This is a genomic window from Liquorilactobacillus capillatus DSM 19910, from assembly GCF_001434915.1.
In the GTDB taxonomy this organism is placed as follows: Bacteria; Bacillota; Bacilli; order Lactobacillales; family Lactobacillaceae; genus Liquorilactobacillus; species Liquorilactobacillus capillatus.
The window spans coordinates 1-52,519 of the sequence record NZ_AZEF01000027.1; the positions used below are offsets into that span (position 1 = coordinate 1).

The 52,519-nt window shown below is 35.7% G+C and carries 55 protein-coding genes and 1 riboswitch; of the genes, 49 read left to right on the forward strand and 6 right to left on the reverse strand.

Annotation, left to right across the window (positions count from 1 at the left end; translation table 11 throughout):
- Positions 1 to 81 precede the first annotated feature (81 nt).
- Entirely contained in the window at positions 82 to 2,709 is a 2,628-nt protein-coding gene (locus tag FC81_RS05625; RefSeq protein WP_083478767.1) for a YfhO family protein, read from the reverse strand.
- Positions 2,710 to 3,052: 343 nt separating this feature from the next.
- On the opposite strand from FC81_RS05625, the gene FC81_RS05630 reads away from it, so the two are divergent.
- From FC81_RS05630 to FC81_RS05655, 6 genes are all read left to right on the forward strand, one after another.
- The gene (locus FC81_RS05630; protein WP_162254821.1) at positions 3,053 to 3,508 is read left to right on the forward strand and encodes a GNAT family N-acetyltransferase; all 456 of its coding nucleotides are present in this window, start codon (positions 3,053 to 3,055) and stop codon (positions 3,506 to 3,508) included.
- 403 nt (positions 3,509 to 3,911) lie between these two features.
- On the forward strand, positions 3,912 to 5,183 hold the full coding sequence (locus FC81_RS05635) for a PTS sugar transporter subunit IIC (protein WP_057744078.1): 1,272 nt from the start codon (positions 3,912 to 3,914) through the stop codon (positions 5,181 to 5,183).
- Between the two features lie 2 nt (positions 5,184 to 5,185).
- On the forward strand, positions 5,186 to 6,049 hold the full coding sequence (locus tag FC81_RS05640) for an alpha/beta hydrolase (protein WP_057744080.1): 864 nt from the start codon (positions 5,186 to 5,188) through the stop codon (positions 6,047 to 6,049).
- A gap of 489 nt (positions 6,050 to 6,538) precedes the next feature.
- Positions 6,539 to 7,669: a 5-methyltetrahydropteroyltriglutamate--homocysteine S-methyltransferase gene (locus FC81_RS05645; protein WP_057744082.1), complete on the forward strand. Its 1,131-nt coding sequence runs from the start codon at positions 6,539 to 6,541 to the stop codon at positions 7,667 to 7,669.
- Between the two features lie 168 nt (positions 7,670 to 7,837).
- A complete protein-coding gene (locus FC81_RS05650) occupies positions 7,838 to 8,734 on the forward strand; it encodes an NADP-dependent oxidoreductase (protein WP_057744085.1) in 897 nt (298 codons plus the stop codon).
- A 48-nt stretch (positions 8,735 to 8,782) separates the two neighbouring features.
- Positions 8,783 to 9,241, forward strand: a complete 459-nt coding sequence (locus FC81_RS05655) for a GNAT family N-acetyltransferase (protein ID WP_057744087.1) — start codon at positions 8,783 to 8,785, stop codon at positions 9,239 to 9,241.
- A gap of 239 nt (positions 9,242 to 9,480) precedes the next feature.
- Here the strand turns inward: FC81_RS05655 and FC81_RS05660 are convergent, their stop codons facing one another.
- Positions 9,481 to 10,056, reverse strand: a complete 576-nt coding sequence (locus FC81_RS05660; protein ID WP_057744089.1) for an NAD(P)H-dependent oxidoreductase — start codon at positions 10,054 to 10,056, stop codon at positions 9,481 to 9,483.
- A 6-nt stretch (positions 10,057 to 10,062) separates the two neighbouring features.
- The gene (locus FC81_RS05665; protein WP_057744092.1) at positions 10,063 to 10,635 is read right to left on the reverse strand and encodes a TetR/AcrR family transcriptional regulator; all 573 of its coding nucleotides are present in this window, start codon (positions 10,633 to 10,635) and stop codon (positions 10,063 to 10,065) included.
- Between the two features lie 179 nt (positions 10,636 to 10,814).
- On the opposite strand from FC81_RS05665, the gene FC81_RS05670 reads away from it, so the two are divergent.
- From FC81_RS05670 to FC81_RS05800, 27 genes are all read left to right on the forward strand, one after another.
- Positions 10,815 to 11,285 (forward strand): P-loop NTPase family protein, encoded by a 471-nt coding sequence (locus FC81_RS05670; RefSeq protein WP_268871909.1) that lies wholly within the window; start codon positions 10,815 to 10,817, stop codon positions 11,283 to 11,285.
- Positions 11,282 to 12,277, forward strand: a complete 996-nt coding sequence (locus FC81_RS05675; RefSeq protein WP_057744096.1) for a S66 family peptidase — start codon at positions 11,282 to 11,284, stop codon at positions 12,275 to 12,277. Before FC81_RS05670 ends, FC81_RS05675 begins: the two co-directional genes overlap by 4 nt.
- 113 nt (positions 12,278 to 12,390) lie before the next feature.
- Complete coding sequence (locus FC81_RS05680) at positions 12,391 to 12,627, forward strand: hypothetical protein (RefSeq protein WP_057744099.1); 237 nt, start codon at positions 12,391 to 12,393, stop codon at positions 12,625 to 12,627.
- Positions 12,628 to 12,653: 26 nt separating this feature from the next.
- Positions 12,654 to 13,166, forward strand: coding sequence for a ClbS/DfsB family four-helix bundle protein (locus tag FC81_RS05685; RefSeq protein WP_057744102.1), 513 nt, complete (start codon positions 12,654 to 12,656; stop codon positions 13,164 to 13,166).
- Positions 13,167 to 13,392: 226 nt separating this feature from the next.
- Positions 13,393 to 14,910: an ATP-binding cassette domain-containing protein gene (locus FC81_RS05690; RefSeq protein ID WP_057744105.1), complete on the forward strand. Its 1,518-nt coding sequence runs from the start codon at positions 13,393 to 13,395 to the stop codon at positions 14,908 to 14,910.
- Between the two features lie 253 nt (positions 14,911 to 15,163).
- Positions 15,164 to 16,072, forward strand: a complete 909-nt coding sequence (locus FC81_RS05695; protein WP_057744108.1) for an ATP-binding cassette domain-containing protein — start codon at positions 15,164 to 15,166, stop codon at positions 16,070 to 16,072.
- A gap of 4 nt (positions 16,073 to 16,076) precedes the next feature.
- Positions 16,077 to 16,853, forward strand: a complete 777-nt coding sequence (locus FC81_RS05700; protein WP_057744110.1) for an ABC transporter permease — start codon at positions 16,077 to 16,079, stop codon at positions 16,851 to 16,853.
- Between the two features lie 343 nt (positions 16,854 to 17,196).
- Complete coding sequence (locus tag FC81_RS05705; protein WP_057744113.1) at positions 17,197 to 17,628, forward strand: LytTR family DNA-binding domain-containing protein; 432 nt, start codon at positions 17,197 to 17,199, stop codon at positions 17,626 to 17,628.
- Positions 17,628 to 18,080 (forward strand): DUF3021 domain-containing protein, encoded by a 453-nt coding sequence (locus FC81_RS05710; protein ID WP_057744116.1) that lies wholly within the window; start codon positions 17,628 to 17,630, stop codon positions 18,078 to 18,080. Before FC81_RS05705 ends, FC81_RS05710 begins: the two co-directional genes overlap by 1 nt.
- 159 nt (positions 18,081 to 18,239) lie before the next feature.
- Complete coding sequence (locus tag FC81_RS05715; RefSeq protein WP_057744119.1) at positions 18,240 to 18,593, forward strand: YjdF family protein; 354 nt, start codon at positions 18,240 to 18,242, stop codon at positions 18,591 to 18,593.
- A gap of 152 nt (positions 18,594 to 18,745) precedes the next feature.
- Positions 18,746 to 19,384: an HAD family hydrolase gene (locus FC81_RS05720; RefSeq protein WP_057744122.1), complete on the forward strand. Its 639-nt coding sequence runs from the start codon at positions 18,746 to 18,748 to the stop codon at positions 19,382 to 19,384.
- Positions 19,385 to 19,418: 34 nt separating this feature from the next.
- Positions 19,419 to 19,925, forward strand: coding sequence for a cysteine hydrolase family protein (locus FC81_RS05725; protein WP_057744125.1), 507 nt, complete (start codon positions 19,419 to 19,421; stop codon positions 19,923 to 19,925).
- A gap of 31 nt (positions 19,926 to 19,956) precedes the next feature.
- Positions 19,957 to 20,421 carry a GNAT family N-acetyltransferase gene (locus FC81_RS05730; RefSeq protein ID WP_057744127.1) on the forward strand — a complete coding sequence of 155 codons (465 nt, stop codon included), beginning with the start codon at positions 19,957 to 19,959 and terminating at the stop codon, positions 20,419 to 20,421.
- A gap of 41 nt (positions 20,422 to 20,462) precedes the next feature.
- Positions 20,463 to 21,251, forward strand: coding sequence for a DUF4931 domain-containing protein (locus tag FC81_RS05735; protein ID WP_235804639.1), 789 nt, complete (start codon positions 20,463 to 20,465; stop codon positions 21,249 to 21,251).
- A gap of 220 nt (positions 21,252 to 21,471) precedes the next feature.
- A complete protein-coding gene (locus FC81_RS05740) occupies positions 21,472 to 22,263 on the forward strand; it encodes a polysaccharide deacetylase family protein (RefSeq protein WP_083478771.1) in 792 nt (263 codons plus the stop codon).
- A 433-nt stretch (positions 22,264 to 22,696) separates the two neighbouring features.
- Positions 22,697 to 24,061, forward strand: a complete 1,365-nt coding sequence (locus FC81_RS05745; protein WP_057744134.1) for an FAD-dependent oxidoreductase — start codon at positions 22,697 to 22,699, stop codon at positions 24,059 to 24,061.
- A gap of 335 nt (positions 24,062 to 24,396) precedes the next feature.
- Positions 24,397 to 25,077, forward strand: coding sequence for a response regulator transcription factor (locus tag FC81_RS05750; protein WP_057744138.1), 681 nt, complete (start codon positions 24,397 to 24,399; stop codon positions 25,075 to 25,077).
- Positions 25,074 to 26,072, forward strand: coding sequence for a sensor histidine kinase (locus FC81_RS05755; protein ID WP_057744141.1), 999 nt, complete (start codon positions 25,074 to 25,076; stop codon positions 26,070 to 26,072). Before FC81_RS05750 ends, FC81_RS05755 begins: the two co-directional genes overlap by 4 nt.
- Before the next feature lie 96 nt (positions 26,073 to 26,168).
- Entirely contained in the window at positions 26,169 to 26,924 is a 756-nt protein-coding gene (locus FC81_RS05760; protein ID WP_057744144.1) for an ABC transporter ATP-binding protein, read from the forward strand.
- A gap of 1 nt (position 26,925) precedes the next feature.
- Complete coding sequence (locus tag FC81_RS05765; protein WP_057744147.1) at positions 26,926 to 28,854, forward strand: FtsX-like permease family protein; 1,929 nt, start codon at positions 26,926 to 26,928, stop codon at positions 28,852 to 28,854.
- Positions 28,855 to 29,065: 211 nt separating this feature from the next.
- The gene (locus FC81_RS05770; protein ID WP_057744149.1) at positions 29,066 to 30,232 is read left to right on the forward strand and encodes an AI-2E family transporter; all 1,167 of its coding nucleotides are present in this window, start codon (positions 29,066 to 29,068) and stop codon (positions 30,230 to 30,232) included.
- 233 nt (positions 30,233 to 30,465) lie between these two features.
- A complete protein-coding gene (gene dat / locus FC81_RS05775; RefSeq protein WP_057744152.1) occupies positions 30,466 to 31,308 on the forward strand; it encodes a D-amino-acid transaminase in 843 nt (280 codons plus the stop codon).
- Positions 31,309 to 31,575: 267 nt separating this feature from the next.
- Positions 31,576 to 32,571, forward strand: a complete 996-nt coding sequence (locus FC81_RS05780) for a HoxN/HupN/NixA family nickel/cobalt transporter (protein WP_057744155.1) — start codon at positions 31,576 to 31,578, stop codon at positions 32,569 to 32,571.
- A 143-nt stretch (positions 32,572 to 32,714) separates the two neighbouring features.
- Positions 32,715 to 33,296, forward strand: a complete 582-nt coding sequence (locus FC81_RS05785) for an ATP-dependent Clp protease proteolytic subunit (RefSeq protein WP_420806345.1) — start codon at positions 32,715 to 32,717, stop codon at positions 33,294 to 33,296.
- A gap of 220 nt (positions 33,297 to 33,516) precedes the next feature.
- On the forward strand, positions 33,517 to 34,488 hold the full coding sequence (locus FC81_RS05790) for a LacI family DNA-binding transcriptional regulator (protein WP_057744163.1): 972 nt from the start codon (positions 33,517 to 33,519) through the stop codon (positions 34,486 to 34,488).
- A gap of 217 nt (positions 34,489 to 34,705) precedes the next feature.
- The gene (locus FC81_RS05795; protein ID WP_057744166.1) at positions 34,706 to 36,106 is read left to right on the forward strand and encodes a 6-phospho-beta-glucosidase; all 1,401 of its coding nucleotides are present in this window, start codon (positions 34,706 to 34,708) and stop codon (positions 36,104 to 36,106) included.
- 462 nt (positions 36,107 to 36,568) lie between these two features.
- On the forward strand, positions 36,569 to 37,474 hold the full coding sequence (locus FC81_RS05800; protein WP_057744169.1) for a magnesium transporter CorA family protein: 906 nt from the start codon (positions 36,569 to 36,571) through the stop codon (positions 37,472 to 37,474).
- Here the strand turns inward: FC81_RS05800 and FC81_RS05805 are convergent.
- A complete protein-coding gene (locus FC81_RS05805; RefSeq protein WP_057744173.1) occupies positions 37,471 to 38,007 on the reverse strand; it encodes a hypothetical protein in 537 nt (178 codons plus the stop codon). The genes FC81_RS05800 and FC81_RS05805 overlap by 4 nt on opposite strands.
- 416 nt (positions 38,008 to 38,423) lie before the next feature.
- On the opposite strand from FC81_RS05805, the gene trpB reads away from it, so the two are divergent.
- From trpB to FC81_RS05825, 4 genes are all read left to right on the forward strand, one after another.
- Positions 38,424 to 39,629, forward strand: a complete 1,206-nt coding sequence (gene trpB / locus FC81_RS05810) for a tryptophan synthase subunit beta (protein ID WP_057744176.1) — start codon at positions 38,424 to 38,426, stop codon at positions 39,627 to 39,629.
- Positions 39,630 to 39,718: 89 nt separating this feature from the next.
- Positions 39,719 to 40,234, forward strand: coding sequence for a GrpB family protein (locus tag FC81_RS05815; protein ID WP_057744180.1), 516 nt, complete (start codon positions 39,719 to 39,721; stop codon positions 40,232 to 40,234).
- A gap of 63 nt (positions 40,235 to 40,297) precedes the next feature.
- Entirely contained in the window at positions 40,298 to 41,383 is a 1,086-nt protein-coding gene (locus tag FC81_RS05820) for a S66 family peptidase (protein WP_057745027.1), read from the forward strand.
- Between the two features lie 152 nt (positions 41,384 to 41,535).
- Positions 41,536 to 42,498, forward strand: coding sequence for a D-2-hydroxyacid dehydrogenase (locus FC81_RS05825; RefSeq protein WP_057744183.1), 963 nt, complete (start codon positions 41,536 to 41,538; stop codon positions 42,496 to 42,498).
- A 260-nt stretch (positions 42,499 to 42,758) separates the two neighbouring features.
- On the opposite strand, the gene FC81_RS05830 is transcribed toward FC81_RS05825, so the two are convergent.
- Together FC81_RS05830 and FC81_RS05835 are read right to left on the reverse strand one after the other, a co-directional pair.
- The gene (locus tag FC81_RS05830) at positions 42,759 to 43,358 is read right to left on the reverse strand and encodes an ECF transporter S component (RefSeq protein ID WP_057744185.1); all 600 of its coding nucleotides are present in this window, start codon (positions 43,356 to 43,358) and stop codon (positions 42,759 to 42,761) included.
- 79 nt (positions 43,359 to 43,437) lie between these two features.
- The gene (locus tag FC81_RS05835; RefSeq protein WP_057744188.1) at positions 43,438 to 44,031 is read right to left on the reverse strand and encodes a TetR/AcrR family transcriptional regulator; all 594 of its coding nucleotides are present in this window, start codon (positions 44,029 to 44,031) and stop codon (positions 43,438 to 43,440) included.
- A gap of 116 nt (positions 44,032 to 44,147) precedes the next feature.
- Between FC81_RS05835 and FC81_RS05840 the strand changes: the two genes are divergently transcribed.
- The 12 genes from FC81_RS05840 to FC81_RS05895 form a co-directional block, all read left to right on the forward strand.
- Positions 44,148 to 44,780: a nucleotidyltransferase family protein gene (locus tag FC81_RS05840; protein WP_338041712.1), complete on the forward strand. Its 633-nt coding sequence runs from the start codon at positions 44,148 to 44,150 to the stop codon at positions 44,778 to 44,780.
- A 91-nt stretch (positions 44,781 to 44,871) separates the two neighbouring features.
- On the forward strand, positions 44,872 to 45,195 hold the full coding sequence (locus FC81_RS05845) for a MazG nucleotide pyrophosphohydrolase domain-containing protein (protein WP_057744194.1): 324 nt from the start codon (positions 44,872 to 44,874) through the stop codon (positions 45,193 to 45,195).
- 56 nt (positions 45,196 to 45,251) lie between these two features.
- A complete protein-coding gene (locus FC81_RS05850) occupies positions 45,252 to 45,776 on the forward strand; it encodes a GNAT family N-acetyltransferase (protein WP_057744197.1) in 525 nt (174 codons plus the stop codon).
- A 136-nt stretch (positions 45,777 to 45,912) separates the two neighbouring features.
- The gene (locus FC81_RS05855) at positions 45,913 to 47,268 is read left to right on the forward strand and encodes an aspartate kinase (RefSeq protein ID WP_057744199.1); all 1,356 of its coding nucleotides are present in this window, start codon (positions 45,913 to 45,915) and stop codon (positions 47,266 to 47,268) included.
- A gap of 140 nt (positions 47,269 to 47,408) precedes the next feature.
- A complete protein-coding gene (locus tag FC81_RS05860; protein ID WP_057744202.1) occupies positions 47,409 to 47,615 on the forward strand; it encodes a DUF3923 family protein in 207 nt (68 codons plus the stop codon).
- A gap of 102 nt (positions 47,616 to 47,717) precedes the next feature.
- Entirely contained in the window at positions 47,718 to 48,671 is a 954-nt protein-coding gene (locus FC81_RS05865) for a zinc-binding dehydrogenase (RefSeq protein ID WP_057744205.1), read from the forward strand.
- Between the two features lie 76 nt (positions 48,672 to 48,747).
- Positions 48,748 to 49,215: a GNAT family N-acetyltransferase gene (locus tag FC81_RS05870; RefSeq protein WP_057744207.1), complete on the forward strand. Its 468-nt coding sequence runs from the start codon at positions 48,748 to 48,750 to the stop codon at positions 49,213 to 49,215.
- A gap of 431 nt (positions 49,216 to 49,646) precedes the next feature.
- Positions 49,647 to 49,707, forward strand: a riboswitch (Fluoride riboswitch).
- Between the two features lie 121 nt (positions 49,708 to 49,828).
- Positions 49,829 to 50,230 carry a fluoride efflux transporter FluC gene (locus FC81_RS05875; RefSeq protein ID WP_057745041.1) on the forward strand — a complete coding sequence of 134 codons (402 nt, stop codon included), beginning with the start codon at positions 49,829 to 49,831 and terminating at the stop codon, positions 50,228 to 50,230.
- 1 nt (position 50,231) lies between these two features.
- On the forward strand, positions 50,232 to 50,585 hold the full coding sequence (locus FC81_RS05880) for a fluoride efflux transporter FluC (protein ID WP_057744210.1): 354 nt from the start codon (positions 50,232 to 50,234) through the stop codon (positions 50,583 to 50,585).
- 41 nt (positions 50,586 to 50,626) lie between these two features.
- The gene (locus tag FC81_RS05885) at positions 50,627 to 51,118 is read left to right on the forward strand and encodes a GNAT family N-acetyltransferase (protein ID WP_057744214.1); all 492 of its coding nucleotides are present in this window, start codon (positions 50,627 to 50,629) and stop codon (positions 51,116 to 51,118) included.
- A 118-nt stretch (positions 51,119 to 51,236) separates the two neighbouring features.
- The gene (locus FC81_RS05890; protein ID WP_057744216.1) at positions 51,237 to 52,142 is read left to right on the forward strand and encodes a DMT family transporter; all 906 of its coding nucleotides are present in this window, start codon (positions 51,237 to 51,239) and stop codon (positions 52,140 to 52,142) included.
- Positions 52,143 to 52,254: 112 nt separating this feature from the next.
- On the forward strand, positions 52,255 to 52,519 hold a 265-nt coding region (locus tag FC81_RS05895; RefSeq protein WP_162254823.1), incomplete at its 3' end, for a Gfo/Idh/MocA family oxidoreductase.

A 52,519-nucleotide genomic window follows, 5' to 3' on the forward strand; every position in this document is an offset into this window, starting at 1 on the left:
TCTGTCATTAGTAATAGAGAAATCTATTACCAACAACAGATATTGTAGAACCCTTTATTTGTAATTATTATGAATGGGTGGTTAATCCTTAAATAGCGCCTTTTTGGGGTAATACTGATGACATGGCTTACTCGACCAATAGAATTCTAAAAGAACGTATAAGAAGAAACTGCTCAAGGAGATAAGTAGACCTAATTTTAGACCTGGAACATGATAACTTAAGATAAGATGATTATCACCTGGTTTAAGTTTGAGGATCATCATGCTTCCGAGTGCTCGCTGTGGGGTAATCGTCTTGTTATTACGTTGAACTTGCCAACCCTTATCATATGGAACAGCAAGGTAAAGCATCTGCGAATGCTGGGAGGTAACTTTAATCGACCCACTGATTTTAGTTTGGCCAAGACTAGTGCTGATTTGAGGGGTAAAGTTCTGGTGTCGTGCCTGGTTAACGACTTCCTGAAATTTAGCTTGATCAAGATTATAAAAATGCATGTACTTCTTAGCATTAGGTTTTTTTGTGCTGAAACTAATTTGGATCTTTTTCTGTCGGGGAAAATTCCCGATATAGCGAAGATACTTATGGCGTTTTGTCTCACTACTAAAAGGAAGCTTTCTTCCATTAACACGCATTGTGACATAGTTGTTATGTCCAATTGCATTATCAAGATATACCGGGCCAGCAGCACTATTTTTGATAATATAGGTATACTTATAGCTATTAGAAGAGGGTGCTATGGCTGCTTTTTTTACTGTTTGAATTTGAACTTCTTTAAAGTAAGGTTCGTTACTTCTTTTTAGTGCTTGTAGGATCTTTTCTTGATTGATAATCGCACTGGACTTATGCTGCATCTTAAGCTGCAAAGTTGCGAAAGCTGGCGAAACAATAAAGCCACTACCGGCAAAACTATTATTTGTGCGGATAAGTGGTTGTTTATCAGCAAATGTAAGGGAATACTTTATGCCAAAAAGAAGCTCTGTTACAGGAGTTAAACCAAGTGAACTAATTCGCCGGACATTTTTGCTAAAAAGGCCTAGTGAATGTAATGTTTTTCGTGTAGCTTCATTCAAAGTCGAGCTATAGAAATCGATCCCATAGAAGTTGAAGAGTAAAGGATCATTGTAGTTATAGTAATTTTCACGGTAAGCTTTATTAATTAGAGAATTAGAATTATTTACTCGGAAAAGTTCATTTGACGACTGAGTAAGCTGTTTTATTTGAGCTGCTTCAAGATTAAAATTCTTTTGATAGATCGTCTGGTTACCAAAAGGAGTTCCTTGCATAGCTAAAAGAAAGTTACAAATAATTTCAAAGCCAATTATACTGGTTAAAAGACTTTTTCTCCATATGATTTTAGGCCAAAAGATTAAAAATGATGTAAGTAAAATAAAGATCAGACTAAGTATAACTGATGTTAACGACGTTGACTGGGGCAAGAGCTCTTCTCCCTTGAAAGATTGTGCAAAATAATGGCGTAGGAACCACGGGGTAAGGTAGCTTCCAAGATAACCGAGCACAATAGCACTTGCTAAAAGCATTGGGAGTAACTGTTTCCAGCGACGGTCAAGGTCTAACAATCCTTTCTCCCACGCCTGATAGGCAAAAATAATCAGCATAAAGCTGATAAAAAACGAATTTCGAAATGGAAAACCAGCTGGTTGCTGACCTAGATGCCAGATACTATTACTTACTCTGAATAACATACTCAGCAAAAGAATTATTAAAAGCACCGCCGCATTCTTTTTACTGGAATTTTTAATTTGTGGATGAACAAAAAAGCAGAGTGTGAGTAGTGTGACAAAAGTTGTGCTGAAGATACTAGGTGCATGTGCTAAACGTGACATGTAATCTGAAGCGCCAACACCGAGCTGACTTAAAAACTCAAGACCAAATTGTGGTGCAAGCGTAAAATCTTTTAAGCTGCCACCCTTTGCAGTTTGCAGCATCCCCAAAGCGGTGGGGAGTAATAAGAAAGCTGCACTTAAAGCACACAAAAATTCGCTTATAAGGAATTTAATGATTATGGAGAAATTTCCATGCCAAAAATGTTGCTGTGGTTTACTTTTCTCCAATAAAGTATAAATAAAATAAAAGCAAGCAAATAAACAGGTCATATAGCCTAGGTAGAAATTAGTTAGAATACTAATAAATAACCAGCTGAAGAAATTCCTCGTGCGGCCAGTAGACACTAAAAGTTCAAGACCATTAATGACAAGTGGAAGCCAAATTAAAGTATCTAGCCACATAATATTGAAATAATTAAGTGCTACAAAGCCACAGAAGCTATAAATTGATCCTAAAATTGCTAGCATGATTTGTTGTTGTTTAAAATGTCTTTCTAGAAAATAAGTCATACTAAAAGCTGCTGCAGTAATTTTAAGAATAATAATAATTGTAACTATTTTAGAAATAACTGCAGCATTGGGAAAAAGTAGAAATAGAAAGTTAAAGGGGCTAATTAAATAATAAGCAATAGTTGGAAAAAAATTTGCCCCCAATGATTGGGAGAAAGAATAAAATTGAAATGAGTTTGTTAACAATGTATGGTGCAATGAACTGAAAAAAGCGATATATTGGCTCCCCATATCACTGATCAGCAGATTATTATTTCCGAAAGGAGTGATTTGGGCCGCCGCCATTATTAATATTCCAAGTGAAAGGGAAATAAGTGCAGCAATTAATGGAAAGAAAAATCTATTTTTAGACATAGTCGACACCAGCTTTTTATTATTGTTTCCTTAGTTGAGCTACTTGTAATGGTTATCTAGGTATCTTAATAAGAGCAGCTTCAATTTCAGCTTACCAATCTTAAAAGCAGGGTGCAAATTATACACATTACTTAAAAATAAAAAGACTTTAGCTTCGAATTAATTAAAATAATATTAAAAGGGAGAAAACGAGGGAGAAAAAATGTTTGTTGAAGTAAACTATGCTAGTATTTACTAGGAAGTTCCCTAAGTTTTAGTATAATGATGGCTAATTAACGATAATGAGGTGTTAAAAATCGAAATAGAAATACTGCATCCAAGGAAAGAAATGCTTTTTCAAATCATGGAGATTGAAAGAAACGGATATTCAGTAGCAGAAGCAGCAAGTCTCAGCACGATGCGAACACGTTTAGAAACTATAAATGACAGTTTTTTAATAGCACGTACCAAAGATAGTGATGATGTTATTGGTTTCGTTGTAGGGGCGGCAACCAACGAACGTTACTTAGAGGATAAATCTTATGAAGAGGTTGTTCCCAATAAGCATGATGCACAATATTTGAGTATCTTAAGCTTAGCTGTCCATCCTGCTGTTCAAGGATGTGGGATAGGAACACAGTTGTTAACGGCATTTGCTCAATTAGGGATACAAACAGAGCGAAAGGCAATCATATTAACTTGTTTAGAAGATAAGATCCCTTTTTATCAAAAAAATGGTTATCAGGATGAGGGAGTATCAACTTCAGAACGCGCTGCTGAAAAATGGCATAAGATGTTGTTACCATTGGTGAAAAAATAACATATATGGTTCTTACAAAGCGATGAAAATTCAATATTTGACCTTAAAAACAAAGTAAATATTTATTTATAGAATACTGCAAAAAGAGTATTATGCTCTCCCTTTAGAGGCTTTCTTTATATTTTTAAAAGGAGCTGTGCCAAAAGTTAAATTTTGGCACAGTCCCTCTTTTATTGCGTATAAACGTGTTCCATAAGTCAAAATTCTCCGTCTAACTTCGAATTACTCATAGCAAAGTACTCGCTATGTTCGTAATTTCGAGTTATTACTCAAATTTTCCCGGCTTATGTCACACTCTCTTTTTCGGGAAAATAAATTCGACTTGCAAAACCTAAAATAATGACGACGAAAGTCTCTCTTGGTGGTACAATCAACTCAGTTGAGAGATAAAGAGGGATGATCAATGCGAGAGAATAGATTATGGAGTTTCTTATATAAATTACAAGATAAACAACAAAAATGGTTGTGGTTACGTAGTTGCTATTTTGGACTCAAAACAACCGGACCATTATTATTACTAGGTATTTTGCTACAAGGTCTAACGTTATCATTTTTTCAACCACACGGTTTTTTTTATGTCATCTACCGACTAGACCGGCAAGTCTGGGTACCACAAGCGAACTTTATCATTCATTCATTAAGCTGTATTGTTTTTGGTATGACTTTGTTACTCTTGTGTACTGCCGTGGCATGGTATCGTGCACGTTTATTTAGTAAAAAAGAAACTATTCCAAGCATGGTTATAGCACTTTTTCTTCTTTTTTTATTTAATTTCCATACTAAACGGATGCCTTCAGCAAGGTTAGGCCAAGTCATTTTAAACGGTAATATTCCTTTTATTGAAGTTCTTTTTCTCGGATTAGTCAGTGCTTATTTTTATCATGGATTGAACAAGTTTTTACATTTTAAGTCACTTTGGTCAATAGCCGGTGCCACTGTTTCTTTGGGAATTGTACTTAGAGGGTTTAAGCATTTATTTAATGTAGGTTTTTTTGCTAGTTTATCAGGTCCGCTTTTTGCTGAGATTAGTAGTCTCTTAGGTGATGACCAGACACAACTAGGGACAATTATTGTGCGTGAAGTCGGACGGAACCTTTTGGTGTGGCTAGGTTTTGTTAGCCCTGAACAGATACTAGTAGCACATACTGATAGTGATTTAAGTCGGGCTAACCTTTCAGCTGCGTTAATCAAGAATAACTTGGAGGGCTTACCGCATCCATTGAACATTTATAGTTTAAGCGACTCATTCGCTGTCTTAGGTGGTTATGGACAGATAATGGCATTACTATTGCTCTTTATCTTATTTTCGCGTTACCGTAAACGGCGACGAAATGCATGGCAGAATTTTTTGCCGGTTTTTTTGAACCTTAATAGTAGCTTTTTAGTAGGTGTTCCTGTCTTCTTCAACGTAATCCTTTTAATTCCTTTCCTCATAGTTCCGACGGTTAGTATCTTATTAGCTGCTGGTGCAATAAAGTTGAACCTCATTCCACCGGCAGTCTATCAGGTTCCATTGAATACACCAACTATTCTAAATGCTTTTATGGGAACTAATGGCAACTGGGATGCATTACTTTTTACGCTTATAGTTCTCTTGGTTAGCATGCTCTTGTATTATCCGTTCTTTAAGGTGACAGAAACAACACTTTATCGAATTCAGAAAGGGACGGAGTAAAAATGAGAAAAAAAACAGTCATGCAGTCATTTAAGCTTTTAATAATAATCATTGTGATCCTTGTTGCCCTTGTAGGACTACCGGCTTACTTTTGGACCAAAAGTCATGTTACAAAAGAACGTGTTCAAAATCGATCGCGCTTATACCCAATTATTCTGGTCCCCGGTTCAAGTGCTACTGAAAATCGTTTTGATGGCTTGATTGACAACTTGAATACAGGAAATAAAAAAACAAGTTTATTAAAGATCACAGTAAAAGAAAATAATCATTTACGTATCAGCGGAAAAATCTTTCCACGTGATACCAGGCCGTTTATTGTAATTGCTTTTCAAAATAACCATGACGGGTTTCGAAATATTCAAAAACAGGCTAAATGGATGGCACTGGCAATGGACTACTTAACACGAAAGTATCAGTTTAATCATTTTTCAGGTATCGGTCATTCAAATGGTGGACTAGTTTACACACTCTTCTTAGAAAAATATTTGGATCAAAATAAACTGCTTTTAGATAGATTAATGACGATTGGAACTCCATATAATTTTGCAGAAACTAACATGAATAAACAAACTAGTATTTTACAGGAGCTGATTTCCCGTAAAGAAAAATTGCCACGCAGTTTAGCGGTTTACTCAATTGATGGAACAACAAACTATACGACAGATGGGATCGTACCTTCAACAAGTGTTAGCACAGGTAAATATATTTTTCAAAATCAGGTTGCTCAATATACTAAGATCACCGTTACTGGTAAAGATTCACAACATTCAGATCTACCACAAAATAAGGAGATCATTCAGTTAATAAATGAATACATTTTACAAACAGGCGTTACAGGACCAGACGCAGCGAATACTCCTCAGTAATTGATTAGGTAGTTACTTTTTGAGTGTAAAAAGATAAGCAATTATTACTTGACATTCGTAAGAGTAAGAGATATATTTATAGCCAAGAATTAAAAAAACATTAGAAAAAGATGAGTAATCAGTGCTAGAACTATCATAGAGAGCCGGTATGCTGAAAAACGGTATAGTTCTAACTGATGAAGATGGTCTTTAGTGATTCTGAAGATAGTGAGTTTTGAGAAGTTAAAATAAGCTATCTACGCTTGATATTCGTTATCATATCTAAGCATAGCTCTTTCTAAGTGTGCTTATTGAGGGTAGCACTGTGATGTGCTACTGAATCAGGGTGGTACCACGTGAAAACAACTCGCGTCCCTAGGTTTAGATTCTTAGTGATCTATGACCTAGGGGCGCTTTTTTATTTTATGGAAAAGAGGTGACACTTTTAGCTTTAAATAAGATGGTGATCACAGTTTTTGTAATAGATATTAAAAAGGAGATTAAGCAATTATGGTTAATACAACAGCAACTAAATTACATTATGATATCGTCGGTAGTTTTCTGCGCCCACAACAATTGAAACAAGCGCGGAAACAATTTGAGGCTGGGCACATCACCCATTCAGAATTAACAGTAGTTGAAGATGATGCGATCAAAGATTTAGTAAGAAAAGAAAAAGAAGCAGGTTTGAAAATTGTGACGGACGGAGAGTTTCGGCGCAGTTACTGGCATTTAGATACATTTTGGGGCTTTAAGGGAATTAAACATACTATCCCAGAACATGGTTATTTTTTCCATGACGAGGAAACGCGTGCCGATTCTGCAAGAATTACAGGGCAAATAGCCTTTCAGGCAGATCATCCAGATGTCAAGGCGTATCAATTTCTGCAAGACTTGATAGCTGATGATGGAGACGTTACCGCACGGCAAAGTATTCCTTCACCAGCACAGTTTTATGCAGAACTTGTTCGGGGGGAAGAAAATGAAGCAGCGGCTAAGAAATATTATCCTGATGAAACCAAGCTAATTACGGACATTGGGCAAGCATACCATGATTTAATTATTGCGCTTTATGATTTAGGCTGCCGTGACATAAAGTTGGATGACTGTACATGGGGGATGATCGTCGATGAGGGCTTCTGGAAAGCAATGACTAATGGGGCATTCGACCGACTTGAGTTGCAGAAATTATATTTAAAATTGAATAATGCAGCACTTGTTGACCTTCCAGACGATTTGCGCATCAGCACTCATATTTGTCGGGGAAATTATCATTCAACTTGGGCAGCATCAGGTGGTTATGCTCCAGTTGCAGAGCAGTTGTTTGCAAGAGAGAATGTCGCTGCATTCTATTTAGAATTTGATGATGATCGTTCAGGCGATTTTGCACCATTGGTTGCTGTTCCAGATGGAAAGCAAGTGGTCTTAGGATTGGTGACAAGTAAAAAACCTGAGTTAGAGAGTCAAGCGGATTTGATAAAGAGAATTAAAGAAGCTGCACAATATGTTCCATTAGAGAACCTTTCATTGAGTACCCAATGTGGATTTGCTTCAACTGAAGAAGGTAATAAGTTAGATGAAAATCAACAATGGGCAAAAATTAAGCTGGTTATCGAAACAGCTAAAAAGGTCTGGAATTAGTTCAAAGTCAAATATTATTTTTATTTAAAACAAGGTCTAAGATAAAAAATTCTATCTTAAACCTTGTTTTTTATGTTTGCCTAAAAAGCTCTATAAATCTACTATGCTATAATCACCATTAGGAAACGCTTTAATATGTGATTTTTAAATAGAAAGGATGATTTTAAAATGTATGCTATCCAGATGAAGGATTATGGAGATGTCGATGTCCTCGTTTCTGTACAAGTGCCACTTCCGAAGTTGAAGCCAAAGCAGGTACTACTTAAACAACATGCTGTCGCGATCGATCCTTATGATGTTGGTTTTCGGGCAGGCCTAAAAGGACGTGAGAAGGTTCCACCGTTAGTTGCTGGTTCTTCTGCTGCAGGTGAAATTGTGCAAGTTGGTGAAGCAGTAACAGAATTTAAAGTGGGTGAACGGGTTGCTGCCAGTCCACATTTACGGTGCTACGCTGAGTATGTGGCTATTGGACAGTCCCAACTAGCACACATACCGCAGAATGTTACTTATCAACAGGCTGTAGCTTGTGCATTAGGTGTTCAAACAGCGTATCAGATTGTGCATGATGAACTGAAGTTAACGGAAAAGGAGCGTGTGCTAATTCACGGCGGTTCAGGCAGTGTTGGTTTTGCGGCTATCCAATTTGCACGTCAGTATCACCCTAAGGAAATTTATACGACTGCAAGTGGTAAGGGAGCTATTTTTTTAAGACAGTTTGATAAGCAGTTGCAGGTGATTGATTATCGTGGGGAAGATTTTAAAAATGTAGTTCCACCAGTAGATAAAATAATCGATACGATCGGTGGGCAAAATTTAAAAGATTCATTAGCTGTTTTAAAACCTAACGGAAAATTAATTTCAACAGTTTCTGATGATGCTGATACACGTGTTCAACTCTATTTTTTAAAGTCAAAAGGGAAAAAGTTAGAAGCTGTACTTAATCAAGTTTCTACCGGCAGCTTTTATGTTAAAATAGCTGAGAGTGCTCCTTTTACGGTTACTAACTTAAGGAAGTTCCATCAAACTAAGCACGCTGTCGGCAAACTGGTCTTAACCTTTGACTAAAGAGGAGTTAGCGGTTTATTAATTACGGTTATGCTAGGAGAGAATTGGATGAAACTTGTAAGAATGTCTCAGAAAAACTATGAGAAGTATATTATCGGTACTATCAAAGAATATGCAGCTGAAAAAACGGAAGCAGGTACGTGGCCTGCTAGTGAAGCGTTACAGTTGGCAAAAGAGGAGTATCGGCGACTTCTCCCAGAGGGGCTTGCAACAAAAGATAATTACTTCTATACCTTTGAAGAGGATGGAGAAACAATCGGCTATCTCTGGTTTGCGAACAATACACATCAACCAGGCAACGCTTTTATCTATGATTTTGCGATCGATACAGTATTTCAGAACAAAGGTTTCGGTACGCAAGCTTTAGGTGCTATTTTTATTGAAGCACGCAAATTAGGCTTTAAAAAAATTGGCTTGCATGTTTTTGGTCAAAATACACGCGCAATACATGTTTATCAGAAATTAGGCTTTACCCCAACTGATATTACAATGAGTCGAGATTTATAGTCGTGAGAAAAACAATAAGGCAGTACAAAGTCGGGAAAATTTGACTTATGGAACACGTTTATACGGAATAAAACAGGAGCTGTGCCAAATTTAACTTTTAGCACAGCTCCTTATTTATTTTGCATAAAGTTTATTTTTTATATAAGGTATTTATTTATCTAATAATTAAATAATAAATAATAAATAATTCAGACGTAGCTTACAAACTATGTTGGTTTAAACGATTAGTCCCAACTTAGCTATATCAGCTTAGAGATAGTAGCTAAGTATGTTTGCAATTGCGTTGGTGATTTCGAGTCAATTCCACCTAGATTATGCCAAACGGTATTTTTAATCCCCAACTGCTTTAAAGTTGTTTTAACAAAAGTTCTATTGATCGAGTTTCCACAGAAAAATTTTAAATACCATGTCGGCGAAGTTGAAGTCGTGAAAACATATGCTTTTTTTATATTAGTTAATTGCCCTGCGATTCCAGTTTTAGTTGGCAAATAAGCAAATCTTTTCTTCATAACTTTATCAATGAAGCCCTTTAGCATACCGGGCAGATCATTCCACCAGATAGGTGTTATAAAAATGAGCTGGTCGGCTTCTTTTAGCATTTCTTGGTAACGTAATACAAGTGGATCGAGTGTTTTCCCTGTGTTAAAGAGAGCAAGTTCTGCCTCAGTATAAAAAGGCATAAATTTTTCCGCATACAAATTTATTACTCGATATCTTGCCCTTCTTTGATTCATATCCTTTAGGATTCTTTCTAAAATAGCATGATTAAAACTTTTGTCGTATGGATGACAGTAAATAATTAAAGTTTGTCCCATATTTTATTACTCCTTTATTAATAAACTGTTCAAAGTGCTGGCTAAAAGAGGCTGGCTGAATTCAGTTACGCCTTTGTGGACTAGAAGTATATATCCTTGTAAAAAAGCCCAAATTTTAATAAAAGTTTCGCTAGGATCTAAATCTAGGGACTCATCTTTAATTATACAAGCAATCAATTGATGAACCTTATTCAGAAGTGGAAAGTTGTCTTGTTCTTTATTATTCTGTGCATAAACAGTCATTGAAACTGGATTAAAAAATAAAAAATCAAGTAGGTTTCCTTGTTTTTCAAAAAGGTTAAAAATATTTTTACCTAAAAGAAGAAGTTCTTCACGTGGTTTTGGTAAATTTTCTTTTTTATGACTGTTCTCCTTAATAAAATCTGCAGAAATTTCAAACATTAGTGAAGTAAATAATTCATCTTTACTTGAAAAATGTCTATAAAATGCTCCCGTTGTAAGCCCACAACTGTCAGCAAGTTTTCGAAGAGAAAGTTCTTTATATCCTCTCGTATCAATCTCCTTAATTGCCGTAGCAATAATTGTTTTTTTCGTATCGCTATAATCTTTAGCTACCAAATAAATCCCTCCTCCCAATATGATAACAGTGTTATCAGACGAGAACAAGTGTATAAAAATGTTATACTGAATAATACGTAGTTATTGAAGCAGGAGTTAAGCGGCGATACGATTAGTGGGCTAAAGATTTTACTTATTAATTTTGGCGGATTTAGGAGGGGTAATATATTAAAAAAATAATTTTATTGCGCGGTAATTCCGGTTCAGGTAAGACGACTACAGCCAAGAGCCTAAAAGAGTTTCTTTCACCGCGAGTATTATTGCTAAGTCAAGATGTTTTAAGAAAACAAATGTTAGCTGAGCCAGATCATATAGGAAATATGTCGATTGGTTTATTTAAGAATATTATTAATTGGGGAACAGTTAACACTGACTACATCATTATTGAAGGAATACTAAAGAGGAGTGTTTACCAGTCTTTTCTAGAAGCTCTTAAGCAAGAGTATGGGCCAAAATTGTTAAATTTTTATTTTAATATTTCATTTAAAGAGACAGTTACAAGAAATAATTTAAAAGCACTCCCTTTTTCAGAACAAATATTAACTCAATGGTGGCAAAACGAGGATCTATTAGGAAATGAAGATGCTGTTTTTACAGATGATGAAACATTGGAAGAACGTTTGACAACGATAGAAGGTTATTTAAATTGAGCAAAGAAGACAAAGCAGCAAGATTAACGATTGGTTATTATTCAGCATCAACTCCGATTACAGCAATTTCGCCGCTTAGATTTGAACGTGCGAAAAAATATCTTACAAAAAAGAATATTCAGCTGGTTGCGGGGTCTCTGACGGGAAAACAGGACTATTACCGTTCTGGGTCGATTTTGGAAAGAGCACAAGAAATCAATGAACTTATCCATAATGCAGATGTTGATGTGATCATGGCAACAATTGGTGGCACCAATACGAATGCTGTACTACCGTATATAGATTATGCCTATCTACAACAGCATCCTAAGACTTTCGTTGGTTATTCAGATGCAACTGCTTTACTGTTGGCAGTTAAGTCACAGGCTCCTAGCTGTCGGGTATTATATGGGCCTGCATTGGTAGCATCATTTGGTGAATGGCCACCTTTTGTAGATCAAACATGGGCGGCTTTTATAAAGATTCTGACTAATAACTGCCAAACGGTCACATTAAACGCTCCAGCTTATTGGGCTGATGAAGCTTTAAACTGGAATGAATATCAAAGAGCTAAAAAACAACTGAAAAATAAATGGGGATATACTGGTCGTCGAGAAGGAAAACTAAGCGGTAAAATAATAGGCGGTAATTTAAATACGATCTACGGTATCATTGCATCTAAATATTTCCCTAAGTTGCATAGTGATGATTTATTATTTATTGAAGATGCAGAAAAAGATGCAGCAACAGTTGAAAAAAACTTCGCAATGTTGAAAAATGCTGGTGTGTTTGATATTGTTAAAGGTATTGTTTTAGGTAAACATGCTCTTTTCGATGATTGCGGCAGTAACAGAACGCCGCTTGTGATTTTAAAAGAGGTGCTAGATGGACAAGATCTTCCTATTATTTATGGTTATGATTGCTGTCACACCGTTCCGATGTTAACAACTCCCTTAGGTGCACGAGCGGAGTTTGATCTTTCAGCACAGACAGTAACTTTTTCAAACTATTAATTAAAAACCTGCCAAGTAATTCTTCTAAAAATAATTTGTAAGAAGAGAATGAACTAGTTATAATTTAAGTAGATAATATTACACGGTAGAACTTATTAGTAGATGTTTAAAGTATGAATAATGAGGATGCCAGTATTGGGGTTTACGGAAGGATTGAACATATGAAGGTAACAACTTGGTGGATTATTAGTGCTATCTGGTTAGTTTTTTTTGTAGTTGCAGCACTTGCCGTTATTTTATTAGGGACGGCGGCAGATTTTAGATTGATGTCTTTTATTGTACTCAGTGTGGTTTTTATAATTATTTTACTATTGCAGTTATTGCTGCTGTTATTCGTGAGAAAACAGTAAATTCTTAAATAATTGGGAGGGGTAAAATGAAAAGCTACTCTTCAAAAGAAGATTTAATTGCAGCTATTCGCCTAAGCTATACCAAGTTTATTCAGGAATTTAAAGATATTCCAGCCAGTTTAGGCAATAAGCGTTCTGATCTGGTTGATAAGACGCCAGCTGAAATGTTGGCGTATCAGTTAGGCTGGATAGCACTTTTACTATCTTGGGATGAACAAGAACTAGCTGGAGTCGAAGTCCAGACGCCAACGCCAAATTATAAATGGAACGAGTTAGGTAATTTATATCAGGATTTTTATCGGCAATATGCCGACCTATCTTTAAAAGAACTACAAGTGAAGCTAGATAAATCAGTGGTACACTTGATTGACTGGGTCAAAAGTTTAGACAACCAAGACTTGTTTGAGCCTGGGCAAAAAAAGTGGGCTACTACTAAGGCAATGTGGCCGGTTTGGAAATGGATTCATATTAATTCCGTTGCTCCATTTACAAATTTTAGACCAAAAATCCGTAAATGGAAAAAAGCTGTTTTAGATTAAGTTGCATTATATAGTTATATACGCTAGACTTAACTTATCTTAAGAAAGAACGAGGTATTTGAACAATGCGCATCTAATTGGTTTTTAAGCTTAGAACAATTTTAGCTAGTTGTTTTTGGGCGGGATCAATCGGTGTGGCAATGATTCAAGTACGAATCAGTGTCCCCTATTTGGGGACACTTTTTTTATAATCGGTTAGTTTTCCGCCTCAAAAAGGAGGAATTCGATGTCGTTAATAATACTTAAAGATTTAAAAAAGATTATCCGTAGTCAACAGCTGTTTTATGTGGATCATTTAAAAGCAGCTAGGGGAGAGAAAATAGGTATTGTTGGTCGTAATGGTTGTGGAAAGTCAACACTTGCCAAGATTATGGCTAAGAAAGATAACAATTATACCGGGAACATACTTGTTAAGGGAAAATTAGTCTATGTTCCACAGTTACCAGTTCAAATTGCTGAGTTAAGTGGTGGGCAAGCTGCATTTGCTGTTTTACAAAGAGCATTTAAACAAAAACCGTCAATCCTAATTCTTGATGAACCAACTGCCAACCTTGATGAACGACATCAGCAATGGTTGTGTAAGCAGTTGTTGCAATCCCAAGGACTGTTACTGTTTATCTCACACGATCGCAATCTATTAACAAAAGTCGCAACAAGTATTTGGGAAATTAAAGACAAGCGGGTTACAGCATTTAAGGGTAAGTACGTAGATTATTCGTTGCGAGTTACAAGAGAGCAAAAGAAGCAGCGGGCATTGTACCAAAACCAAACTAAAAAGCAAAAGGAGATCACTGCTGCGGTGCAACGTAAGAAACAAAAAGCTGCCAGTGTTCGCAAGGGACGAAAGATGGGGCAGTTTGAGCGAAAAAATACTAAGTTTTTACGTGAAGCAACGGCTGCTAAAATCGAACAAAATGCACGTAAAATATTGAAACGTAATCGCCGCACGAGTACAATTACAAAACCGATCGATCCATTCAACATTAAGATGATGCAAACAGCTTTACCACCTTTTGAAGGTAAAACAGTTATTAGCGCTACCGGTTTTAATTTGAATTATAAGTCTAAGAAGTTATTGAAGGAAACCACGTTTAAGATTAAACCAGGTGAAAAAATAGCACTACTCGGTCCTAATGGTAGTGGAAAATCAACTTTACTCAGCGCGATTTTTAAATGTGCACAAGGTCTTTTTATCTCGAAATCCGCACGAATAGGCTTTTTTAAGCAAAACTTAATAAGTTTACCACAACATGAAGAAGTTGGGACGTTTATCCGCCAAAAAGCCGTTCTGGATTATCAATTTGTGCGCCGGTTTATGGGTGCTTTAGGAATCTCTGCTGAGTTTTTCACACAGAAAATTGCTTCACTGAGTGGAGGAGAGTTAGTTAAGCTACAATTAGCCGCTATTTTAACGGGGAAAAATAACGTTTTATTACTGGATGAACCAACAAATTTTCTTGACATGACAGCTATTTCTGCTTTAGAAGAGTTTTTACAGAAATATCCAGGGACTGTTATTTTTGCTGCGCATGATAAAATGTTTTGTCGGCATGTTGCCACGCGAACACTTGTATTTCAGCAACAAGACTTGATTGATCCTGAACAAACTACAATTAGGGTAACCCCTAAAACTGAATTACCACTGTTAAAAATGGAATACGATCGGGCACTGCTTGATTCTACAGTTACGATTGACCAATTAAGAGTATTAGCACAAAAAATTCATGATTTAGAGAAAAGTTAAAATTTTAGGCGTAGACTGAAACATAATGTTAAGCTTATCAAAAAGAGTTTTAGCATAAATAATCAACTTGACTTTAAGCGTTTTTTTCAATAACATGAAAAAAGATTAAAGTGAATTAATTTATAAAAAGCTGATATATATTAGACAATATTTGCTTTTTGAAGATTATTAATAATATGCACAATGATGACAGGAGATAATAATTATTATTTTAGCAGTATGTCATCATTACATAGATAAAGGGGAAGTAGCTATGAACGACATTTTAACTGTCGAAAAACTAAATAAGTCTTTTGGTTCAAAAAAAGTCCTAAAAGATGTTTCTTTTAATGTTCAACCAGGTAAAATTGTAGGTTTAGTTGGACCTAATGGTGCAGGTAAAACAACTATCATGAAGGCTATTTTAGGACTATTTGATTTTCAAAGTGGTAATATTTTGGTTAATGGTGAACGGATCTCAATAGTGCATCATCAACCATTAAGTGATGTTGGGGCGCTGATTGAGTATCCAGGTATATATCCATTCTTAACAGGAAGGCAGCACCTAGAGCTCTTTGCTGATAATGAGACTACTCGAAAAGAAGACATTCAAAATATTATTACGAAACTGAATATCGAGTCATACATTGACCGCAAAGCCAAGGGCTATTCACTGGGGATGAAGCAGAAACTAGGAATAGCATTAGCACTTTTAAATAAACCTAAACTCGTGATACTTGATGAGCCGATGAATGGATTGGATCCTAAAGCAACAAAGGAACTACGTGATTTAATTCTCCAATTGACTAAGGCAGGCACTACCTTTTTAATTTCAAGTCATATATTAAGCGAACTGGAAAAGTTGGTTGATGAGATCGTCGTAATTGACGATGGTAAGATTATTAAACAAACCAGCATGGAAGCTTTAAGTGATTCAAACGGAAATTATTTAGTTCTAACAACTTCTGATGATGAGAAAGCACGTAAGGTATTTATTGACGAAGGAATTAAATTAGAACAAACAACCGAGATAAGAATTAAGAAGACAAGTGATGATCAATTAGCAAGTCTGATCCAATTACTAAGTAACCATGGAGTCAATATTATTGATGTTCAACACGAACACAGCGACTTAGAGACGTCATTATTGGATCTTTTGGATAATAAGCAGGTGGAGGAGTAGAACGATGGTAACTTTAATAAGGCAAGAGATTTTTAAATTAATTCATAAAAGAAGCACACTTATCGGGACAATTGCATTATTAGTGTTAATGACTATTTTTGCAATTTTTAGTAAATTGCAGCCTAGTTTTTCAGATCCTAAAGGTGATTTTATTGCTGCCTACGGTGGTCTCTCATGGGTCGTGTTCTTTATGATCGCAGCTTGTAGCACAATTATTGCGATGGAATTCCAGTATGGAACGGTTAAAGAATTACTTTACCGCAAATATTATCGGGGACAGATTTTAGCAAGTAAGTGGATTACGATGTTCCTTTATTCACTATACTTTTATGTTTTATCATTTATTTTTTCTATTATCTTAAAACTAGTACTTTTCAATTCAAAATTTAGTTTAACTGATCTTTATTCCAATGATCAATCCATCATGCACACCACTTTAGTTACCTACGCGGGAAACTTTGTTGGCTTGTGGTTATTACTAAGTTTAGTTCTCTTGTTGGCAAATGTCTTCAAAAGCTCAGCAGCCGCTATTTCAGTTGGAATTGTTGGTTATTTTGCAACTAGCATTGTTTCAAGTCTGCTCTTTATGCTAATTAATAAGTGGGAATGGGTTAAATGGAACCCGCTTAATATGTTGAATTTACCAACACAATTAAGTAATTCAACAGTTGTTGGTACTTTAACAAGATTGTCAAATGCCGAATTGGTTTGGGGAAATCTGATTTATACAGCTATTTTCCTCTTCCTTGGTTACCTAATTTTCCGCAAACGTAATGTTTAGTACTTAATAATAATCTAAGAATAAAATAAACAGCGACTAGATCAAAGGAAACTCATTGATCTAGTCGCTGTTTATTTTGTCTATCGATACTCCGTGTAAAATGGTTGTTGAGACACGGAACCTTATTGCTTCAAGTTATTCTTGAACAGATAAATTCATTAAGTGAACATAATATTTATACAGCACTGCAGACTTATTTTAGCATAGTCTAAGAATGATAATCAGACTAGTAGGGATCTGTTTACAACCGTTGATCTTTAATCTAAGTCCAATTATCATTTTAGCATGTTAAAGATACTCGGTTATCGTATACTAAAATTGAAATGAAGGGGGTGAAATGAGAATGCGTGTTAACTTTTATATTGATTCGGAACAAGAAGAACATGTTGATTTCTTCTTGAAGAAGATTGAACCTTGGCATCAAGATATCGCAGCTAATTTACAACAAGAATTGACTTTCATTTGGGGATATAAAGAACGGATTGCAGCACCACTTGATTTGAAACACATCAGCCGTTTTTACACAGAGAATAAATATGTTTTTTGTAGTACAAAGCAGGGGAGCTTTAAAGTTAAGCAGCGAATTTATCAATTAGTCAAAGAACTGCCTGAACCATTTATTCAAGTTTCAAGCAGTGAGATAGTTAATTTTAATTTTGTTGATCATCTTGAGATGACTTCAACGGGGACGATTATAATTCGACTAGATAATAATGAAACAGCGTTAGTTTCACGACGATTTATGAAAGAATTAAAAAGGAGACTGAAATTATAATGAAAAAAAGAATATTTATAGTAGCAGCTGCTGGGGTTCCACAAGGCATAACTATCGGGTTATTAATATCACTTGTTTTTTCTTATATTTATCGACTTGAGAACTATGTTCCTTCTGCACCATATTTTACTGAAATGTTTAAGCATCCACTCAATGCAATAGCAGTTTCAATTGTTTTATGGGCATTAATGGGTATCTTATTTTCGACAACTAGTTTAATTTTTACTAAAGAGAACTGGAGTATCACAAGACAAACTGTTACTCACTTTATAGTGACTTTTGTTGGATTTGTTCCACTAGCGATCCTTGCGGGGTGGTTTCCACTTAGATGGGGAGTCTTTATTTTCTTTACGATAATATTCGTTATTATCTACGTTTTCTTATGGTTTATCAGCATGTTAAAAGCAAAGCATGATATCCAAAAAATTAATAGAAATATCAAAAAAAAGTAATTTAAAGTATGAAGATAATTTGGTATACTGAATAAGATAGTAAAAACACGGTCTGGTCGGTAGTCCAGACACTAGTTTTTAGCAGCTTAACAAACTAGTCAGTAACCTGCCTCCTTGGTTGTCCAGCTATCAGTACCAAAAAGGAGGGAGCGGCTTTTTATGTTACGCATAAAAGGAAGTTTAACGATTAGTTATGAACCACCATTTTATCATGGTATTTTTGAAGAAGAAACGGTGCACTCTTATCGTGTTGCACAAGTTAATTTTGGGACCGCGGTTCCTAAAACACGGTTTATCTATTCTTATCTACTAACACATTATCAAGATTTAGTGTTTTATGAGCAGCAGCAAGATGCGTCGCTGGCTTTACACCGAGTTAACCCTAAAAGACGCCAGCGCTTAGCGCGTAAAGCTATCAAGAAAGTCTTTAAGGGGACTAAGGCACAACAAACACTGCAAAAACAGTACCGTACCAAGAAACATGCAGTTAAAGTACATAAAAAAAGTGCATGAAGAACAAAAACAGCTGCAGTACCAACAAAGAAAAGTGAAACGATTACAAAAGCATAAAGGGCATTAAGTTTAATAGTCTTTTTACTATAATATTTAAGGATTGCAACTTGAACTTTTTAATCTGCAATCCTTTTTTATTAGCAGGAGGAAAAATGGAAAATTATATTTTTGATTTTGACGGAACACTGGCTAATTCGGGTAAAACAGCTGTTTTAGCAACGCAAGCAGCTTTTAGGGACTTTGAAATGTCACTCCCAACGACTTCTACCGTTAAATACTATATGGGTGTTCCAATTGAAGTTTCGTTTAAAAAAATGGCAGATAGAAAATTAGCGGATAATGAATTTGATGAATTACTTAAAGATTTTCGTACTCATTATCAAGTATTGGAAACAGCCAACCTAACCTTATTTCCAGGAATAGAATCCGTTTTAGAGCGCTTATTTACATCTAATAAAAAAATGTTCGTTCTTTCAAGCAAACATTCCTCTGCACTCAACCGTAATCTTGAACAATTAAATATTTTACAATACTTTCAAGCTACTTGTGGGTCAGATCAAGTTGAACATTATAAACCGGCTCCTGATGGAATCTATCACCTTGTTGGGAAGTACCAATTACATAAAAGTAAAACAATTATGATCGGTGATGCAATATATGACTTACAAATGGGATTAGCTGCGGAAGTGTCAACGTGCGGTGTTACGTGGGGAGCACATGCTAGTAACCTATTAGCCAATGAGAACCCAACATACCTCATTAATGATGTTCAATCATTACTGGACTTATAAACACTTGCCTTTACTTAATCAGGAGGAATTTAAAATGTTGGGTGATGCATTACTTGTTATTGATCTTCAAAATGGAGTCTGTCATCAAAATAAGGCAGATATTTATCAACTAGAACAACTTCGCATGAAAGTCTCTCAGCGGATTGCACGGTATACAGCAGCCGATCATCCAGTTATTTTTGTACAACATGAAAATGAAACGTTACTGAAAGGATCAGCTGCATGGCAACTGATTCCTGAGATCCCAGTTCCAGCAACTGCTTATTTTGTAGCCAAAATGCATGCTAACAGTTTTTTTCAAACCCCTTTAAATAGACTGTTGCAAAATTTAAAAGTAACAAAAGTAGAGCTTTGTGGAGCACAGAGTGAATATTGTATTGATGCAACGGTCAAGTTTGCACATGGCCTTGGATATCAGCTTTTAATGAGCCATCAGATGACAACTACATGGGATAATGAATTTATGTCGGCAGCAAAGACCATTGCATTTTATGAAAAAATCTGGGATAGACGTTTTTTACAGTTTGTTGACAGTTATTAAGCTGGAATTTTTTAGGAAAGGGCCTAGGGCTATGGAAGAAAAGCTATCTTTCAAACAGATTCAATCTTTAGATGATATACATTATCAATTACTACTAGAGGCAGACCCATCGCGTAAGCTTATTACAGACTATGCCCAAAGAAGTACTTGCATAGTTACTGAAGTAGCAGGGGAACTTGTTGGAATCATGTTACTTTTACCAACAAGACCTGAGACGCTTGAGATCGTAAACATTGCGGTTACTAAGACAAGACGGCAGCAGGGAATAGGTCAGCAAATGCTTATATATGCCAAGTCATGGGCTAAAGCAAATCACTATACAATACTTGAGGTAGGTACTGGAAGTACAAGTTTAGGACAGCTTTATTTGTATCAAAAAAATGGTTTTAGAATTTATGGTGTTGATACAGATTTCTTTATTAAACATTACGCCGAACCGATTTTTGAAAATAAACTACGTTTAAGAGATATGCTGCGTCTACGTTTAGAGGTTTAAACTAATTAAAATAAACAGTACCTAAGAGGGAGAAAATTATATTGTCAGAAATAGCTCAACTCGTTTTCCATCCTCAAGTAGCATCGAATAAACCTGAGAATGTGGTTAACACTAATAATGCGTGTCCCTTTTGTCAACGTGAAACCCTAGCTGGAATTCTAGCAGAAGAAGAGGATCGAATCTGGCTCGAAAATAAATATCGAACTTTGGATGAAACATACCAAACGGTTATCATTGAAGCGGCAGAACATGATGGAGATATTTCAACTTACCCACGTTCTAAAAATCGAGCTATTTTCAACTTTGCCTTGAAGGCTTGGAAAACAATAATTGATTCTGGAAAGTATAAAAGTGTTCTGATGTATAAAAATTTTGGACCATATTCTGGCGGTAGTTTAAGGCATCCACATATGCAAATTGTCGGTTTAAACAAAATTGATGCCTACGCAAACATAAGGAAACAAAATTTTACAGGACATATGTTTTATAAAGATCATGGAGTAAAAATAAATATTTCAGCTTATCCAATTGCTGGTTTTACAGAATTTAATATTATTTTACTGGATGCAGAGAAGATAGAACCATTCGCCGATATAGTACAAACTGTTGTCAACTATATTTTAAATGATTATTTCAAAGGTAGATGTACCTCATACAATCTTTTTTTCTATTATATCAATAGTCAAATTGTCGCTAAAATAGTGCCACGGTTTGTTGTTTCACCATATTTTATGGGTTATAAGATCCCGCAAGTAAATGATTCAAAACGGAACACAGAAATAGAGAAAGAATTAGCTACCAAGTTAGCACATGAAAACAGTGCTCAATAAAAAGGATATTACTTTATTGTTTATATAGGCTAATTTTATATTTTTTTAGGTTAAATAAAATTAGAGTGATTTAATTTTAGGCTCTTTTTAAGAGTATTGCTGTTAAAATGAATTAAGTAATAACTTTGAGGAGCTGAATTATTTGAGATTAAGTAAATCTAAGTATGTCCTTATTCAAGTCAGTATTTTAGTATGTTTACTGCTATTAGCAGGTTGTACAATGACTTCGAGTAAAGGGAGTACTAAGAATAATGAAACTAAAACACGTGAAAGTTTAAAATCTAAAAAACTTAGTATTAACAAAAACAAGGTTAAACCACATAAGGCTAAAAAGTGGGTTCACTACAAACAAAAGTGTCGTATTCCGATTTTGATGTATCATAGTATCTCCAGCGGTAATGCATTACGAGTTCCACCAAAACAGTTTGAAGAAGAGATGGCGTATTTAAAGGCTAATCATTACTATACATTATCTACAGATGAAGCTATTAGAGCTTTTGCAACTAATTCCTTACCACAAAGAAAAGTGGTCTGGATAACTTTAGATGATGCGTATAAAGATAACTATACAGCAGCTTTTCCGATTCTAATGAAGTACCATCTGCATGCAACAATTAACTACATTACTGGATTTGATCAAAAGCCCAATCATCTTACACTTGATGATGCAAAAGTGATGCGGCACAGCGGGTTAGTTGACTTTCAAAGTCATACGGTGCAGCATCTGGATCTGAATGAGTTATCGACAAATGTTCAGATGCAAGAACTTGCCAATTCTAAGAAGTGGCTTGATACTAACTTAAGACAAAATACGCAGATGATTTGTTATCCAGCTGGGCGCTATAACCAAACAACGATAAGGCTAGCTAATCATCTAGGCTATAAGGTTGGGTTAACTACAAACGAAGGGTTAGCATCCGTTGATCAGGGCTGGTATTCACTCTCAAGAGTACGAGTAGCGCCTGGAATTAGTCAGCAAACTTTTGCAACATTGTTAGAAAATGGTTATTAATAAATAACGAGCAATTACTCGGATCCATCAGTATTACTACGGATCTGGCTAAATTGACAAATTGAATAGATGTTGTTATATTACCCGTGTTCTGAGATGACTTGACAGTTGAAGGGATGAATAAAATAAAATGAAGCAAAAGCGTTTATTACTAACTCTGATTGGACTTACGATCGCTATGATCGGGATTGTTGCACTTACTGTTTAAAGTGAATGATATATGGAGACATTGTTTTAGCTAAATAACGGACTGATTCAGGAGAAGACTTCTGTTCAGTCTTTTTTAGTTATCGCGGTACTAGTTTTAAGAAAATATATTAAATTAGTGCAAAAAACTTGTTTAACAATTTAAGTTTGTGTACAATGTAACTATTGAAATGCTCAGATATGAGCATGAGGTTAAGTACTATTAAATGCAGGAGGATGATTATTTATGAAAGTCGTAGTTGTTGGATGTACACATGCTGGAACATTTGCTGTCAAACAAATATTAAGCGATTACAAGGATGCTGAGGTTACTGTTTTTGAACGTAATAGTGAAATTTCTTTCTTATCTTGTGGAATCGCTTTATATTTAGGTGGGCAGGTAAAAGATCCACAAGGGCTATTTTATTCTAGTCCTGAAGAATTGAAAGGATTAGGGGCTACGATCAAATCAGGGCATAATGTAAAAACGATCGACCCTAAAGAACACATCTTGGAAGTTGAAAATCTAACAACACATGAAGTGACAACCGAACATTATGATAAGTTAGTTATGACAACAGGTTCGTGGCCAATTGTCCCTAATATTCCTGGTATTAAGAGTGATAAAGTCATGCTTTGCAAGAACTGGACACATGCGCAGGAATTATTTGAGCGTGTCCCAAAAGTTAAAAAAATCGCTGTAATTGGTGCTGGTTACATCGGGGCTGAATTAGTTGAAGCATATTCATTAAAGGGGCATGAAGTTAGTCTAATTGATGCTCAAACACGAGTAATGCCTAAGTATTTTGATGCAGCATTTACAGATAGAATTGAAGCAGATTTTAAATCACATGGAGTCCAGCTAGAATTAGGACAATCTGTTCAAAAATTTGTTGAAAAAGATGATGTAATAGAAATTGAAACTGATAAAAAGACGATTACAGCTGATTTAGCAATTCTTTGTATCGGATTCAGACCAAATACTGGTTTATTAGCTGGGAAGGTCGCAATGACACCTAATGGAGCAATTATTACTGATGACTATATGCGTAGCTCAGAACCTGATATCTTAGCTGCGGGTGATAGTGCTGCCGTTCACTACAATCCAACTGGTAAAAATGCATATATTCCATTAGCAACTAACGCTGTTCGTCAAGGAATTTTAGTCGGTAAAAATCTAAAAAAACCAACAGTACGCTATATTGGAACACAATCCACTTCAGGGTTATCACTTTATGGAACTGCAATATGTGCAACTGGTTTAACAGCAGAAGCTGCTAAATTACAAGGGATTGATGCAGAACAGGTTATCTTTGAAGATAATTACCGACCTGAATTCATGCCTTCCACAACTCCAATTCTGATGTCACTTGTTTATGATGCAGCAACTAAACGTATTTTAGGTGGTGCCTTGATGAGTAAATATGATATTTCACAATCAGCCAACCTATTGTCGCTATGTATCCAGAATAAGAATACGATTGATGATTTGGCAATGGTTGATATGCTGTTCCAGCCAACCTTTGACCGTCCGTTTAATTATTTAAATCTTTTAGGTCAAGCAGCTCAAGCTCAAGCTGCTAAAAAAGAATCTACAGCTACACTAGCTTAAAGATTAAAATGAAGATAGAATACACCTGTTGAGAGGTATTTGAAAGAATAATGGAATTTAAAGCAAGGCAATAGATCAAAAGCTTTTTTGATCTATTGCCTTGCTTTTTTAGTTAAGATAGCTAAACATTTGAATTAATCGATTTGAGTCATTAACCTTAACATTGTTTGCAGGTATCAAGTTCAATAATTCCACAAATAAGAGACACCGTTTATAGAATAATACAGTCGTGTTTTAAGGGAATAGTTGCTATTCGATTAACTTCATGGTTATTATAAACTATTGAATTAAAAAAATGGTTAAGTCTTTTCTACATAAAAAAGGAGTTTTAATCTATGCCAAAAATATTTGTGATAGAAGATGATGAGTCAATTTTAAGCTCGCTCAAAAAAGAATTAAGGAAATGGCAATACCAGGTTAAGGAAGTTTCTGACTGGCAAAATATTATGCAGGAGTTTTCAAATTTTGCTGCTGATCTGGTTCTAATGGACATTACTCTACCAACATACGATGGTTTCTATTGGACAGCAAGAATAAGAAATATCTCTACTGTTCCAATCATTTTTATGTCTGCGGCTGAGATGGATCCTAATGCAGTTAGAGCGATTGCGACGGGAGCAGACGATTATATCACTAAGCCGTTTTCATCAGCTGTATTGATTTCAAAAATCCAGGCAATTCTTCGCCGTGTTTCAAGTGAAGCCGATTTACAAGAAAAAGTTATCACTGTGAAAGACTGCCAACTTAATGTCTTGACTAATTCTTTAAGTTGCGCAGGACAAACGGTAAGGTTAACACCAACTGAAGGTATTATGATGAAACTGCTTTTATTAAATTTAAATAAAACAATTTCAAAAGAACGACTAATGCAAAATATCTGGCAAGGCGGTCTGTTTATTACGGAAAATGCATTAAATGTTAATCTTAGTCGTTTACGAAACAAATTAGACGTAGTAGCTCTCAAAGAGAATCTAATAACTGAACGAGGTCATGGTTACCGGTTGGTAATGCAATGAAAGTTAACTTATCTAAAAATATAGGCACAAGCATCTGGTCGGAGTGGCCTTCTTGCATCTTTTATTTTGGGTCTACAGGTTTTCTAGCCATATTAGCTTATTTATATAACATCAATCTAATGTTAATTGCTGATTTAATTAGATTTACTTTAATTCCTTTTATTTTATTCCTGATTTATCGCGTTTATCATAAACAGAAGTTATTGGCTAATCTAAAAAAAGCTTGTACTCAAGGACAAGTACTTACTATAAACGATCCTCACGGTTTAATTGAAAAGGCGTTTAGCAATGCTTTTAACCAAGTTCAGCAACAAAGACTTCAGGTTGAGAATGGTGTACAGGAGCAATTTAAACAGCATCGAGACTATTTAATTATGTGGAGTCATGAGGTAAAGACACCACTGACAGCGTTAAGCCTGTTAGCAGAAAATGAAAATGAAGTAGCAAGTATCGATGTTCAACAACAAGTTGCTTTGGCTTACCATCAGTTGGATTTAATTTTGACCTATGAACGCCTAGCAGATTTTAATCACGATCTAGTTTTCGAATGGTGTACAGTAGATGAGCTACTTAACGTAATTATAAAAAAATATGCCGTTTTTTTTATTAAAAAGCAGATTACACCTCAGCTGGATATTACAAACGATGCTATTTTAACGGATACTAAGTGGATCGCGGTTATTCTAGAGCAGCTACTAATGAATGCTTTAAAGTACTCAAAGACACAAACAACGATCACGATTAAGTGGCGGGATAATAAAATAATTATCAGTGATACTGGTATCGGGATTGACACAAGCGACCTACCGCGTGTTTTTGAACCTGGTTTTACCGGGGAAAACGGACGCCAACATGGCTCAGCCACAGGGATGGGGCTCTATATTTCGCGACGTATCAGCAATTTACTTGGGTTAAAGTTAGTACTGAAATCACAGCTTAAGCAAGGAACTAGTGCGATCCTGCAATTTCCGCGGGAAAAGGTAAGACACTGTTAAATAACAAATTGTAAGGTTTCTATCGTTGTTGTAACTATTAAATAACGATAGAGACCTTTTATAATATTACTAGATAGAAATAAAGGAGTGTTTTAGATGAATATTTTAGCCCTAACACATATCCGCCGTGTTTTTGCGGATGATAGTAAGAATCAGGTACCAGCTTTAAAAGATATTTCACTTACTGTAGATAAGGGTGAGTATGTAGCTATAATGGGTGAATCGGGTGCTGGTAAAACAACTTTGCTTAATATTATCGCAACTTTAGATAAGGCAACTAGTGGGAATATTATGTTGAATGGTGTTGATTTAAATAAACTGCCAGAGAAACAAACAGCTAAGTTTAGGCGTGAACATCTAGGGTTTGTTTTTCAAAATTTCAATTTATTAGATACATTTAATAATCGGGACAATATCTTTTTACCGTTAGTCCTCGCTAAAACAAAATATACAGTAATGCAGCAACGCTTACAGCCACTAGCTAAACAACTCGAAATAGGGGATCTATTAGAACGATATCCTTATGAGATCTCGGGTGGACAAAAACAAAGAGTTGCCGCGGCACGTGCCTTGATTACACAACCAGATCTAGTTTTAGCTGATGAACCAACAGGAGCACTTGATTCACATAATACAGAGAAACTATTGCAACTATTTGAAAAAGTTAATTTACAAGGACAAACGATCCTTATGGTAACACATAGTGCAGCAGCGGCTAGTCACTCAAAAAGGACACTGTTTATCAAGGATGGTCAGATTTACCATGAAATCTTCAAAGGAGATCATTCACGAGCAGAATATTTACAAAAAATTATGACAAGTTTAGCAGCATTGACGAGTAAGGAGAGATAGTATGATTCATTTAAAACTGGCGTGGCATGGTGTGACACACCATAAACAAGAGTATGGTCCGTTCCTTCTGGCCAGCAGTGTACTTATTGCCATCAACTTTATTTTTTGGAATATTGTCTTGAATAGGACTTTAAAGTCAATGCCGTTAGGGGCTGCTACAATTGAAATAACAACGGTTGCTATTTTTTTTACATCCTTGATCTCAGTTTTTCTGATTTTTTACGCTAACAGTTTTTTGATGAAACAGCGTGGTAATGAATTAGGCCTTTATAATATGATTGGACTTAGCAATGGTGATTTACGGTGGATCCTACTGCTTGAAACGATCTTATTATATATTTTTAGTCTGATAGTAGGGGTAATAACCGGTTTTGTTTTTCTAAAACTTGCCTTTTTAGTTCTTCAAAAATTATTGGATCTTAAAGAATCACTTAATAGTTTTGAACCCCAAGCTGCTTTATTGATTATTGGTATTTTTGGAATAATTTTTTTAGCGTTACTTTTATATAATTTCTATCGTATCCACGCGGTTAATCCTATCCATTTATGGAATCAGTCTTTTCAAGGTGAGAAGGAACCACGGGCTAAAAAAATGCTAGCTATTTTCGGCTTAGCAATCCTTGCTTGGGGGTACTGGATATCAATTAGGACTAAGCCCAGTAGCCAAGCACTGACCAGCTTTATGCTCGCCGTTGCTTTAGTTGTAATTGGGACCTATCTCCTCTTCATCGTTGGCAGTATCAGTTTTCTAAAATTGCTAAAGAAACAAAAGAAGCTTTACTATAAACCTAACTATTTCATTTCAATATCAGGGATGCTTTTTCGTATGAAGCAAAATGGAGCAGGGTTAGCATCAATCTGTCTTTTATGTACTTCGATCCTAGTTACTATGGTCGGGACTTTAAGTCTGTATGTCGGCAAGAATAAACTAATCAGTTCGTGGAATCCCTACGATATCGTGTTCACAACTAAGAACAAGTTGAGTGATGAACAAAAGCAAACGATTGCTAAAACGGCTGCTTATTATCATCTTTCTGTAGGCGCTAAGAAACAAATGATCATTTCTATGCCAACTGCAGGAAGTATAGAAGGAAATCACTTCGAGAAAAGCACCATTATGAACGCAACACATCAACTAACTACGCTAACGATTGATGATTATAATCGTCTTCAGGGAACTAAATTAAAGCTAAAGCCTCATCAGATACTGTTATATGAGGCTTCTCAAAAGTTTAATGAAAAAAATCTTTTTATTTATGGACAACGTTACCAAGTAAAAAAAATAACTAATTTTAAGATGGCTTTTAATTACCGGCATTCCACTTTTCAACCACTTTTTATAGTGACAGCAAATGAAGCTGTGGGTGAGAAGATCAATCCCCAACCAAAATTGAATGTTACTGGTTTCAACATAGGAGGAACTAAGGCTAATCAATTAAAATTTGCAAATTCTTTGCAGCAAAAACTAAAGTTTCCCAATGAAGACTACTCTGCAGCACCTATTATAGAAAATCTTTTCAGCTCATTTTTCGGTGCCTTACTTTTTGTTGGTTCTTTAGTGAGCCTCACGTTGATTTTTGCAACAGCTTTAATACTCTACTACAAACAGCTTTCCGAAGGGTACGCTGATCGAAGAAGGTTTCAAACCATGCAGCAAGTTGGTCTAAGTCAAGCTGAAACTAAAAAAGCTATTCGCAGTCAAGTATCGATGGTATTCATGTTGCCAATCATTGGTGCAACAATTCATTTTATTGTTTGTATACCACTGCTTAAAAGTATTTTATCTCTTTTCTCAATGTATAATACGAGGATCTTTACAAGTGTCGGGATCATGACATTAGCTGTTTTAACAGGTGGCTATCTCTGTATTTATCTAATCACTACAAAAGTGTACCAACAATTGGTTAATGAAAAAGATTCTAGTCTCTAATAAAAAACCTAACTTTTATCTCTGTGAAGTGAACCCCCTGAGTTGGAGTAAATTCAAACTCAGGGGGTTCACTTTACTTGCTGTAACTTTAGATGCTTAAGGTGCAAAAACTACTAGCTTAAGTTATATTCCGTTATAATGAGGTTGTAGCACTATAAAAAGCAGTACAGGTTATATTAACAGCCGTATGTTCTGCTAAAGGGGTAGGAGAATGAAAAAGACTAAATGGATTCAATTCTTAGGCGGAAACAACCTGATTTTTACACTAATGACACTAGGTTTAATTGCAGTTATCATCTTACTGTTTAACCAAATATCATTTATTTTTAAGCCGGTCAGTATCATTGCAGGAACTGTTTTGCCGCCGATTATTTTTGGGATAGTTATTTACTATCTACTAAACCCACTTGTAAAGCTGTTAGAGAAAAGTCTCTCACGAACATGGGTGATTACGGCAATTTATGTTTTAATTCTTGTCCTGTTAGCAGTTGGTGGAATTCAGCTCTTATTTTTAGTACAAGATCAAGCAATTGAATTATTTAAACACTTTCCAGATATTTTGAAGGATTTTCAACGTAATTTTGATACTGCCACTAAAAAATTACCGTTTACAAGTGAGATCAATCAATTAGTAAGCTCAATTGACTTAAGCAGTGGTAAGGGGAGCGGTTTTAGTACTAAATATTTTTCAGACGGGATCAAAGGTTTTGGTGGAGTATTTTCTGCCGTTACGACCACCTTTTTAACTTTGCTAACGGGTCCAATCGTAGCCTTTTTCTTGTTGAAAGATAAAGAAAAGTTTTATGTCTTTGTCAAAAAAATGATGCCACCACTTTTTCGAAAGGATTTTAATGAGTTTCTCAAGATTATCGATCAACAAATCGGTGGATATCTCAAGGGACAAGTTGTAGCATCGATTATACTTGGGATTTTATATTGGCCAGCGTTCCTTTTAATCGGGCTTAATTATGCGGGTGCCATTGCGCTGGCTGCAGGAATCTTATGTATTATCCCTTATATTGGACCTTTTGCTGTCTTTATTCCAGGTTTGATCGTGGCTTTCCAAAGTTCATTGATGATGGCAGTTAAGTTCGTGGTCGTTTGGTTTGTAATTCAATTTTTACATGGTGAATTAGTTGTTCCACGTGTGATGGGGAACAAAGTACAACTGCATCCGATAACGGTACTATTAGTTTTATTAGTTATGGGTGATTTAATGGGCTTAGTGGGTGTTATTTTCGGAATTCCAATCTATTGTTTAGTTAAAGTAATAGTTATCTATCTTTTTCGGAAATTTAAGCAACGTTATAACCGTTTTTATGGTGGTCAAGGTAAATATGAAGATACTAAATTCTCAAAAGATGACTATCTCAAATAATGGGACTGGGTTAAGAACCCCATCTTAAGCTATTTTTTTACTAATTTTAAATTAGTTGTCAAATCATGCTGATTAGTATCATGACCTCACTTTTTTTCAGTGAGTTATCGAGAATTGACTTATTACAAATCTAAGTATAAATTTATATTATGCTATTTTAATCGAATACTTAGTTGAAGTTAATGTTTTGTTATTAAAAAACTCTACCTAAGCTGAAAGGAAAGTGATCCACAATGCATGTTTTATGGAATAATCAAATCGTCAAGCGTTCAGATGTCAAAATTGATATTGAAGATCGTGCCTACCAATTTGGAGATGGTCTATATGAAGCACTACGGATTTATAATGGTGAGATGTATATGTACCCAGAGCATTTTGCACGCCTTGAACGTTGTGCAAGGGAAATACATTTACAGCTACCATTCTCAAAAAAAGACCTTAAAGAAAATTTGGATAAGCTGATCGCGCTTGAAGAAATTATTGATGGGGAAGTTTATTTTCAAGTTTCACGCGGTCTAGCTGCACCACGAAACCATCGTATCCCAACCTTTGCGGAAGCTAAACCCGTTATAACGGCGAACGCTATTCCTTATGAAAGACCAATCGCTAAGCAAAAGGGGGGCGAAACAGCTTGTTTAGTTGAAGATAAGCGGTGGTTGCATTGTAATATCAAATCATTAAGTCTTTTAGGCAATATTTTGTCCTTAGATGAAGCACGCCGTAAAGGTTATGAAGATGCCTTACTGGTACGTAATGGCTACTTTACTGAAGCCTCAGCCTCGAACCTTTGGTTTGTCATCAACGGTGTCTTATACACGCACCCAGATGGTAACTTGGTTTTACCTGGCATTACCAAATTACGTCTATTGGAGATTGCGCACGCTGAAGGTTTATCAGTTAAGGAAGAAGCTGTTCCTGTAACTAACATAGATCAAATCGAGGAATGTTTTGTTTCAAACTCCCTTTGGGAAGTCGTTCCTATCACAAGTATTGACGGAAAACCAGTTAATAATGGTAGCTTGGGGAAGGTTACAGCCCACCTACAGCAGAAGTATATTGAATGGATCAGCAAATAAACCTTTCATAACAGGTTTGTACTTAACTACTACGCTCCCTTAAGATTTGAGCAGCAGCTCTTATCTTGAGGGACTTTTTGTTAACAAACTATAATGTCTTAATGGACCATCTTGATAGCTATTAATTTTAAAGTAAACACTATTCGCTCGTCATTATCAAGCAGTGTTGACAAAAGGTAACAACTTCAGTTTTTTATTTTTGACAATGTAGGGTTTGTCAGCTCCTTGTACACTTAAACCAATAAAGAGATGGGAGTTTGTTAATTTATGAAGAAAAAAGTATTACGCGGGTCTCTTCCGTATTATTCAGCCAGTGCATGTTTGCATATTGTTGGAATTGTTCTCTTACTTATTGCTGGGTTCCATTCACCAAGTTTTTGGGGAATGAGTTTTCTAGCCTATTCACTAGGTTTACGTCACGCTTTTGACGCCGATCATATAGCAGCTATCGATAATACCGTTCGTAAACTAGTGCAGCAAAATAAAAGAACTGAAGGTGTAGGTTTTTACTTTTCATTAGGGCACTCAACGGTTGTTTTCCTAATGGCGATCGTAGTTAGTATTTCAGTTAAATGGGCAAAAGTTAAATTACCTTTCTTAGAAGAAATTGGTGGCCGGATTGGTTCACTTGTTTCAGGAAGCTTTTTAATCCTTATTGCTTTATTTAACCTGTTGATCCTCATAAGTATGTACAAGTCATTAGAGAAAATGAAGCAAGGAAAATTTGACGAAGATAAACTTAATAAGATGCTTTTATCACGCGGTTTTCTAGCCCGCCTATTAGCTCCATTGTTCAAGTGTATCAACCATAGTTGGCAAATGTATCCAATCGGCTTTTTATTTGGTTTAGGTTTTGATACAGCTACTGAAATAGCTTTGATTGCACTATCTGCTAGCGCAGCTCAATCAAGTATCTCCAGTATTGGAATTATTGCCCTTCCAATTATATTTGCTGCAGGAATGAATTTGATGGACACGACAGATTCGGTTATGATGTCTGGTGCGTATAGTTGGGCTTTCGATACACCTGTTCGTAAGGTCTATTATAATTTAACTGTCACAACCGTATCTGTTATTGCAGCTTTTGTTATCGGCGGTGTTGAACTTCTACAGGTCATTACTAGCATGGTAAATGTCAAAAGCTGGGTACAAGATATCGATTTTAATAACTTAGGGTATATCTTAGTGGTCGGATTTATTGTAATGTGGTCATGTGCTTATTTAATCTGGAAATTTTTCATCAAGAAAAGAGAGGCTCTTTAAAGGGTAATCACTAACTATTAAATTCACTTTTTAAAGGGTATAAATATTAAGACTGCTGACAGGTTATAAATCTTTAATCGTTGTGAAAACTGTGTTATACTTCAATGGTCAAAGAAAGTGAGGGATTTTTTATGGTACAGTTTATGGACCAAAAAGATACAAAAGATAAAAATACCAGCGATATCTCAGATGTGTATCGTAAAAAAATGCTTGATCAGCGGATTGTCTTGATATATGGAGAAGTTAATGAAGAGTTAGCTAAAGATATAACTTCACAGCTGTTGCTTCTTGCTGCTTTATCTGATGATCCTATTACGATCATTGTTAACAGTCCAGGTGGACATGTTGAATCAGGCGATACAATTCATGATATGATCAAATTTATCAAGCCAACAGTCAAAGTTATTGGAACTGGTTGGGTTGCGAGTGCTGGAATAACTATTTTCTTGGGTGCCGACAAGGAAAATCGGTATAGTTTACCGAATACACGTTATATGATCCACCAGCCAGCTGGTGGTGTTCAAGGTCAATCAACTGAAATACAAATCGAAGCACAGGAATTGATCAGAACACGTAAACGGATCAATGAATTAATTTCGGAAGCAACAGGTCAGCCGCTTGAAAAAGTTGAAACAGATACAGACCGTAACTTCTGGATGTCTGTCGACGAAGCTAAGGATTATGGGATCGTTGGAAAAAAGATCACGACTTTTGCTGAGCTTTAAAAAGTAATTTAATAAAATGATATAAAAGTTATCTTAGAATATGAGGCCTTCTAGAATCTTGATATAAAAATCGAGGTTTAGAAGGCCTTTTCTATTATAATAAGTAATGCTGTATGCTCAGAAAAATAAATTAACTGTAGTAAAATAAAAGCAGGTACGACTTACTTTAGAGTTAGAACGTTTTTAATAGCGTTAAAAATAGACTTCTAGGAGAAGATAAATGGTAACCATTTATGATATTGCTAAACAGACAGGTATTTCTAAGTCAACGATCTCCCGTGTTGTGAGCGGTCATGGATACGTCAGTGCGGCTAAAAGAAAGCAGATCTTAGCTACAATACATCAACTCGGGTATGTACCAAATCAAACTGCTAAAAATTTACAGAAGCAGCGTACAAATACAATTGGTTTTTTTTCTAGAGGTTATTATCCTTTAGTTGGAGAATTTATTAATATCTTTATCCACAGCGCCGCAAAGTATAATTATAATGTTAATGTTTATTTTATTACTAGTCCTCAAGATGAAATAGACAAATTAAATTTATTAATGACTAAGCAAATTGATGCCGCTTACATTTTAACGCGCTTTAATTCGTGGGATACGATCGAATCCTATGCTAAATTTGGTCCACTCGCAACCTGGCAGCGTGTTGACAGTCCGCTAATTTACTCCAATTATGTTGATCATTATCCAGTTTACCTTAAGATCATCGCATATTTATATATGAAAGGGTATCGACAAATTGGACATGTTCTTTCAAATCCACGTAACGCTAACACAGTAGCGCGTCTACACGCAATTACTACTTTTAGTAATAGCCATCATGATGTCGATCAGAGCTATCAACTTTTTTATGCTGAACAACCAAATGCCGGACAGGATGCTGCTTTAAAATGGATAGCATCTGCTAAAAGGCCCGTAGTTTTGATTTTCTTTGCAGACTATGTAGCCGCTGAATTTAGTGCAACTTTACGGCAAAAAGGTTTTAAAGTCCCCCAGGATTGTCTTGTGATCGGAACAGACAATAGTCAGATCGCGCGGCTAATAGGGATACCAACCGTCGACCTATGTTTCCGCAGTCAAGCACGTAATGCTTTTACTTATTTATATAACCAACTAAATCAACAACAGTTGCCTTTTGAAAAGCAAGAACCACGGCAGCTATTTAGAAAGAGCGAGCTAAAGCGTTAAAATTGGAATGGTTATGGAACGGTAAAATAAACTAAAACATAACTTTTGATTGATGTAGTGACCACCGGCAGCTAGATTTCTGCTCTAACTTCTAGAGGTGATTCATTAGACCTCTTTATTTTTGAATTTAAAGCTTGACCTGGGAACAATCCCATAAATTAAACTTAGGATGTACTTAAGATAATGCGGTCTAATTTTAATAATGGAGGGATTCGATATGTCACATCAAGCTTTAAAAATAGTTACAATCGGCGGAGGATCTAGTTATACGCCCGAACTGATCGAAGGCTATATCAAGAGACAAGCTCAACTTGCAATTAAAGAAATATGGCTGGTTGACATCCCAGAGGGTGAGCAGAAGTTAAATGTTGTGGGCGCAATGGCAAAAAGAATGGTTAAAGCGGCGGGGTTAGACTGGGAAGTGCATTTAACGTTAGACCGCCGTGCAGCTCTCAAAGATGCTGATTTTGTTTCAACCCAATTCAGGGTAGGATTATTGGAAGCTCGTGTTAAAGATGAGAGGATTCCTGGCAGTTATGGTCTATTAGGTCAAGAGACTAATGGTGCAGGGGGTATTTTCAAAGCTTTACGAACTATCCCAGTAATTCTAGATATCGTTAAGGATATGAAGGAACTATGCCCTAACGCATGGTTGATTAATTTTACTAATCCAAGTGGAATAATCACCGAGGCTATTCAGCATTATGGCCAATGGAACAAGGTTATTGGGCTGTGTAATGTACCTGTTATGGCAATGATCAACGAACCGGCATTGATCAACAAGGAGCTCAAGGACCTAACTTACAAATTCGCTGGGATCGATCATTTTCATTGGCATCGTGTTTGGGATAATACAGGCAAAGAAGTTACGATGGATATTATCAATCAGATATATGCTGATAAGAATAATGGGTTACCTAAGAATATTTTTGACATTTCTTTCTTCCGTGAACAGCTTGAACAAATGAAGATGATTCCATGCGGTTATCATCGTTATTATTACCGACAAACTGAGATGTTAGAGCATAGTCTTGAAGAGTTTAAGAATAACGCTACTAGAGCTCAAGAGGTAATGCGGATCGAGCATGAGCTATTTACTTTATATCAGGATCCTCATTTAGATTACAAGCCCAAACAATTAGCTGAACGCGGCGGAGCACATTATTCAGATGCCGCATGTGAAGCAATCGCTTCAATCTATGCGGATAAGAAGACACATATGGTAGTTTCAACTTTGAATAAAGGTGCAATTCCTGATCTACCAAGTGACCACACTGTCGAAGTTTCTGCGCAAATTGGTGCGACTGGGGCTATTCCCATGACTTTTGGACATTTTCAGCCCGCAGAACGAGGCTGGATTCAGTTGATGAAAAATATGGAATTAGTCATTACGCAAGCAGCTGTAACTGGTGACTATGGGACAGCATTACAAGCTTTCATTATAAATCCATTGATTCCTAGCGGACGGCATGCTAAGAACCTGTTAGATGAGATGCTAGTCGCTAATAAACGATATTTACCACAATTTGCGGAAAAAATTACTGAGTTAGAGCAACAAGGAGTTACTGTTCACGATCAAGTCGCTGCTGCTATTGATAATCAAATAGGTGTTCTTTAATAGCTTTAAATAAATTAATTGCAAAATTAGCTACAGTTGAAAAATATGCAGTATAAATCATTTTTATAGCTAATCTTAAAGAAGGTACTAGGTCAAATAATTTTTTATTTTGATTGAGTATCTTTTTTTGTTTAGTTAGTAAAAAAGATTATGGTTTTAAAATAGAAATTACGAACAAATAGTTAATTTTAGCTGTAAAGGAGTGTAGTTGATCTATAAGAATAGGTTCTTTAAAATTATAATCCGGAATTAACTAAACTAATTAAAACTATAACTCAAAAGAATAGTTATAAATAAGTTTTTGATTTAATTTACGATTTATTTCTTAATCATTTTCAGCTACAATACGGATAGGTTGCTAAAGATTTTAGAGGTTTGCCCAATAGTCGGCTTAGGTGTCGCACAATCGTTTCTAGATTTTAAATCTTTAAGTACAATTATTTATGAGTAGGGGGTAGTGACATGATACAGGCGGAAAAAATTGCTATTGGTTCATATCACACTTGGCTTAATGTTGAAAAATCCACGTCTGAAGATATAGAAGTACTACAAAAAGAGTATAATTTATCGACTGAGCTACTTGAATATGTAACTGATATCGACGAACCAACAAACTATGATTACGATAAAGAAACTAACTCCCAATTATTTATTTACCATATTCCTTATAGAAACCAGCAGGGCTTTCTAACCGTTCCAATTGTAATTATTCTCATTGCAGACCAGCTGATAACCTTTAATCATTTTGATGATACAACAGTTAAACAGATCTTCACAAATGAAATTCTTAAAACAGACACACCTAATATTGAAACAACTGTTCTTGAAATTCTTAAGCATTTAAGCGATATGTATCTTTTACCGATGCATGAGATTCGGCATCAGCGTAAAGAGTTAAATGACCTCTTAAGTACACGAGCTGATAATAAAAACTTGATCGCACTTGCAAGCTTGCGAAAAAGCTTGATTTACTTTGCAAGTGCCACGCGAAATAATCAACATTTACTGGAAAACTTAACTGATAAATATTTTGGTCTACATTTCCGTGATGATCAAGTCGAATCATTAGTAGATGCTAAAATTGAGACTCATCAGGTGGATCAATTAGTTGAAACAGAATCGGAGATCGTGACTCAGCTGATTAATACTTTTGATACGATACTTAGTAATAATCTGAACTATATTATGAAAATTCTAACTATTTGGTCAGTTGTACTTGCAATTCCAACGATCATCACAGGTTTTTACGGTATGAATGTTAAATTACCGCTGGAAAACAATTCCTTCGCGTGGATTGCAGTAGTTGTTATTACGCTAGCAGTTATTTACTGGATTATACATATTTTACGCTATCATCGTATTATTTAATGTTCAAAAATAAAAGCTAATGACAGATTTATTATGGCAAATAAGAATAGTACGGTACCGTTCCCAATACCAATAATTGCACTACGCGCAACTTTAAATCGTGCAGCGAGCGGATACGACAGAAGTAAAACAAGTAACATTAGACCAGCTAGAACAAATAATGAGCTATCTTGAAAAACAAACTTCAAACCGATAAAATGGGTCAAAACAATAAACGAAATCCATGGAGCAATGTCATCTGAACGTTTTAATTTTATTAAAATGAGAGCTCCAATCAGCGCGACGATAAATTCTCCAATAGCAAAAAGAAGGTACCAACCAAAATGAGTTGCGTTATTCAGAATTGAGGGCGCATCCCAGTTATAGTAGCTAAGAACTCCACTAAAAATACTAAGAAGTAAGGCCGCGCTGCTTGCTAAACCAAGACCAAGCCGCCAGTTGGGCCTTGGTTTTTCTTGTGCCCAACCAAACCAGCAGAAACTAAATAAAGAAAAAATTGTACCTGACATAAGTTGATCACGTAAAAACTCCATTTGATAACACCCCTTACTTAAAAAGTATTCCGATTCTATCCGATCTCAATCTAGCATAGTGTTTAAAGCGCTTCAATATATTTGACTTTGATTTAAAATCTGTTTTTACTTGACAGAGATTTAAATTTAAGGCACAATAAGGACAAATTTTAAACGGAAAGGAGTATCATATCATGAATCTTACTTTAAACATTTGGCAAAGCTGGCATAGTTAAGTGTAAGTTTACCGCGATTGATAAAGAAAGATGCGTAGACTTACTTTAAGTTATTTAGTATTTAAAGAGAGTCTATGCTGATATGATAATTCTAACTTAAGGATATTATTTTAGACCGCATAGAGATTGACTATGCGGTCTTTGAGTATCTTTTTTAGCACTAGACTCTCCCTATAAAAAAATAAAAAAGGGATTATTATTATGGATAAAGCAATAAATAAAGGTTATTTCGGAGAATTTGGCGGACAGTATGTTCCAGACAAAGTAAAAAAAGCATTAGATGAGTTGGAAGAAACCTATGACAAGTATAAAAATGATCAAACTTTTAGAGATGAGTTGGCTTATTACCTCAAAGATTATTCAGGTCGAGCAACTCCATTGTATTATGCCGAAAGTTTAACTAAATATCTTGGTGGCGCAAAGGTCTATCTCAAGCGTGAAGATTTAAACCATTTGGGGGCACACAAATTAAATAATGTTTTGGGACAAATCCTGCTAGCTAAAAGAATGGGTAAGAAAAAGGTAGTTGCCGAAACAGGAGCCGGACAGCATGGAGTTGCTACTGCAGCAGCAGCAGCTAAATTCGGTCTTGAATGTGAGATCTTTATGGGAGCTGAGGATGTTGAACGGCAAAAATTAAATGTTTTCCGGATGGAATTAATGGGTGCAACTGTTAATGCCGTAACAGATGGAACTGCAACACTCAAAAATGCTGTCGATGCAGCTTTAGGATATTTTGCAGAACATCTTGATGACACTTTCTATGTCCTTGGATCAGCGGTTGGACCACATCCGTATCCAACAATTGTTAAAGACTTTCAGAGTGTCATTAGTCGTGAGGCTCGACAACAGATACTCGTAAAAGAAGGTTGCTTGCCAGATGCTGTGATCGCATGTATTGGTGGTGGTTCAAATGCTATCGGAGCTTTCGCTGAATTTATTGATGACAAGCAGGTAAGGTTAATCGGAGCTGAAGCAGCTGGCAAAGGTATCAATGATCCTGAAAATGCGGCAACGATGACAAATGGAACTATCGGCATTTCAGATGGAATGAAAACTTATGTTTTACAGGATGATCAAGGCCATGTTTTGCCAGCTTATTCAATTTCAGCCGGTCTCGATTACCCTGGTGTTGGACCCGAGCACGCCTTTTTAAAAGATACTCACCGAGCAGAATATGTTCCGATAACCGATAAAGAAGCCGTCGCGGCTTTTGGATTGCTTTCAAGAACGGAAGGAATAATTCCTGCATTAGAGAGTTCGCACGCTCTTGCAGAGGCAGTTAAGCTAGTTCCAACTATGAACAAAGAACAAATTGTAATTATTAATATCTCTGGACGCGGCGATAAAGACGTCGAGCAAGTGGCTAATTATATGCATATACACAATGAAGATAATGAAGATTAAGTTATTCTCTCTAATCCGACCGGTTTAAAAAGAAGCTCATACACTCTTGGTAGAAATAAAGCGTCAAGTGATTGGGAAGGAGTTTTCATATGAAAACGGAGCATGTTGTTGTTAAGCCTTATAATGATCGTTGGCCTTTAGAATTTGCAAAAATCCAAACATTTTTAAAGAAAAATATCGGATATTTGAGTCTACGAATTGAACACGTCGGCAGTACTGCTATCCCCGGCTTGAGTGCAAAACCAATTATTGATATTGATGTTGTTATCTCAGACTATACAAATTTTGAAGAGCTTAAACAGCATCTTTTCACTTTAGGCTATATATATGAAGGTACCTTGGGAATTCCAGACCGGCATGCTTTTAAATACAATCCTGCTTCGAGCACACTTTTTTTACATCATTTGTATGTTTGCCCACTTTATTCAAAAGAATTGCTTAAACATCTTTTTTTCCGGGATTATTTACGGCAACACCCTTTGGCATGTAAACGATACGGAATGATAAAACAAGAAGCCGCTACGCTTTTTCCAAATGATATTGAAAGATATATCGCTTATAAAAAGGATTTTATTATATCTATTTATCAACAAATGCATTCTTAGATATCATCCGCTTAGTTTTAGAGAATTAAATCCATTGCCTTCCCAGATAGGAGTTTAAATATGATAAAAAAGCCACAAATTTTGCAAAAGGGTGATAAAGTAGCAATTGTTAGTTTATCCTCAGGTATACTAGGTGAAGCTTTTTGTACTCATGAACTAAAGCAGGGTGAAAAAAGGTTGCGTGAAATGGGACTAGAGCCCATTTTCATGCCTCATTCTTTAAAGGGAATCACATATCTTAAGCAGCACCCAGAAGCACGGGCAGCTGATTTGAAACAGGCACTTTGTGATTCAAGTATTAGGGGTGTTATTTGTGCAATCGGTGGAGATGATACTTATCGGCTTGCACCATATTTGATGGAGGACACCGTCTTCAAAGAAGCTATTAGAAAAGATCCTAAGCTCTTTACTGGTTTTTCAGATACAACCGTTAATCATCTTATGTTTTATAAACTGGGGATGGGAACTTTCTATGGGCCAAATTTTATTAATGACCTTGCGGAACTAGATAATCAGATGCTTCATTTCACAGCCACTTCTTTTCGCAATTACTTTAGAAAAGAACAATCACTTGAAATTAAGGCTAGTGACTATTGGTATGAAGAACGAGTAGACTTTTCAGTAGAGGCACTTGGAACTAAGCGTGTTAGCCATAAAGAAACAAAAGGGTATGAAGTTTTACGGGGGAAAGGTGTAATTACGGGGAAACTTCTAGGCGGTTGTCTTGATAGCTTTTATGACCTTTTAACGAATGAAAGGTATCCTGATGAGAAACAGTTGGTTGAGAAATACGGACTTTTTCCAACCATTGCAGAATGGCAGGACAAAATTCTTTTTATTGAAACGAGTGAAGAAAAACCAACACCGGTATTATATCAAAAAATGCTGATATTATTAAAAAAATATGGTCTTTTTTCAGCTGTAAAAGCAATTATTGTCGGTAAACCACAAAATGAGGTTTATTATGCGGAGTATCAAAAAATTATCAAAGCAGTTACTGCTGAGACGGAGACACCAATTATATTTAATGTTAACTTTGGTCATGCTTATCCACGGACTGTTTTACCCTATGGTCTAGAAGCAAAAATAGATTTTGATCAAAAAAGAATTTTTATTACTGAACCGTTTTTTGCAAATAACACCGAGTAAGTATTCAAAAAACATTGACTGAGTAGAGATGTTCTAGTCAATGTTTTTTTGTGTTTTCTCCAAGTTTTAGAAGAGTTATTTCTTTAAACGGTATGGTATACTACGCTTGATTGAATTAGTAATATATCTTATTGGAAGTAGGGGTTAGATAAATGAAATTAGTTGTATTAGATGGTTATGCCTTAAATTCTGGTGATTTAAGCTGGAAAGAGTTTGCAAAACTAGGAGAATTAAAAGTCTACGACCGTACACCTTATACGGATACGGCTGAGATCTTAAGGCGAATTGGTGATGCCGAAATCGTTTTCACTAACAAAACACCACTTGAGCAGCAAGTGATCGAGCAGGCCCCAAACTTAAGATACATTGGAGTTCTAGCAACCGGCTATAATGTAATTGATCTGGAAGCTGCTGCCAAAAAGAAGATTACTGTTACTAATGTCCCAGCATACGGGACAGAGGCGGTTGCACAGGCAGTATTTGCACTGCTGCTTGAGATAACAAACCAAGTGAGTTTGCATAGTAACGCCGTTCACACAGGCGAATGGACCAAGAATCCTGACTTCACCTTTAGAAAAACGCCTTTAATTGAATTATCAGGCAAGACATTTGGCCTGATCGGATTCGGTAGAATCGCCCAAGCTACAGCTCAGATTGCCCATGCTATGGGCATGAAAGTTATTTTCTATAATCATCGTCCTAAAGAAATAAATAAACCTTGGATAAGACAGGTACCACTGGATGAATTACTTGCACAAGCAGATATTATCAGCCTGCATATCCCCCAAACAAAAACAACGACCAACTTTATTAATCAAGAGAAAATTACCAAAATGAGAAATGGAGTTATTTTACTTAATACAGCTCGTGGGGGGCTTCTAAATGAAAAAGATGTTGCTGCTGCGCTAAATAGCGGCAAAATATTCGCAGCAGGCGTAGATGTTGTCTCAACTGAACCAATTAGTTCAGATAACCCACTTCTAACTGCTAAAAATTGCTTTATTACTCCACACATAGCATGGGCACCCGTTGAAACTCGGGAACGACTTTTACAAATATGTTTGGCCAATGTCAAAGCTTTCTTAACAGGGGAAACTAAAAACAACATTATTTAATATAGTACTAATTAAGAGGGTCTGGTCAAAATTTAACTTTTGATTCAGGCCCTCTATTTGTTACGAATAAACGTATTTTATAAGTCAAAATTCTCCGTCTAACTTCGAATTACTCATAGCAAAGTTCTCGTTATGTTCGTAGCTTCAAATCAGCACTCAAATTTTCTAGACTTATGTCACGCTCCTTTGAGCTATATGCATGTATCACCCCTAGAACTGAATATCCAAAATAGTTTTTATCTTTTTTGAATCTTACGTTTTTATTTTAATTTATTTTTTAATGCGGCAGAAAGCGCCTTGACGATAATGGGGACAACGACAGCTGCAAGGATAGCTTCTGGAATACCATTTGTTCCAACGACACCTAGCAGTAGTTTTCCCAGAAGGCTTGGGTCCTTTAAACCATATGCTTGTGCAACTTCTGGTGTTCGGTAAGCAAGGTAAATCGTACCTAAAACAAGAATTGTATTTAGCAATGAACATATAAGGGCAGTTATTGCTGAGCGTGTGACTAAGTTTAGCCGGGAAAGTTTCATAAAAATGAGGGCTGCTACTATACCAACAATAATCCGTGGTACGATCGAAACCAGTGGGTTAGTAAAAACGAGTGTTTGAACGACACTTGTTGGTCTCGTCCAAGCATTGATAAATGAAAAGACACCCCATGTTGTTCCAGCAACCGTCCCTTCAAATAGACCAAATAAAATCGCGACAATTATAACAGTAATATGAATCGTTGTCAGGTTGATCACACCGATTGGAACATAACCCAACATGGGAAAGAGGCTCTGAGCAATTATTATAGCCATCACAATTCCTGAAACTGTGATACGACGGATCCGTTTACTATTTTCTAACATCTAATTACCTTCTTCTAGTGTATTTTGTTTCAATGGTTTAAAAATACAAGTACTCTGTTGGAGTAACGGTTAAATAATATTAAATAAAAGCTATTAATTTTTTTAATAGTGCTAATTGTTCATCGATATATTTTTCTGAAGCCTGATGTAGATAGCAAAAAACACTTAAGCCTTCAATTGTCAAAATAAAATGATCACCGATAGTAGGTAGATCCTCTTGATGAATCTTCTTTTGTTCGACTCCCAGATTAAGAACACCCAAGATCGTTCTGCGCATCTCATCAAGGTTTTTACCCAGAAACTGTGTTGCCTCTTCAGAGTTTTCTGAGTAATACTCATAACCCGACATCAACAACGATTTTGAAATATTAAGCAAACGTTCCTTTTGTAGTTCCAAGTACTTATCTAGAACTTCGTTAAAGGGCTTGCTTGCTAAAATGCTTTCCCTAATAATATCAAAACGTTTATGCTCACGTTCAGTAATGATCGCCTGCATTATTTCTTCGGTAGAAGAAAAGTATAAATACAAGCCACTACGGCTGAGATTAATTGTCTCCGCGATATCCTTCATTGTTGTATTAGCAAATCCTTTTTTTAGTAAAAGCTGTCGCGCACTCTTTAAAATCTCAGCCCTTTTACTTTCACGCAACTGTTTGTTTGCTTTTCGCGCCATCCAAAATCCCCCCTAAAAATAAAATGACACATGTGACACTTTATTTGAAGTGTATTTTAAACAATGGCTTTTGTCAACTATTTTTTATTTTTATATACTTTAATTAAATTGTAATTTTGCTAATAACAGTTATACTTTGGATAAAAGGAAAAGCTCAATGTTTAATTATAAAAGGGGATGATAAAATAAACAGCAATGAAAAAGTTGTAAAGAAGATAATCTATTCTAGCCAAGAATTGATGAATATTTTAGAAATTATTCAACAGCTCCAGCTACCACATGGTGCCCTGGCAGCTGGATGTATCCGTAATTCAGTATGGCAGGTTCTTAGTAAACAACCACTTATTTTAAAAAGTGATATTGACTTAGTTTTTTTTGATCCAGCAAGGCCACAAGACTTTGATAGGGATCTAGAGCACCAATTATCTAAGATGTATCCTACATACAAGTGGCAAGTGAAAAATGAGGCTTATATGCATAATTATGATTTTGAAAATCAGGCAGCTTTTAAGTCACTTGAAGATGCTATTGCACACTTTGTAGAAACTCCAACAAGTATTGGGGCCTATTTAAATAAAGAAAAACAACTTAAATTAATAGCACCTTTTGGTGTAGATGACTTAGTTAATTTCATTTGCCGTCCAGTTCCAGCATTCTCCCTTGATCAAGCGCACTTAATTATTTTTAAAAGGCGCGTAATTCAAAAACAATGGTGCTTACAGTATCCTAATTTAAGAATTTTAATTTAAGCCTTCTCTATTAAACAAAGTAAGTTTTATTCACAAGATGTATCATGTATAATTAGATTATTTAAACAATAACATTGGGGAGGATCAAAAGATGGGATTAGAAGAGCACCAGGCATGGTTAGTATCATTTTATAAAAAAAGAGATTGGTATAAGTTTTCACCTGAAATTAGGATGAACTTTTTAACGGAAGAAGTTGGTGAATTAGCTAGAGCCATTAGAACTTTTGAAATCGGACGCGATCATCCGGGTGAAAAGAAAAAGGATAAGGCCGAAAGATTTGACAACTTAAAGGAAGAACTAGCTGATGTAGTTGATCAAGTTTTAATCTTATGCCGTAAATATGAAATTGAACCACAGGAAATCTTGCATTATAGCGAGAATAAGCTAACTGAGCGTTTTAAAGATCAACAGTAGAACTACATACGAAAAGGGGGATCAAGATTTTAAAAGAAAATAAATTAAATTTTAAGATGTTTGCAGGAGCTTTAATTAGGCTACGAGCAGTCAAAGAAGATGATTTTGAAACAATAGAAGACTGGTATGAGGATACATATTTTTTGCGCAATGTTGATACCGCAATCGCACTTCCGCGAAATATCGATGAAATCAAAGAAATGTACGAACCCGCTACTGATGTAATTGAATTACTTATTTATCCATTAAAAAGTGAACTACCCGTAGGCTTTGTCTCTATCTATAATATTGAATGGAATAATCGTAGTGCAACACTTGCGATTGGGATCGGATACGAAAGGGATCGGCACTTAGGCTACGGCACAGATGCTTTGAAACTAATAATGCAGTACGCCTTTAACGAATTAAACTTGGATCGTCTTGAATTAGAAGTTATTGAATACAATAAAAATGCACAGAAACTTTACGAAAGATTAGGTTTCAAAGTTGGTGGTCGAAAACGCCAAGCTGTTTTACGTGATAATCAAAGGTTCGACATTCTTTTTTTAGATATATTACGCTCAGAATGGAATAATAAATAAACATGTTGGCTACTTATAGAAAAAAATCTGTATAATAGACAAGTAGTCAATTATATTAAAGATTATTTCTTGTTTTATAACAATTCTTTTGCTATTCTAATCAACATAATAAATAGATAATTAGGATGTGTCATTCGTGAAAATAACAAAATTCGGTGGAAGTTCTCTTGCCAATGCTAAACAGATCAAAAAGGTTTTTGATATTGTAAAAGCTGACCCTGATAGAAAAGCTGTCGTTGTATCAGCACCAGGCAAACGCTTTGCTACTGATACAAAAATAACAGATAATTTGATTACCCTCGCTGAACAGGTCCGTGATGGTAAGAATACTGCAAAGATTTTGACGATTATAAAAGAACGCTATATGAATATAATCAACGATTTAGACCTCGGACAAATAGTTAAAGCTAAATTAGAAACTAATCTTCAAAAAATGGTCACTGACTCCTATACTTCATACGATCATCTCCTAAACACCTTCAAAGCTAGTGGAGAAGATAATAATGCGCAGCTCGTAGCAGCTTATTTTCAGCAAAATGGATTGGCTGCAAAATATATTAGTCCGGAAAAGGCTGGGTTATACGTTTCCACACAAGATGGCCATACTCGTGTTTTACCTGAGACATACACTAATCTTGAAAAACTCCGTCAGATACAAGAATGTATTATTTTTCCAGGATTTTTTGGTGTTTCCAAGGAAAAACAGCGGGTTACTTTCTCACGTGGTGGATCTGACATTACTGGAGCTATTCTTGCGCGAGGGTTAAAAGCAGATTTATATGAAAACTTCACAGATGTTGATGCTATTTTCGCGGCTAACCCACAAATTGTCGCACAACCGCAAAAAATAGATCACTTAACTTATCAGGAAATGCGTGAACTCTCATACGCAGGCTTCTCAGTTTTACATCACGAGGCGTTACGACCAGCAATCATGGCCAACATTCCGATTAGAGTTAAAAATACTAATCGGCCCGAATTGCCCGGAACACTTATCAGCAGAACACGTACCGATAATAAATATCATATTACAGGTATCGCTAGTTCACATGGATTTATGTCTATTTCTATTAAGAAATACCTCATGAATGAAGAAGTTGGCTTTGGTGCCAAAGCACTTAATATTATGGCTGAACATCAGTTGAGTGTTGAACATGTACCTACTGGAATTGATGAGATTTCATTAATATTGCGTGCAGATCAATTCAAAGACAAAGAGGAAGAAGAAAGTGTGTTGCAAGAACTAAAAGAACGACTTGCAGCAGATGACATTTCTTCTGAAAAGGAACTGGCACTTTTAATGATTGTTGGTGAAGGAATGATTTCAACTGTTGGTACTGCGGCTAAGGCCATGACTGCTATGGCAAATACTGGAGTTAATCTGAAGATGATCGATCAGGGATCATCAGAGATTAGTATGCTGTTTGGGATTGCTGCTGCAGATGAACAACACGCCATAAAGGCCTTGTATAATACTTTTTTTAAAGTATAGGTTTGTAGCCTTAAGATTATTTATATTAAGTTAAACTGGCCTCCGTAATTTTAGAAGTAATTACTAGAGGCTTTTTTGGCAGTCCGAAATGCACAAGTTAAAAAAATTCTTTAAAAATGAAAATTGGAGGGTTTAAAAAATTGAAGTTATGGTCTTTGGCTAATATCTTTTGGTTAATTGTTTTTGTAGCAATGGAGATATTTATTTTGCTCCGCAAAGTTGATGGGGCTGGTACAGTTCAAGACTCCACAAGCCGCTTTGTGTCATCTGTTGTGTTACTCGTCTTCTTTGTGATTATTGCAGTTGTTCAGTTCGTGATACGGTTACTTCTCAGGAAAAGAGGATAGTTTACTAACGTAAATACGATAGTTAAAATAAATGGTTTTTGCTTATTTCAAAATTTTTTACTACACTAACTATAGAAACTCTTAGAGAGATGGAGATACAATATGAAAGCATTATATTTTAACCATTTTGGTGATAATTCGGTACTAGAGTATGGGACCTTACCTGATCCTCTGATCAAAAGTGATGAAGTCTTAGTAAAGACAGACTATATTGGGTTGAACTTTGCAGATATTTATCGGCGTCGAGGTCATTACCATATTGAAGACCACACCCCTTATATTAACGGTTATGAAGGTTTGGGCACGATTATCAAGCTTGGAAGAAGTGTAACCGGCATCACGTTAGGGACAAAGATTCTTTTTGTTGATGTACCTTTCGCTAATGCTGAACTAGTTGCTGTTCCAGTCACCAAAATAATAAAACTACCTGCTGATCTAGAAGAAGAGACAGCCGCCGCTATCGGGCTCCAAGGATTGACTGCCGATTTTTTAGCGCATGACCTTGCTAAGAATAAAAAAGATGATAAGGTTTTCATTCAAGGAATTAGTGGCGGTGTGGGACAGATTCTTCTCCAAATGTTAGTTGCTGATGGTATAGAAGTATACGGAGCAACTTCTTCTAATCACAAACAACAACTAGCTTTAACTCAAGGAGCAACGGAAGTTAACCTACGAACAGATAAAAAAATAAGTAGGGAGAATGGAACCTTTGCAACCGTTTTCGATGGCGTGGGACAAACTTTAGAACAAAGTATTGCTTTAACCCAAACCAAGGGAGCAGTGGTCTTCTTTGGAATGGCCGGAGGTGATCCACCTAAAGTTGACTTGATAAAACTACTTGAGCATTCTAAAAGCATTCTAACAGGAGATCTTTGGGATTACTTAACTAGCCAAACTGAGAGGCAGAACCGTTTTAATAGATTAGCCAATTACTTTATTGAACAGAAGATCCAGATCAAGCAACCTCAAATTTTTAATTTGGCTGAAGGTAAAAATGCCTATGCACTACTTGAATCAGGGAAAAGCAATGGGAAAATCTTGATGAAAAGTAATTAAGTTATTAGATACGACTATTTCTGCAACCTAGCAAGAACTCTGTTATAGGTTGAATTTATTCGAGGAGTTAATAAAAGTGAAATTAATTGAATATAATACATCCTTTGCAACTCAGATTGCTGAATATAAAGTATCAAGTACTGCTTTTACCGGTTTACCTCAGACAGCAATTAAAATCTCAGCAAACAATAAGGACTATCACTCCCTGTTGCTAGTTAATGAACAGGGGGAGATCCCAACCTTTTTAGTTTTAGATGCTGGGGAAACCAAATATAATTATACAAACAATAAAAACAGTTTATTATTACGAAACTTTTCTACTGATCAGCGCTTTTTACGCCGAAACTACGCTAAGACGGCTCTTACAATGCTGCCAAGCTATGTTAAAGCTAATTTTCCAAATATTCATAGTATTATCCTTGGTGTTAACAGCAGAAATATACCTGCCCAAAAGCTTTATGAAAAGAGTGGATTTCGTAAGAAAAAGAAGGTTTATCAGGGGAAAAAGGGGCCTCAGCTAATTTATAGCTTAGCCTTGAACTAGTTATTAGACATCAATCAGTTGTAGCTTAACTACTAGCTTTGGAATATAAAAAAAGGCAATCGACACTGTTTTGATATACTAGCACCAACAAGCAACTTATTAAGAAAAAGTGATTTTGATAAAAGCGTCTGGTATGTATACTAATAAAATACCTTCGTTGATCACCTAAGTTAGCTGAAAAGCTGGGATTACAAAAAGAGGCTGAGGTCCGACAAGTTCGTTATTATAAAAATAAATATTGAAATTCGGTAAAGTACGGGGTTTTGTGGGATGAATGGAAGATGAAAATAACTAAACAGAGTGATAATTAGTTATGCTAGTGGCTTTCGTGACGTGCTAACAATTAAACAATATTGTAGAAAAAGCCTATTCTAATAACTAATTTTCGTCAAAATGATTGACATCTTGAACCTTACATGACATAATTCACTTAAATTATACGTGATGGTGTTCGCGGTTAACTATCGAAAGATTGATGACACCTACCCTCTAAGTTAGAGGGTAGGTGTCTTTTTGTTTAACTAATTTTAGAAAGGAAACTGGTGGTAAGAAACCTGAAGTTGGACTTAGGCAAATCTATACTATACAAATATTAGAAAAAGGGGTTAAAATAATGAAAAGAAAATGGATAAACGCTTTAAGTGTCTTATTTTTTGGCTTTTGGGGTGGTGTACTACGTTACCTTTTTAGTCGGTTGTTTAATTTTAATGGAACTATCATGGTCAATCTTATTGGGTGCTTTCTTTTAGCCTTTTTAACATATTTTTTTATATCATTTAAAAACTTTGCAGAGTGGTTAACAGTCGGTCTAAGTACTGGCTTGGTTGGATCATTTACAACCTTTTCGAGCTTTAACCTGGATATCTTTAAATTATTACTTCTTAATAAAAACGGGTATTTGATTTTTTATGTGAGCAGCAGTATTTTGGGAGGTTTAGCACTTGCCTTTCTTGGTTCTTTCCTTGGAACTCTTATAGGTCACAGAATGGGCGCCAGGGAAGGGGGGCGAGAATAAAATGATCTGGTTAATTGGTGTAGGTGCGGCTCTAGGATCTCTGTTGCGTTTTGAGATAACTATTAAAACCAAAGTTTACTTTAAAAAGAACTGGCCTTTAGCAACTTTTCTAATCAATTTAAGCGGTGCCTTTTTTCTTGGTTATTTATTTGGGTTACAGCCTGAAAAAAACTATTTCCTTTTTTGGGGAACAGGTATAGTTGGTGGTCTGACAACCTTCTCAACTTTAAATACAGAACTACTTGGTCTCTTCAATACACATCATCCCCGAACAGGCTTAAGTTATATGGCTCTAAGCTATTTAGGTGGAATATTATTTTTTAGCTGTGGCTACTACGTTAGTCTGTGGAATTGAAAAAGGTAAAAATATCTACTAAGTCAAAGGGAGGTTTATCTATGATTACATACCGTACTTTTAAAGAAGACGATGCTGTCGAGGTTGCTCAATTAGTGGCGCTTACAATGCGGACGACTAACCGTAAAGATTATTCACAGGAATACTTAGAAAATGATCTTAAACATCTGACTAGTCAAGATTTCATTGAAAAAGCTAAATATTTTCATTGCTATATTTTTTACGATAATCAAGCAGACAAAATCGTTGCTGTTGGTTCGATTGGTCCATACTGGGGTAAAAAAGATGAAAGCAGCTTATTTAATATTTTTGTTTTACCCGCATATCAGGGGCAAGGAATTGGTCGAAAATTAATAACGGTTTTAGAAAATGATCCATATTTTATACGTGCTAGACGAATTGAAATTCCAGCTTCTATTACAGGCTTGAAATTCTACCAAAAAATGGGTTATTCCTATAAAGATGGTTATCGACAACTTGATGACGAAAAACTTTATCGGTTGGAAAAGTTTAATCATCCCAAAACTGTCTAATATTATGTTTGGACTAAGTAGCTTTTTAACTAAAACTACTTAATCTAATATTCAAGTTCTGGTAAATCTAAATAAATACTGGTAAAAAGTTAATTTTAACGTAATAAAGGGGCTCATTATGAACAAGAGTATTGGAATTGCATATGCTATTATTGGTTCAATTTTTTGGGGAACATCAGGGACAGTTGCTGAATATTTATTTGCCCGCCAGCATTTAGATCCACTTTGGCTTGTAGGTATTCGTTTGTTTGGAGCTGGTCTAATGTTATTACTTTGGTATGCAATAAAACATGGACATAAAATCTTCTCAATTTGGCATAACAAAAATAACATTATCAAATTAGTTCTCTTTGCCTTTTTAGGTATGTTGCCTTCACAGTTAACTTATTTTATGGCAATTAAATACGGTAATGCACCAACCGCAACTGTTTTACAATTTTTGGGACCACTATTTATTATTGGTTACTTAACTGTTTTTCAAAGAGTGTTGCCACGAAGAATTGATATTTTTTCAGTCTTATTAGCTTTAGCGGGAACATTTTTATTGGTTACCAATGGGCAAGTCACACACCTAGTCCTAGGTCCTGCAGCATTATTTTGGGGAATAGCGGCCGGTCTTAGCCAAGCATCATATACTTTACTTCCACGTCGCTTACTAAGTCTTTTCAACGATCGTTTAGTAGTCGGCTGGGCAATGTTGTTAAGTAGTTTGCCTTTTACAGGGGTTATTACAACACATTCATGGAGCTCCCTAGATGTTATGACAATTGCTGGAATTGGTTTTATTGTTATTTTCGGAACGATGTTTGCCTATTTATTTTACTTGAAAAGTCTTAAGAGCTTACTACCAGCTACAACAGGCATGTTGAGTGCTTTTGAACCACTAACCGCAACTGTCCTATCAGTTACTTTTCTAAGCACGCCTTTCTCGCTGATTCAAGCAATGGGTGGTATTTTAGTTTTATCTACGACAGTGATCCAAGCACTTCCCTCTAAGAAATATAACAAAAAAGTTGAAGAATAAGTAAGCCTAAAAATTTGAAACTTAAAATCAAGTAATGTTATATTGTAAGAAGGTTTTTAGTACTAATTTATTATAAATTTGGAAGCTTATTCTAGTGAAAGCGGGCAAGTATATGAACAATGTTACGAACTTAATCTTCGGTATTCTAGGAACTAGTTGGATTTCACAGAAGTTTGCTCATACGGTGGAGGCCAGTGAGCAAACAGCTGTTAGGGCTGTCTATTCCAGAACATCAGCCAAGGGACAAGACTTCATTAAAAATTTTAGAACACCAATTACTGTTTATACTAATATCGATCGTTTATTAGAGGATAAGCAGATCAACGCTGTTTATATAGCATCTCCTAACAACATTCATTTTTCACAGATTATGGCTT

What these genes read in the sequence shown, in the direction of transcription:
- FC81_RS05730 (WP_057744127.1), top strand. Translation starts at nt 19,957, where the DNA reads ATGGAAGAAAAGCTATCTTTCAAACAGATTCAATCTTTAGATGATATA.
- FC81_RS05765 (WP_057744147.1), top strand. Translation starts at nt 26,926, where the DNA reads ATGATTCATTTAAAACTGGCGTGGCATGGTGTGACACACCATAAACAA.
- FC81_RS05720 (WP_057744122.1), top strand. Translation starts at nt 18,746, where the DNA reads ATGGAAAATTATATTTTTGATTTTGACGGAACACTGGCTAATTCGGGT.
- FC81_RS05780 (WP_057744155.1), top strand. Translation starts at nt 31,576, where the DNA reads ATGAAGAAAAAAGTATTACGCGGGTCTCTTCCGTATTATTCAGCCAGT.
- trpB (WP_057744176.1), top strand. Translation starts at nt 38,424, where the DNA reads ATGGATAAAGCAATAAATAAAGGTTATTTCGGAGAATTTGGCGGACAG.
- FC81_RS05635 (WP_057744078.1), top strand. Translation starts at nt 3,912, where the DNA reads ATGCGAGAGAATAGATTATGGAGTTTCTTATATAAATTACAAGATAAA.
- FC81_RS05890 (WP_057744216.1), top strand. Translation starts at nt 51,237, where the DNA reads ATGAACAAGAGTATTGGAATTGCATATGCTATTATTGGTTCAATTTTT.
- FC81_RS05680 (WP_057744099.1), top strand. Translation starts at nt 12,391, where the DNA reads ATGAATAATGAGGATGCCAGTATTGGGGTTTACGGAAGGATTGAACAT.
- FC81_RS05830 (WP_057744185.1), bottom strand. Translation starts at nt 43,358, where the DNA reads ATGTTAGAAAATAGTAAACGGATCCGTCGTATCACAGTTTCAGGAATT.
- FC81_RS05835 (WP_057744188.1), bottom strand. Translation starts at nt 44,031, where the DNA reads ATGGCGCGAAAAGCAAACAAACAGTTGCGTGAAAGTAAAAGGGCTGAG.
- FC81_RS05745 (WP_057744134.1), top strand. Translation starts at nt 22,697, where the DNA reads ATGAAAGTCGTAGTTGTTGGATGTACACATGCTGGAACATTTGCTGTC.
- FC81_RS05785 (WP_420806345.1), top strand. Translation starts at nt 32,715, where the DNA reads ATGGACCAAAAAGATACAAAAGATAAAAATACCAGCGATATCTCAGAT.
- FC81_RS05710 (WP_057744116.1), top strand. Translation starts at nt 17,628, where the DNA reads ATGAAAAAAAGAATATTTATAGTAGCAGCTGCTGGGGTTCCACAAGGC.
- FC81_RS05845 (WP_057744194.1), top strand. Translation starts at nt 44,872, where the DNA reads ATGGGATTAGAAGAGCACCAGGCATGGTTAGTATCATTTTATAAAAAA.
- FC81_RS05880 (WP_057744210.1), top strand. Translation starts at nt 50,232, where the DNA reads ATGATCTGGTTAATTGGTGTAGGTGCGGCTCTAGGATCTCTGTTGCGT.
- FC81_RS05660 (WP_057744089.1), bottom strand. Translation starts at nt 10,056, where the DNA reads ATGGGACAAACTTTAATTATTTACTGTCATCCATACGACAAAAGTTTT.
- FC81_RS05640 (WP_057744080.1), top strand. Translation starts at nt 5,186, where the DNA reads ATGAGAAAAAAAACAGTCATGCAGTCATTTAAGCTTTTAATAATAATC.
- FC81_RS05630 (WP_162254821.1), top strand. Translation starts at nt 3,053, where the DNA reads ATGGAGATTGAAAGAAACGGATATTCAGTAGCAGAAGCAGCAAGTCTC.
- FC81_RS05790 (WP_057744163.1), top strand. Translation starts at nt 33,517, where the DNA reads ATGGTAACCATTTATGATATTGCTAAACAGACAGGTATTTCTAAGTCA.
- FC81_RS05750 (WP_057744138.1), top strand. Translation starts at nt 24,397, where the DNA reads ATGCCAAAAATATTTGTGATAGAAGATGATGAGTCAATTTTAAGCTCG.
- FC81_RS05770 (WP_057744149.1), top strand. Translation starts at nt 29,066, where the DNA reads ATGAAAAAGACTAAATGGATTCAATTCTTAGGCGGAAACAACCTGATT.
- FC81_RS05865 (WP_057744205.1), top strand. Translation starts at nt 47,718, where the DNA reads ATGAAAGCATTATATTTTAACCATTTTGGTGATAATTCGGTACTAGAG.
- FC81_RS05705 (WP_057744113.1), top strand. Translation starts at nt 17,197, where the DNA reads ATGCGTGTTAACTTTTATATTGATTCGGAACAAGAAGAACATGTTGAT.
- FC81_RS05795 (WP_057744166.1), top strand. Translation starts at nt 34,706, where the DNA reads ATGTCACATCAAGCTTTAAAAATAGTTACAATCGGCGGAGGATCTAGT.
- FC81_RS05885 (WP_057744214.1), top strand. Translation starts at nt 50,627, where the DNA reads ATGATTACATACCGTACTTTTAAAGAAGACGATGCTGTCGAGGTTGCT.
- FC81_RS05850 (WP_057744197.1), top strand. Translation starts at nt 45,252, where the DNA reads ATGTTTGCAGGAGCTTTAATTAGGCTACGAGCAGTCAAAGAAGATGAT.
- FC81_RS05690 (WP_057744105.1), top strand. Translation starts at nt 13,393, where the DNA reads ATGTCGTTAATAATACTTAAAGATTTAAAAAAGATTATCCGTAGTCAA.
- FC81_RS05650 (WP_057744085.1), top strand. Translation starts at nt 7,838, where the DNA reads ATGTATGCTATCCAGATGAAGGATTATGGAGATGTCGATGTCCTCGTT.
- FC81_RS05815 (WP_057744180.1), top strand. Translation starts at nt 39,719, where the DNA reads ATGAAAACGGAGCATGTTGTTGTTAAGCCTTATAATGATCGTTGGCCT.
- FC81_RS05715 (WP_057744119.1), top strand. Translation starts at nt 18,240, where the DNA reads ATGTTACGCATAAAAGGAAGTTTAACGATTAGTTATGAACCACCATTT.
- FC81_RS05625 (WP_083478767.1), bottom strand. Translation starts at nt 2,709, where the DNA reads ATGTCTAAAAATAGATTTTTCTTTCCATTAATTGCTGCACTTATTTCC.
- FC81_RS05825 (WP_057744183.1), top strand. Translation starts at nt 41,536, where the DNA reads ATGAAATTAGTTGTATTAGATGGTTATGCCTTAAATTCTGGTGATTTA.
- FC81_RS05800 (WP_057744169.1), top strand. Translation starts at nt 36,569, where the DNA reads ATGATACAGGCGGAAAAAATTGCTATTGGTTCATATCACACTTGGCTT.
- FC81_RS05805 (WP_057744173.1), bottom strand. Translation starts at nt 38,007, where the DNA reads ATGGAGTTTTTACGTGATCAACTTATGTCAGGTACAATTTTTTCTTTA.
- FC81_RS05740 (WP_083478771.1), top strand. Translation starts at nt 21,472, where the DNA reads ATGACTTCGAGTAAAGGGAGTACTAAGAATAATGAAACTAAAACACGT.
- FC81_RS05725 (WP_057744125.1), top strand. Translation starts at nt 19,419, where the DNA reads ATGTTGGGTGATGCATTACTTGTTATTGATCTTCAAAATGGAGTCTGT.
- FC81_RS05760 (WP_057744144.1), top strand. Translation starts at nt 26,169, where the DNA reads ATGAATATTTTAGCCCTAACACATATCCGCCGTGTTTTTGCGGATGAT.
- FC81_RS05645 (WP_057744082.1), top strand. Translation starts at nt 6,539, where the DNA reads ATGGTTAATACAACAGCAACTAAATTACATTATGATATCGTCGGTAGT.
- FC81_RS05700 (WP_057744110.1), top strand. Translation starts at nt 16,077, where the DNA reads ATGGTAACTTTAATAAGGCAAGAGATTTTTAAATTAATTCATAAAAGA.
- FC81_RS05655 (WP_057744087.1), top strand. Translation starts at nt 8,783, where the DNA reads ATGAAACTTGTAAGAATGTCTCAGAAAAACTATGAGAAGTATATTATC.
- FC81_RS05875 (WP_057745041.1), top strand. Translation starts at nt 49,829, where the DNA reads ATGAAAAGAAAATGGATAAACGCTTTAAGTGTCTTATTTTTTGGCTTT.
- FC81_RS05755 (WP_057744141.1), top strand. Translation starts at nt 25,074, where the DNA reads ATGAAAGTTAACTTATCTAAAAATATAGGCACAAGCATCTGGTCGGAG.
- FC81_RS05685 (WP_057744102.1), top strand. Translation starts at nt 12,654, where the DNA reads ATGAAAAGCTACTCTTCAAAAGAAGATTTAATTGCAGCTATTCGCCTA.
- FC81_RS05695 (WP_057744108.1), top strand. Translation starts at nt 15,164, where the DNA reads ATGAACGACATTTTAACTGTCGAAAAACTAAATAAGTCTTTTGGTTCA.
- dat (WP_057744152.1), top strand. Translation starts at nt 30,466, where the DNA reads ATGCATGTTTTATGGAATAATCAAATCGTCAAGCGTTCAGATGTCAAA.